Consider the following 46,377-nt stretch of genomic DNA (forward strand, 5'->3'; position numbering starts at 1 on the left):
GCAGGGGCTGCTGGTCGGCGAGCACGGGGCCGCCGGAGAGCTGGGCTACGTGCCCGCCTTCGCCGACCGGTCCGGCCCCGACGACCCGACCTTCCAGGACTGGATCGGCGCCCCCGCCGTCATTGAAATCGGCCGCGCTCACGGCCTCCACGGCCGGGACGCCGCCGATGTCATGGCGGTGGCGGTCGAACGGGGCTCACAGTCCTTCCTGGACGACTGCGCCGCCCGCTTCGCCGCGGCGGTCGGGATGCTGGGGTGCCTGTTCGACCCGCCCAGCATCGTCCTGGCCGGCGAGATCGCCGCCGCCGGAGGCGAGGCCCTGATCGGGCCCGTCCGGGCCGCCTCCGGTCGCTTCGGCGACCGGGTGGTGCGCTCGGGAGTCGAGGGCGACGCGGTGGCCGTCGGCGCGCTGGACTCGGCGTACGCTGACCTCAAGGCCCGCATCCTCGACTCGGTCCTTGAGGCCGGGCGGTAGTCAGACCGCGAGCGGTTCGCGCTCGGCGAGCTGCGCGGCCAGGCGCCGGTGGGCCCGGCCCGCGAACCGTCCGGTGAGGACGTCGAGGGCCGCCCAGGCCGCGCCGAGCACGGGCGGGCGCCGCAGCGTGCGGTAGCGCGCCAGCGGGTGCGCCTCGGCCAGACGCTCGCGGACGCTCCGGTACAGCACCGGGGGCTCGGACCGGAGCACTCCTCCCCCGCCCACGACGGTGAACGACCCGCCGCCGAGGCCGAGGCGGTCGGCCGAGACCCGAACCATGGCCGCGATCTCCTCAGCCTGGCGGTCCACCGTCCGCAGCGCGAGCTCGTCGCCTTCAGCGGCGGCCGCGAACAGCGGCGGCACCAGCCCGTGGAGCCGCGCACGGTCGATCTCGCCCAGGTGCACGCCGATCGCCACGTCCACGGCCGAGGCGGTGCCGAAGTGCTCCCGCACCACTTCGGTCAGAGCCGTGGCCGGCCCGCGGCCGTCCTCGCCGCGCACCGCGTGGTGCAGCGCGGCCTCGGCCAGGTCCTCGCCGCCGCCCCAGTCTCCGGTGGCGCGGCCGAGCGCCGGGAACCGGGAGAGGTCGCCGCACTCATTGCGGCCCACACAGTTCATTCCGGCCCCGCAGACCACGGCGACGGCGTTCCGGTCGTCGGTCCCGGCGCGCAGCAGGGCGAAGGTGTCGTTGTCGATCCGGATCCGGCGGGCCCAGCGCCGCGAGTCGGCGTCGCCGCCGAGCCGTTCGAGCTCGAACGGCAGGTCGGCTCCTGCCAGCAGGATCTCGACGCGCTCCAGCGGCGAGGCGTCCCAACCGGATTCGGCGCGGGCGCCGTCGATGAGCTTGCCGAGGTAGTCGATCGCCTCGCGGTAGCCGAGGCGGTGCGGCGAGGAGGTCCCGCCGCGCACGAAGGCGTGGACGCGGCCGTCGGCGGTGGCGGCGAGCACGTCGGTCTTGGAGTTGCCGCCGTCGATCGCGACGAAGCGCCGGTCCGCGTTCACGCCCAAGGCAGGTGTTCCCGCCCCGCCGCGATGAGGCGGCCCGTCAGCGCCTCCGCCAGGTCGTGCTGGCCGATCAGCGGATGGGCCAGCAGCGCTTCGTAGACGCGCCGTTCCCCGCCGCGCACGGCGGCCTCGACGCCGAGCTCCTCATAGGCCGCGACCGAGGCGACCAGGCCGCGCTGGCGCGGCCCGAGGGTCCGCTCGGCCGCGGGGGTGATCCAGGAGCGGACCCGCGCCGAGACCTCGATGACCGCCTCGTCGGGCAGGTACGGCAGGAACCCGCGGTTGCGGACGTTGACGGCGTGGACGGCGCCGTCGGTGGTCAGCAACGAGCGCAGCAGCGCCACGGCGGCCTCGGAGTAGTAGGCCCCGCCGCGCTGGGAGAGCAGCTCGGGCTTGCGGTCGAGGGCCGGGTCGGCGTAGAGGCGCCACAGCTCGGCCTCGATCCGGGCCACTTCCCGGCCGCGCGAGGGCTCGTGGCGCAGCCGCTCCACTTCGGCGTCGTGGGCGTAGTAGTAGTGCAGGTAGTAGGAGGGCACGCGGCCGTCGGCGAAGGTCGCGGCCGGCAGCCCGGTCTCGTCGGCCACGGCCTCGGCGTGGCGGTCGAGCAGTTCGGGCAGGAGGTCGCGCCCATCCGCGCGGACCGCGGTCTCCCAGGTCAGGTGGTTGAGCCCCACATGGTCGAGTTCGAGCTCGGCGCTGTCGCGTCCGAGCATGGCGGCGAAGCGCCGGTGGAAGCCGATGGCCACGTTGCACAGTCCGACGGCCCGATGCCCGGCGTCGAGGAGGGCGCGGGTGACCATGCCGACCGGATTGGTGAAGTCGACGATCCAGGCGCCGGGGGCGGCCCGGAGGCGGACCCGCTCGGCGATGTCGAGGACGACCGGGATGGTGCGCAGGGCCTTGGCCAGTCCCCCGGCGCCGGTAGTCTCCTGGCCGACGCAACCGCATTCGACCGGGAAGGCCTCGTCGGCGATGCGGGCGGCCTGCCCGCCGACGCGGAGCTGCAGCAGCACCGCCGCGGCGCCGTCGACGCCCCGGTCGAGGTCGGTGGTCCACTCGACCTCTGCCGGATGCCCGCGGCGGCGCAGGATGCGGCGGACCAGCGGGCCGATGACGTCGAGCTTGCTCCGGTCGGGGTCGACCAGCACGAGCCGGTCGACTCCGAGCCCGGCGGCGGCGCCGATGCCTTCGGCGAGTTCGGGGGTGTAGGTGGAACCGCCACCGATGACGGCGATCTTCATTCGGGTCCTCTCGTCGGGGAGGCCGGGCGAGGAGGCTCCGCCCGAGATTAATAGATAGATTATCTAACTAACCAATCTCTGTCAACGCCGACTCCGCAACACAAGGCATTGACGGATGACGATGCTCCTTGTATGGTCAGATAATAGTCAGTCATTCTTACTAACCATTGATTGGAGGGACATGCGCTCGCACCGACTCAGGCGCCCCGCCGCGCTGCTGACCGTGCTCGGCGTCGGCATCGCCGCCGTGATCACGGCCTCCGGCCTCGGCTGGGCCGCCGAACCCCTGCTGTCCCAAGGCAAACCGGCATCGGCGTCCTCGATCGAGGACGCCTCCTTCACCCCGGGCCTGGCCGTCGACGGCGACCAGGGCACCCGCTGGGCCAGCGCCGAAGGCGCCGACCCGCAGTGGATCCAGGTCGACCTCGGCGCCGTGGCCGAAGTCACCCGCGTCGACCTGCGCTGGGAGGTGGCCTACGCCGCCTCCTACCGCATCGAGTTCTCCACGGACGGTTCGTCCTGGACCACCGTGTACAGCACCACCTCGGGAACCGGAGGGTTCGAGGAGATCGCCTCAGCCTCCGGCCCGGCCCGCTTCGTGCGGGTCACGGGCACCGAACGCGGCACCCCGTACGGATACTCGCTGTGGGAGTTCGAGGTGTACGGCGACAGCAGCAGCGCACCGAACACCGACTACCAGGCCGAGGACGCCGTCATAGGCGCTGGGCAGGTCGACTCCGACCACGCCGGGTACACCGGCACCGGATTCGTCAACTACGACAACACCACCGGCTCCTTCGTCGAATGGACCGTCGAAGTCGAGGAGGCCGGGGATTACGACCTGAGCTTCAGGTACGCCAACGGCACCGCGACCGACCGCCCGATGGCGATCACCCTGGACGGGAGCGAGATCGACCCCGCGCTCTCGTTCCCGGGCACCGGCGCCTGGGACCACTGGCGGACCTCGGCGGTCACCGCCTCCCTGGCGGCGGGCACCCACACCGTCAGAGCGACCGCGAACACCGGCGACGGCGGCCCCAACGTGGACCGGCTGACGCTGTCGGCCGCCACGGCGCCTCCGGACTCGTTCACCGTGGTCGCAGCCGGGGACATCGCCGAGCAGTGCACCGCGGACGAGTCCGGCTGCGTCCACCCGCTCACGGCGGACAGGACCGCGGCCCTCGACCCGGACTTCGTGATCACCATGGGCGACAACCAGTACGACGACGCCAGGCTGGAGGACTTCGAGAACTACTACGACGACACCTGGGGCCGGTTCAACTCGATCGTCAAACCCACTCCGGGCAACCACGAGTCCTACGACCCGGCCGGATTCGAGGTGGGCTACAAGGAGTACTTCGGCTCGATCGCCACCCCCGAGGGCACCACCTGGTACAGCTACGACGTCGGGAACTGGCACTTCATCGCGCTGGACTCCAACATCTTCGACGATCCCGACCAACTCGCCTGGCTCGAGGACGACCTGGCCGCCAACACCAGAGACTGCATTGCCGCCTACTGGCACCACCCGCTCTACAGCTCGGGCGGCCACGGCAACGACCCGGTCAGCCGACCGGTGTGGGACCGGCTGCTCGACTACGAGGCCGACCTCGTCCTGGGCGGCCACGACCACCACTACGAGCGGTTCGCCCCGCAGAACGCCTACGGCGACTACGACCCGAACGGGATCGTCGAGATCATCGGCGGCACCGGAGGCGCGAACCCGTACGACATCGAGAACGTCCAGCCCAACAGCGAGTTCCGGCTCAGCGGCAGCTTCGGCGTGGTGGCACTGACCTTCACCGACACCGGCTACTCCTGGGACTACGTCGAGCACACCGGCGCGGTCCTCGACAGCTCCCCCGAATACTCCTGCCACTGACCGCCCGCATGAGGGCCGCGGCGGCGACAGGAGCCGCGGCCCACACCGAAAGGAACTTCCATGTACGTGGCCACGACGGGCAGACCCGCGGGATCGCGACTGGGCTTCATGACCGGCAACGTGCTGGCTCTGGGCTCGGTCAGCCTGGTCACCGACGTCTCGGCCGAGATGGTGACCTCGGTGCTGCCGCTCTACCTGGTGGTGGGCCTGGGCATGAGCCCGCTGCTGTTCGGCCTGATCGACGGCGTCTACAACGGCGTCACGGCGCTGGTGCGCGTCGTCGGCGGCGCCGCCGCCGACCGCTGGAGGCGGCACAAGCTTGTGGCCGGGACGGGATACGGGCTGTCGGCCTGCTCCAAGCTCGGGCTCCTCGCGGCCGGTTCCTCGATCCCGATGCTGGCGGGTGTGATCGCGGTCGACCGGATCGGCAAGGGCATCCGGACGGCCCCGCGCGACGCCCTGATCTCGCTGTCGGCCCCGAAGGACCGGCTCGGCGCCGCCTTCGGCATGCACCGGGCGATGGACGTGTGCGGCGCGCTGCTCGGCCCGCTGGCGGCCTTCGCGGTCCTGTGGAGCACCGGCGGATCCTTCGACGCGGTGTTCGTGACCAGCTTCTGCTGCGCGGCCTTCGGCGTGGTCCTGCTGGCCCTGTTCGTCTCGGACCGGCGCGGACCGGCCCGGCGGGGCGCCACCTCGCTGCGGCGCGCGCTCCGGACGCCGGGGGCCGGACGGCTCTGCCTGGTCGCCGGTCTGCTCGCGCTGGTGGTCGTCGGCGACAACTTCGCCTACCTCATCATGGGCCGCCGGGCCGACCTGGCCGCCGAGTACTTCCCGCTGCTCCCGCTGGGCACCGCGGCCGCGTACCTGCTGCTGGCCGTGCCGATGGGGCACCTGGCCGACCGGGTGGGGCGATGGCGGCTGTTCCTGGCCGGGCACGCGGTGCTGCCGGCGGCATACGGGCTGCTGGCGTTCGCCCCCGATCACCTGCTGCTGCTGGGCGTGCCGCTGCTGCTCGGGGTCAGCTACGCGGCGACCGACGGCGTGCTCATGGCGATGGCCGGGCCGGTCTTCCCCGAAGCGGTGCGCGGCAGCGGGATGGCACTGGTGCAGTCGTCCCAGGCGGCGGCACGCCTGGCCGGATCGGTCCTTTTCGGGGCGATGTGGACGTGGTGGGGCATGACCGAGGCGGTCCTGGCGGCCTCGGTGTGCCTGGTCGTCGCGCTGATCCTGGTGGCGGGGCGGGCCAGGCGCTGGGGGTTCGCATGAGACACGGAAAACCGCTGGTCGCGGCGGTCGCGGCCGTGCTGCTGGCCGCGGTGGCCGGATGGTACGTGCTCCAGTCCCGGCAGGTCCCCTCGCGGGCCCAGGATGTCCCGACCGCGTTCGACGAGCCCGGGCTGTACGTCGTCGCCGAGAGCGGCGTGGTGAGCGTCCCGGCCGCCGAACCGGGTGGGCGGCGACGGGCGGCCGGACTGCGCTGCGACCGGTTCCACGCCGACGCCGGGGTCGGGGTGTGCCTGGCCGCGGCGCCGGGCCTGGTACCGACCACCGAGGTGACCGTGATGGCCGACGACGGCACCGAACTGGACCGGGCCGAGGTCGCCGGGGTCCCGAACCGGGCCCGGGTCTCGGGCTCGGGCCGAATGGTCGCGTGGACGACCTTCGTCGTCGGCGACTCCTATGCGGACGGGAACTTTTCGACCCGGACCTCGATCCTCGACCTGGAGACCGGGCATCTGATCGTCAACATGGAGACCATCCAGCTCTACCTCGGCGGGGAGCGGCACCACGCGGCCGACGTGAACTACTGGGGCGTCACCTTCACCGACGACGACAACGTCTTCTACGCCACGGTCGCCACCGGCGGGCGGACCCACCTGGTGCGCGGCGACCTGGACCGGTGGGCGGCCGAGGACGTGCGGGAGAACGTCGAGTGCCCCTCGCTGTCGCCGGACGGCACGCGGATCGCCTTCAAAGAGCGGACCGGCGACGGGGCCCGGCCGTGGCGGTTGGCCGTGCTCGACCTCGGCACCGGTCGGGAGACCGAGCTGCCCGGCACCGACGGCGTCGACGACCAGGCGCTCTGGCTCGACGGGGACACCCTTGCCTACGGCTCGGACGGCGGGGTGTGGGCGGTGGCGGCCGACGGCTCGGCCGAGCCGCGGCTGCTGGCCGAGGACGCCGCCTCCCCGTCGATCGTCGGCGGCTGGGGGGCCTGACCGGAGGGGCCCGACCCCTGCTTCCAAAGCCGCTCCCAGGGGCCGGGCCCCGCCGCGAGCACCTCGCACGACAGGCGGTGCTCGCCGGGCTCGCACCGGCCGCGGAGGGTGGGGATCACGGTGCGCGGATGCAGCAGGTTCGTGTTCGGCTCGGCCCGGACCAGCTCGCCGGTCCGGGCCCGGTCGAGGTCGCGCAGGCCGCTGAACCCGGCGGGGTAGGCGGCCTGGGCGAAACCGGGGCCGGACTCCTCCCGGCCGCGCGGGTCGGCCGGGTCGTCGCCGGTGCGGTCCAGCGCCCAGCCGCCCTCGGCGGTCCACAGGGGCCTGCCGGTCCGGACCAGGTGCGTGCGCACATGCCAAGGGCCCCCGGCCGTCAGGGTGGTCTCGATCTCGACGTCCGGCCAGGGCCGCCACCGGGAGCGGACCGTCCCGCCCTCGACCCGGACCTCCTCGGCGCTCTCGCGCACCCGCCAGTGCGTCCCGTCCTCCGACAGCGCAAGCATCGAATCGGCGGCGAGCTGATGCAGGCCGTGCCCGCCGGCCGGAACGCTGAAGCCGAACGCGGTCGAGTAGGCGAACTTCGCGTACTTCTCGGCGCCGTGGCGGAACTGGAGGCCGCTCTGGCCTCCGGCCAGCGCCCACGCGTGGGTCCTGTCGCGGACGAGGACCATGCCCGCATGCGGCTGCGGCCGCACCGGTTCCAACCGGGGCGGCCCGGTCTCCTCGGCGCGCCAGAACGGGTGCCCGCCCGGCAGGGCCAGCGGCAGGAACGCCTTCATGGCCCAGTAGGGGGACCCCGGAGAGTTGTAGGCCTCGGTGAGATTGAGGTCGGGGTAGGCGTAGCCGATGGTGAGCAGGCCCGCCTCGTCGACCGCCGGAAGCCGGGCCCAGTGGCGCAGGTGCCGCAGCAGCAGCCCCTTCACCTGGCCCCACGGCAGCGCCTCGACGTCGGCGAAGGCGAGCGCGCCCCAGAACCCGGCCTGCGCGAACCGGTAGATCAGACTGCGCCCGTATGGGATCGCGGCGCCGTCGTCGGCGAACCAGTGGGCGAAGTCGGCGGCGAAGGCCGCGGCCCGCTCCCGCAGGCGCCGCGCGCGGTCCGCGTCGTCGTCGCCGGACAGCCGCGCGTAGACCAGGCCGTACAGGTGCATGGCCCAGGGCGTGTAGTAGTCGGCCCGGTCGGTGGGGCCGTCGGTGTACCACCCGTCCCCTGTCGCGAACGTCTCGAGCCGGTCGAGCGCGGCCCGCTCGGCCTCGCGATCGCGGCCCTCTGCGCCGACGGCGCGGAGTCCGAGTCCGACCAGGACCCGGAAGAACAGCCAGTTGTTGTCGTGCAGGCGCGCGTGGTTGATGCCCGCCAGCCAGCGCGCGAGGCGGTCTTTCGCCGGGCCCGGCAGCGGTTCCCAGAACCGTTCGGGGGCGAGCGCGAGGGCGAAGCCGATGGCGGCGGCCTCGACGCAGCGCTGGCTGTGGTCGCCGATCGGGCCCCAGTACTCCGGGTGGCCGGGGTCGGTGCCCGCGTCGAGGCCGCGCAGGTACGGCTCCGGGTCGAAGTCTCCGCCGCCTGCGGCGAGCGGCGCCAGGCCCCACAGCGGCCGGGCGAAGCCCTCGAGCTCGGCGGCGGCGTCGGGGAAGTGCGCGCCGGTCGCGCCGAGCCGGGCCCGGGCGCGGCCGTCGCTGAGGCGGGCGGCCACCGGCCGCGCCAGTGCGGTGACGGCGTCGGCCAGGTCGTCGCGGGTGCGCAGGGGGTTGTCCTGCCAGGTGTGCGGCATGACGGTTGCTCCTATGCGATGCGGTCGAGGTCGTGTCCGCGGATGCGTCCACGCAGGGCTTCGCCGCGGACGAGGCGCTCGACCTCGGTGACGGCGAATTCGCCGAGTCGGCGCAGTTCCCTGCCGCGCGACCCGGCCAGGTGGGGGGTGACGAACACGTTGGGAAGGCGCAGCAGCGGGTGGTCCGGCGGGAGCGGCTCGGGGTCGGTGACGTCGAGGACCGCCGAGATCCTGCCGGTGGCGCACTCGGCGGTGAGGGCGTCGGTGTCCACCAGGGAGCCGCGGGCGGTGTTGATCAGGGCCGCGCCGCCGCGCAGCAGCGCGAGTCTGCGGGCGTCGATCATGCCCGTGGTCTCGGGCAGGGCCGGGGCGTGCAGAGAGACCAGGTCGGAGCGTCGGCACAGGTCGTCCAGGCCGACCGGTTCGGCGCCGAGCTCGCGGGCCTCGCGCGGCCCGAAGTAGGGGTCGGCGATCAGGGTGTGGACGCCGTGGTCGGCCAGGAGCCCGATGACGGCGCGGCCGATCCGGGAGGCGCCGACGATGCCGACCACGGCGCCGTACAGGCCGCGGTCCTCGGCGGGCGGTCGGACGAACACCTCCTTGCCCGCGGCGTAGTCGCCGGCGGCGGTGAACGCGCCTTTGGCGGCGAGCACCAGGGCGCTCAGGGTGAATTCGGCGACCGGGACGGCGTTGGCGTCGGCGGCGGTGGACACGGCCAGGCCCCGTTCGAAGACCGCCGGGTGGAGGTGGCCCTTGACCGTCCCGGCGGCGTGGACGATGCCGCGCAGCCGCGGCGCCCGGTCGAGGACGTCGGGGTCGATGGCCGGGCAGCCCCAGCCGGTGATCAGGATCTCCACTCGGTCCAGGCGGTCGATGCCGGACACATCGGCGGTGGCGGCGCCGGGGTCGAACTCGACGGTCCGGGCGAGCCGGTCGGCCAGGTCGGCCGGGAACAGGTCGGCGACCAGCTTCGGGTGCATGAGCAGCGCGGCGGCCGGTGCGGGGCGGGTCACCATCGCGGCAGCGTCCCTTCGAAATCGGGGTCGATTCGTCGCATGTAGGAGGTGTCGTCGCGTTCGGTGAGGCCGCAGCGCAGGTAGTCCCGGTGCATGCGTTCGAGGGCGTCGCGGTCGAGTTCGACGCCCAGTCCGGGGCTGTCGGGCACGGCCACCGAGCCGCCCTCGATGCGCGGGGAGCGGAGGACGACGTCGGCGCCGCCCTGCCAGGGCGTGTGGGTGTCGAGGGCGTACGCCAGGTCGGGCAGGGCGGCCGCGGTGTGGACCATGGCGGCCAGGCTGATGCCCAGGTGGGTGTTGGAGTGCATGGAGAGGCCCAGGCCCCATGTCCGGCAGATCCCGGCCAGTTGCAGCGTCGCCCGCAGGCCGCCCCAGTAGTGGGGGTCGCACAGGACGATGCCGACCGCGTCGGCGTCGATGGCGGCCGGGAGGTCGTCGAATCCGACCGCGCACATGTTGGTGGCCAGCGGCATCGGGGCCGCCTCGGCCACCGCGGCCATGCCCGCCAGGCCGGGCGTGGGGTCCTCCAGGTACTCCAGGAGGCCCTCGGCGCCGTCGGCGAACCGCAGGGCGGTCGCCGTGGTCCAGGCGGCGTTGGGATCGAAGCGGATGGGGTGGTCGGGGAAGGCCCGGCGGAGCTCGGTGACGGCCTCGAGCTCCTCCTCGGGCGGGCGGACGCCGCCTTTGAGTTTGAGTGAGGCGAAGCCGTGCCGTTCGGTCATGCGCCGGGCCTGGTCGACCAGTTCGGACGGTTCGAGGGCCGGTCCCCACTCGTCGTCCTCGCCCCCGGGGTGCGCGGCCCATTTGTAGAACAGGTAGGCGGCGAAGGGGATCCGGTCGCGGTGGCGGCCGCCGAGCAGGTCGGCCACCGACCGGCCGGTGGCGTGGCCCTGGGCGTCCAGGCAGGCGATCTCGAACGGGGCGGTGACCTTGGCGAGGGTCTTGGCGGGAGTGGTGGCGCCGGTGAGGCCGTGGCGGTCCGGGGCGTTGGCGGTGCCGACCGCCGCCGCGAGGCGGCGCTGGAGGTCGGCGCCGTCGAACACGTCGAGGCCGGGCAAGGTGGCAGCGGCCCGGCGCAGGAGCGCCAGGTGCGGCGCGTCCCCGTAGGTCTCGCCGAGTCCGATCAGGCCGTCCTCGCAGCGCAGTTCGATCACCGCGCGCAGGGCCCACGGTTCGTGGACGCCGACGGCGTTCAGCAGGGGCGGGTCGGGCACGGCGACGGGGGTGACCACCGCTTGGCGCACGATCGGACCGGTTCGGACGCGGCTCATCGCGCCACCGCCTCGGTCGTCTCGATCCGCGCCAGCGCGTCGCGGCCGCGGGCGATGATCCGCTCCAACCGCTCCAGGTCCGGCGGCTCGGGGTCGACCAGCGGCGGCCGCACCGGGCCGAGCGGGGTTCCGGTGAGCGCGGCCCCGGCCTTGACCAGGGCTACCGAGTATCCGGGTACGCGTCCGCGCAGCTCGGCGAACGGCAGGAAGAACTCGGATTCGAGGACGCGCCGGGTCCGCTCGTCGCCGTCCCGCATCGCCCGGTGGAAGGCGGTGGCGAGGTCGGGCACGAAGCACAGCGCCGCCGAGGAGTAGCCTCCGGCGCCGACGGCGGCGTAGGCGCTCGCCGTCAGCTCGGCGGTGGGCAGTCCGTTGAGGAACACGAACAGCTCGGCCCGCGGGTGGCCGCTCGCGCGCACGGCGGCGACCATGCGGGCGATGGCCTCGATGTCGCCCCGCCCGTCCTTGAGGCCGACCACAGTCGGGACATCGAGCAGGGCGACCGCCGCGTCCGGGTCGAGCACGGCGTTGGCGCGCTGGTACACCAGCAGCGGCAGCGGCGTCGCCTCGGCCACGTGCCGGACGTGGCGCACCAGTCCGGCCGGGGAGCATTCGACGAGGTAGGGCGGGAGCAGGAGGAGTCCGTCGGCGCCGGACTCGGCCGCGGCGGCCGCGAAGTCCCGCGCGATTTCGGGGCCGCCTCCGGCTCCGGCGAAGACCGGCACGCGCCCGTCCGCGACCCGCACGGCGGTGCGCACCAGGTCCCGGTACTCCCCTGTGGAGAGTGCGGGGAACTCGCCGGTGCCGCAGGCCGCGAACAGCCCCGTGGCGCCGGTCGAGACCAGTGCCGCGACGTGCCCGGAGAAGGCGTCCAGGTCGAGTCGGCTGTCCGCTGTGAACGGCGTGAGCGGGAAGCTCATCATGCCTCGCAGGTCCTGCATTCGTCTCACCCCTTCACGGCCCCGGAAGTGAGGCCCTTCATGAACTGCCGCTGCATCGCCAGGAACGCCAGGACCGACGGCAGCAGCGCCAGCAGCGAGGCCGCCAGCAGGACCCCCAGGCCCACTTGGTCGTCCGAGCGGAGGGTCCGCAGCGCCAGCGGCAGCGTGAACTGGGAGGCGTCGCGCGCCACCAGCAGCGGCAGCATGTACTGGTCCCAGATCATGGTGAACCCGAAGATGCCGATCACGCCGAGCGCGGGGCGCGAGAGCGGCAGGATGATCTGCGCCAGCACACGCAGCTCCCCGGCGCCGTCGATGCGGGCGGCCTGCTCCAGCTCGACCGGGATCTCCTTCATGAACTCGGTCATCACCAGGATCGAGAATCCCCAGGCGGCGACCGGGACGATCATGCCGACCAGGGTGCCGATGAGGTTGACGTGGATGACCGGCACGTCGGCCAGTACCAGCGACAGCGGTATCGCCAGGATCTCCTCGGGCAGCATCATGGTCGACAGGATCAGCAGGAGCACCAGGTGTACCCCGGGGAACTTCTTGCGCGCCAATGCGTAGGCGGCCAGCACACTGACGGTGACCTGCAGCAGCAGGCCGCCGCCGACCACGATGAAGGAGTTGAGCAGGTACAGCAGCACGTCGCGTTCGAAGGCGCGGGTGAAGTTGTCGAGGGTGAACTGGTCGGGTACCAGGCTGAGCCGGGTGGGGTCGGGGACCCTGCTGAAGGCGCCGACGACCACCGCCATGAGCGGCCCGGCGAACACCACCAGCAGCAGGGCGTAGACCGCGCCGCGGACGGCCCAGCCGATCGGCCCGGTCAGTTCGCTGAAGCCGAGGGCGGAGTCGAACCGGCCCTTGCCTTGCCGCATCATGCCCTCCTCCTGGCCCGTACCGCCTGGACGGCCAGGGTCAGCACCACCGTCACCGCCAGCAGCACCACGGATCCGGCCGCGGCGATGCCGAGCTCGTTGCGTTCGAGCCCCAGCTTGTAGATCAGCGTCATCAGCACCTCTGTGGACCCGTTCGGGCCGCCGTTGGTCAGCAGGAAGATCTCGGTGAACACCCGCATGCCGCGGATCGCGGCCAGGGTCAGCAGGATGATGAAGACCGGGCGCAGGGCCGGAAGGGTCACGTGCCGCAGGCGCTGCCAGGTGTTCGCCCCGTCGGCCGAGGCGGCCTCGTACAGGGTCCGGTCGACGCCGGCCAGTCCGGCGAGGATGATCATCATGTCGTAGGGGGCGTGCCGCCAGATCCCCACCGCGATCACCGACGACAGCGAGGTGTCGGCGGAGTTGAGGAACTGGGAGGGGCCCAGGCCGATCCAGGCCAGGACCGAGTTGACCACGCCGTCGGGGGCGGGGTAGTAGAGCACCCGCCAGACTTCGGCGACGACCGCCATGGTCACGATCGTCGGCAGGAACACCGCGGTCCGCACGAGCCACAGGTGGCGGGCGGTGCCTTCCAGCAGGAGGGCGATCGCCAGGCCCAGCAGCATGGCCCCGGCCGTCTGGGTGACGGCGATGACCGCGGTGTGCCACATCGCGTCGAGGAAGTCGGGGTCGGTGAGCACGTGCCGGTAGTTGTCCATGCCCACCCACCGGTCCCCGAGGTAGGGCCGGACCTCGAACAGGCTCATCTGGACCGCCCGGCCCATGGGGATGAACTTGAACAGGGTGAAGATCACCAGCGCGGGCAGGAGCAGGAGCAGCGCGGCCGCCGGGTCCCTGAACCTGGTGCGCCGGAGGCGGCCGGGCGCCCGGGCCGGGCGGGGCCGCTGCGGCCCCGCCCGGCCCGGTTCCTCCCGCGGGTCGGCGGTTGCGGTCGACGTCATCAGCCGGCCGCTCCCTGTCCTTCGAGCTCCTCGGCGAACTCGTCGGCGAGGCCGCCGAGCTCGGCGGCCGGGTCAGCCTCGCAGTCGGAGGCGACGGTGTTGAACGTCTCGGCCGCCATCTGGCGGAACGGGGTCCACTCCGGAACGTTCGGCACGTAGCGGCCGGACTCCTGATAGATCTGCTGGAAGGTCTGCCAGCGTTCGTCGGTCCGGACCTCGGCCATGTCGACGGTGGCGTTGACCGGCAGCCGCACGATGGTGCCGTCGGTGTCGCCGGCCATGCCGATGGTCTGGCCCTCGACGGAGGCGGCGAACTCGGCGAAGCGCTCCTGGCCCTCCTGGTTCTCCGATCCGGCCATGAGGTAGACGTTCTCGCCCTCAGCGAGCGAGACGGCCTCGCCGCCCTCGCCGGCCGGGAGGGGCACGATCTCGTACTTCTCGGCGCCGAGGTCGGCGTCGAAGACGCCCATCATGTAAGGGCCGGTGAAGTAGATCCCGGCCTGGCCGCCGTAGAAGACCGGGTGGGTCTGGGAGGTCTCGGCGGTGACCGCGCCGGGCGCGACGAGGCCGTCGCAGAAGGTGTGCTGGAACCATTCGAGAACCTCGACCGACTCGGGCGAGTCCACGGCCGGGTTGAAGGCGCCCGGCTCCCCGTCGAGGAAGCCGCCGCCGCCCGACCACAGAAAGCTCGACAGGTACCAGGAGGTGTAGCCGCGCTTGGTGGAGCCGGGCACGGCGTACCCGTGGGTGTCGTCCTCGCCGTTGCCGTCCGGGTCGCCGGTGGTGAAGGCCTCGGCGAGGGCGTCCATCTCGCCCCAGGTGGTCGGGACTTCGGCGCCGACGGCCTCGCGCCAGTCGGAGCGGATGAACAGCGCGAACGACTGCGCCGAGAACGGCACCGCGTAGTAGGCGCCGTCGGCGCCGGTGGCCGCGTCCCAGGAGGCGGGGGTGAGGTCGTCGGCCCCTTCGATGCCGTCGCGGTCGACCTCGCGGACCAAGCCCTGCTCCACGAGGGTGCCGAGCTGGGCGGTGTCGTTGATGACGATGTCGGGCAGGTCCTTGGCGGAAGCGGCCTGCTGGAGCTTGGTCTCGAAGTCGTCGAAGAGGGCGGTGACTTCGGTGGGGATGCCGGTCTGCTCGGTGAAGGCCGCGGCCAGTTCTTTCGCGGTCTCCTCGGTCGGGGCGCCCGGGGGCTTGCGGATCCAGACCTCCAAGGCGGCGTCCGGGTCCTGTTCGGGCTCGTCGGCGCCGCTGCCGCACGCGGCGAGTCCGACGGCGGTGATGGCGAGGAGTGCGACCAGCTTCGGCAGGCCGCGCCATCCCTGTTTCCGGTGGAACATCCTCGTTCCCTCCATGAATTTCGTCTAAGTATGTGGATGCAATCTTCATTTATAGAGGAGTACTATCACAAGCTAGCGTCCAGTAACATGTATGTCAATGCCCGAGACGGAATTGAAGGATGGTGAGATCCATGAGCCGAACCCCCGGTGCCGGGATCGAGTCCTCGCCGGTCAAATCCGCCGAGCGCACGGTCCGCATCCTGGAGACTCTCGCCGAGTCCCCGGAGCGCCTGACGCTCGCGCAGTTGCAGGAGCTGACCGGATATCCGCGCTCCAGCCTGCACGCGCTGGTGCGAACCCTGCGAGAGCTCAAGTGGATCGAGGCCGACGCCTCCGGTTCGGCCTTCGGCGTGGGGCCGCACGCGCTGCTCTCGGGCACCGCCTACCTCGACCGGGACCCCGCGCTCGGCTACGCCTACGAGGCCCTCGAGGACCTGCGGGCCGAGATCGGCTTCACCGTCCACTACGCACGACTGGACGACGACCAGGTGCTCTACATGGCCAGCCGGGAGGTCCGCGACGAGGTGCACCGCATCTCGCGGGTCGGGCGCCGGCTCCCGGCCCACCTGACGGCCCTGGGCCAGGCGCTGCTGGCCGAGCTCACCGCCGACGAGGTCGACCGGCTCCTGCCCGAGCGCCTCGAGGCCCACACCCCGCGCACCATCACCGAACGCTCCGAGCTGCACGCCGAGCTCGACCGGGTCCGCTCGCGCGGCTGGGCGCTGGAGCGCGAGCAGGGCACCGAGGGGATCGCCTGCGTCGCCGTGGCGGTGGACTACCGGATCCCGGCCACCGACGCGATCTCGTGCTCGATGCCGATCGGGTCCGCCGACGGCGAGACCGTGGAGCGGGTGACCGGGGCCGTGGTCGAACACGGCCGCGCGCTGGCCACCGCGCTGCGCCGCGCCGGGGTGCGCTAGGCGGTGTTTCAGCACCCCTGACGGCCGCTATCCGAGTCGCCGGGGGTACTGAAAACCGCCTAGTCCCCTGCCTCCGGAACCGGACCGGCGCGGTAGGGCCGCCCCGGTGGAACGTCGCACCACTGCCCGCCGACCCTGGTCAGCACCGGATCGGCCGTGAAGTCGGGTTCGCCGTGCCCGGCGATCAGCTCGTCGGCGAAGCGCTCGGCGTCGTCGACCGGGAAGTAGCCGATCGACTTCCCTTCGGTCAGCGACCACCAGCGGCGGGTGTTGCGGCTGATGCCCCACACCGTCCGGAAACCCGGCCGCTCGGCGGACAAGCAGGCCTCCACCAGGCGGGCGCCGTCCTCCGGGGACAGCCACATCGCGAGGCCCCGCAGGCCCGGCGGCCGGGGGAACCACAGTCCGATCCGGAGGCAGACCACGTCCATGCCGTACTTGTCGGCGTACATCCGGCCCGCGATCTCGGCGGCGGCCTTGGACCACCCGTAGAAGGTGTCCGGGCGGGCCGGGGCGTCGGCGGGCAGTCCGCCGTCGGGCAGGCCGTCGCGGCGGTCGTGGAACCCGGCCGCATGGTTGGACGAGGCCAGCACCACTCGGTCCACACCGCACCGGCGGGCGGCCTCCAGGACCGCATAGGTGCCGTACACGTTGGATTCCAGCACCGTGTCGAAGCCCTCCTCGGCGCTCTGGCCGCCTAGGTGGATCACGGCGTCCACTCCCCCGCAGGCCGCGACCATCGCGTCGAGGTCGGTCACCGAGCCGATGACGAGCTCCTCATCGGCTCCGGCGGCGGGCTCGGGTTCGCGCAGGTCGAGCAGCCGCAGGCGGCGGCCGGGCCGGGCCAGCAGCGGGCGCAGCAGGCCGCCGACGCGACCGGCGGCACCAGTGATCAGGAGCGACTGGTCCGCCTCAGTCACGGCCCACCCCTGTGAGACGCTGTCCATGTATGTGTATGGAACCTTCCCCATGAATGAATGTTGACATGTTGGAATCACTCTCCTATTGTGTTACTCATCACGAGGCGAGATCCGAGACTCGGAAGCGGCATCACAGCATATGCGCACAGGCGCCCCGGCCGGTCGCATCGATGCGCCGCCGGCGGTCTCGGCTCGCCGACCCGATGCTCGGCTGCGAGTCCGACCCCTCGCCGACGGGCCGACCTTGTGGAGAACGACCATGCGAAGAACGACAGCAATCGGCGCCATAGCCGTACCGATCGTCGCGGCGGCCGCCACGATCGCGACCCTCAACACCGCCCACGCCGGTCAGGACGACGTGACCGCGGCGATCACGACCTCCCACTGGAGCGGCGGCTACGGCGCCGAGGTGCTCCTGACCAACGACGGCGACACCGCCGTCAGCGGGTGGACGATCGAGATCGAGCTGCCCGCCGGCACCACCGTTTCGAACCACTGGAGTTCCGAGATGTCCCGGGACGGCCAGACCTACACCTTCACTCCCGTCTCCTACAACCGCGACATCGACCCCGGCGGCACCGAGGACTTCGGCTTCAACGCCGACGGCAACGGCGATCCGCTGAGCTGCACCGTCAACGGCAACCCCTGCGACGGTTCCGGCGGCGGTGGCGACGACACCGAACCGCCCACGGCCCCGACCGGCCTGACCGTCACCGCCACCACCAGCGGCAGCGTGTCACTGTCCTGGGACGCCTCCAGCGACGACACCGGCGTCACCGGATACGACGTCCACCGCGACGGCACCGCGGTCCTCGATGTCTCCGGCACCTCCGCCACCGTCACCGGCCTGGAGCCCGCGACCACCTACGAGTTCACCGTCACCGCCCGCGACGCGGCGGGCAACGCCTCGGCCGCCGGCGGTCCGGTCACCGCCACCACCGACGCGGGCGGCGGCAGCGGCGACACGATCGACGTCGCCACCGGCGCCGAACTCGAGGCCGCGCTCGCCGACGCCCAGCCGGGGCAGACCATCCGCCTCGCCTCCGGCGAGTACCACGGCGCCTTCCTCGCCCAGCGGGGCGGCACCGCCGCCGAGCCGATCACCCTGACCGGCCCCCGGGACGCGGTCCTGATCAACGACGGCGCCTCGGGATCGGGCTCGCCCTGCACCGGGCCCGAAGGGGACTTCGACCCCGGCTACGGGCTCTGGCTGGCCGGCGCGCCGTACTGGAACCTCACCGGCTTCACCATCGCCGACTCCAAGAAGGGCCTGGTGATCGACGACTCCAAGCACGTCACCGTCGACGGGATCTTCGTACACCACATCGACCAGGAGGCCGTTCACTTCCGGCAGTCCTCGGCCGACGGCGTCATCCGCAACTCGCGGATCGAGGAGACCGGCCTGGTCGACCCCGGCTTCGGCGAGGGCGTCTACCTCGGATCGGCGCAGTCGAACTTCGACTGCCACGGCAACGAGGGCGGCATCGACCGCTCCGACCGGATCCAGGTCCTCGACAACTACATCGGACCGTTCGTCCGCGGCGAGTCGATCGACATCAAGGAGGGCACCGAGGGCGGGCTCATCCGCGGCAACACCTTCGACGGCCAGGGCATCTCCGGAGAGCACTACGCCGACAGCTGGATCGACGTGAAGGGCTCGGACTACCGGTTCGAGGACAACACCGGCACCTTCGACGAACCCGGCACCATCGTCCGCGGCTACGCGGTGCTGAACCTGCTCGACGGCTACGGATGCGGCAACGAGTTCCGCCGCAACGATTCCGACCTGGGCGGCGTCGGCGAGCACGCCATCTGGATCCACCACAAGAACGGGGAGTGCCAGGACGACCCGAACGTCGTCTACTCCTCCAATACCGTCACCGGTGCCACGCAGGGGCTGACGAACATCGAGGTCACGCCCTGACCCGCGGCCACGAACGTCGAGCGCCCGGCCTCTGGCCGGGCGCTCGCCTCGTCCGGGCCGCTACCAGTCGTGGACGGTGCCGTCGGCGAGGCGGTTGAACGGCAGGTACGCGGTGATGTAGGGGTACTTCCCGGCCTCGTCGAGGTCGAGGCCGACGCCGAGGCCGGGCTCGTCGCCGGGGTGGAGGTGCCCGTCGGTCCAGGTGAAGGACTGCTCGAACACCCGGTCGGTCCGCTCTCCGTGCATCATGTACTCCTGGATGCCGAAGTTGTGGACCGCCAGCCCCAGGTGCATCGCGGCGGCCATGCCGACCGGCGAGATGTCGGTGGGCCCGTGCATGCCGGACTTGATCTGGTACTGCGAGGCGTAGTCCAGGATCTTCTTCAGGTGGGTGATGCCGCCGGTGTGGGTGACCGCGCTGCGGACGTAGTCGACCAGTTGCTCGCGGACGATCTGCTGGTAGTCCCAGACGGTGTTGAAGACCTCGCCGATCGCCAGCGGCGTGGTGGTGTGCCGGCGGACCAGGCGCAGGGCCTCCTGGTTCTCGGCGGGGGTGACGTCCTCGAGCCAGAACAGGTCGTACGGTTCCAGGTCCTTCCCGAGCCGCGCGGCCTGGACCGGGGTGAGCCGGTGGTGGGCGTCGTGCAGCAGCGGCAGCTCGGGCCCGAACTCGCTCCGCACGGCCTCGAAGACGCCGGGCAGGTGGCGCAGATAGGCGCGCGTGTCCCAATCCTCTTCTGCGGGGAGCGCCCCGCGCTGGGCCGGCTCGTGGTCGTAGCGCACGCCCTCGTTCGCCTCGAAGGTGTCGTTGGAGGCGATGCCGTAGATCGCGTTCAGTCCGGGGACGCCCGCCTGGATGCGGATGGCGCGGTAACCCAGCTCCCGGTGGGCGCGGATGGAATCGAACAGCTCCTTGATCGTCCTGCCGGAGGCGTGCCCGTAGGCCAGCAGCCCCTCGCGCGAGGCCCCGCCGAGCAGTTGGTAGACCGGCATCCCGGCGGCCTTGCCCTTGAGGTCCCACAGGGCCGTGTCGACGGCGGCGATCGCGGCCATCGTGACCGGCCCGCGCCGCCAGTAGGCCGACCGGTACAGGAACTGCCAGGTGTCCTCGATCCGGTGGGCGTCCCGCCCCAGCAGCAGCGGGACGAGGTGTTCCTTGAGGTAGGCGACCACGGCCAGCTCGCGGCCGTTGAGGGTCGCGTCCCCCAACCCGGTCAACCCGTCGTCGGTGGTCAGCTTCAACGTCACGAAGTTCCGGTCCGGGCTCGTGACGATCACCTCGGCCTTGTCGATGCGCATTGCGGTCCTTTCCGGGGCGGTGGAGTCGGTCGGAGGGTCGAAGGAGACCGGACGGCACACAGTACCGTCGCGGCGAAGTCGGCGTCGGCGGCCAGATCGGGCGAGAGGCGTTCGAGGAGGGCCGACGCAGTCGCCGGATGGCCGGGCCGCCCGCAGTTCGCGAGCGCCCAGGCCGCGATCGCCTCGGCGCAGGCGGCGGCCGACCGGCCCGCGGCCCGTTCGGCGAGGGCGACCGGTGCGATCCGGAGTCGGAGTTTGGTGAGGGCGTCCTCGGCTATCTGGTCGAGCCGGTGCTCGATCCGCGGGTTGGCGAACCGCTCGATGAGGTCCGACCGGTACCGGCGCAGGCCGAGGTCGGGCAGGTGCCGCTCGGCCTCGTCCCACAGCGCCTCGGTGCGGGCCCGGCAGACCGGGTCGGCGATCGCCTCGGCGACGGTGCGGTGCCCGCGCCGGGGCCCGGTGGCGGCCAGCAGCGTGTGCGCGCCGTTGAGCAGCCACAGTTTGCGCGCCTCCCACGGCGCGAGGTCGTCGGTGAACCGGGCGCCGGCGGTCTCCCAGGCCGGGCGCCCGGAGGGGAACTCGCCGCACAGGACCCAGTCGCTGAACGGCTCGGTCACCACCGGGACCGCGTCGTGGCGGCCGGTCGCCGCGGTGACGGCGGCGATGTCGGCCGGGCCGGCCCTCGGGGTGATGCGGTCGACCGAAGTGGACACGAAGGCGGCGGTGCGCCGCACGGCCTCGGCCCGGCCTGGCGCGACCTCATCGGCCAGGAGCTCCAGGGCGCGCTGCACGGTCGCGCCGTTGTCCGGCAGGTTGTCGCAGGGCACGACGGCGAGCGGCGGCGCCCCGGCCCGATGCCGCCGGTCCAATGCCCAGAGCACCCGGCCCAGGGCGGTCCGGGGTCGGGCGGTCGGAGCGGCCTCGCCGCGGGCGAGCGAGCGCAGCACCGCCGCGTCGCCGCGGACCTCGGGGTCGCGCATGTCCGGTTCGCCGCCCGCGTCGAGGCGGTAGCCGGCCTCGGTGACGGTGAGAGTGAGGACCGCGACCGCCGGGTTCGCGACGGCCGCCGCGAAGCCGTCGACCTCGTCGCCGGGCGAGGCGTGGACGATGCTGCCGACCGCTTCGCATCGGTCCCCGTCGGGGGTCCGTTCGACGAGCGTGTAGACGCAGTCCTGCTCTGCCATGAGGGTCGCGGTGCGGGAGCTGCGGCCGGTGAACGCGGCGATGCCCCAGTCGGCCGCGTCGGTGGCGCGCGCGGTGTACCACGCCTGGTGGGCGCGGTGGAACGCGCCGAGTCCGAGGTGGACGATCCGCATCGGCGCCGCCGCGCCCGGCACCGCCCCGCGTCCGAGCCGGGGCGCCTCGTCGCCGGTCACAGTTTGAAGACCTGTCGCGGCTGCTCGCACACCAGGTGGTCGATGAGCTGTTCGGCCTGTGGCATCGACACCCGCCCTTCGGCGACGAGCCGGGCGAGGAAGCCGGCGTCGGTGCGGCGGGCGGCGTCGTGGCGGACCGGTATCGACAGGAACGCCCGGGTGTCGTCGACGAAGCCCGAGCCGCGGTAGAACCCGGCGGTCTCGGTGACCGCCGAGCGGAACCGCTCCATGGCGTCGGGGGCGTCGAGGAACCACCAGGGCGCGCCGATGAACACGCTGGGGTAGAACCCGGCCAGCGGCGCGATCTCGCGGGAGTAGGTCGTCTCGTCCACGGTGAACAGGACCAGGTGGAAGTCCTTGACCAGGCCGAAGCGCTCCAGCAGCGGCCGCAGGCCGCGCACGAAGTCGGTGCGGAGGGGTATGTCGTGGCCCGAGTTCGGCCCGAACCGCTCCAGCGCGGCGGTGCTGTGGTTGCGCAGCACTCCGGTGTGGAGGGTCATGACCAGGCCGTCCTCGACGCTCATCCGCGCCATCTGGAGGAGCATGTGCCCGCGGAACTCGCGCTGCTGCGCGGCGTCGGCGGTGCCGTCGACGGCGAGGCGGAAGAGCCGTTCGGCGTCGGCGGGTTCGAGGTCGGCGGTGTAGGGCTCCTCGCCGCCGTGGTCGGCCGAGACCGCGCCGTGGTCGATGAAGTGGCGGCGGCGCTCCTCCAGCGCCGCCAGATAGCCGGCGAACGTCATCGCCTCTCCGGCCGATTCGACCAGGCGCCGGACGCGGCTCGCGAAGCCGTCCGCGTCCGGGTCGAGGTAGCGGTCGGGCCGGAAGGTGGGCAGGACCCGGCCGCCGAGCTCGGTCCAGTTGAGGGAGGCGTGCGCCGCCAGGTCGTCGAGGGGGTCGTCGGTGGTCGCCAGCGCCTCGATTCCGAAGCGCCGGAACAGTGCGCGCGGACGGAAGGCGGGCTCGGCCAGGCGAGCGGCGACGGCGTCGTAGACCCGGTCGGCCGACTCGGAGGTGAGCGGTTCGCCGACCTCGAGGACTTCGGCGAGCGCGTCCTCGAGCCAGTAGCCCGAGGCGGTGCCCGCGAACAGGTGCCAGTGGTCGGCGAAGGTCCGCCAGGCCGCGCGCGGGTCGCGGTCGGCGGCTCGGGCGAACGCCTCCATGTCGACCCCGGCCGCATGGAGGAGCCTGGTCACGTAGTGGTCATGCCTGACCAGCAGGTCGACCGGATCGCGGAAGGGTTCGTCGGACGCCAGCCATGCCACGGGCACGTGCCCGTGCGGGGAGACGATCGGGGCGGCGGCGACCCGCTCGTACAGGACGCGGGCGATGGCGCGGGTGGCCCCGTCGACCTTCAGCAAGCGGTTACCATCTCGGCCTCGGAGTCGGAGCATGGGGCCATTCAAGCATCCGCGGGAGTCGTTGTCAATCGATTGCCAGATGCCGATGAACCCTCCGGAGCCGAACCGAGTGAGTCGGCTTCCACGGCGGTAGACTGAGGTCGCCCATCATCTGACAATCGATTGACACGGGAGCTGGACCGACTTGGACCGGAACGACGCGGAGCCGCCGGGAGCCTCGGGCCGCCGGAAGCCTCGGGCGACCATCTACGACGTCGCCCGGCTCACCGGCGTGAGCCCTTCGGCGGTGAGCCGGGCGCTGAACAAGTCCGGCCGCCTCAACGAGCGGACCGAGCGGCGCATCCGCGAGGCGGCCGAGGCCGTGGGCTACCGGATCAACCCCATGGCGCGGGCGCTGCCGACCGGCAAGACCGGGACGCTCGGCCTGATGGTCTCCGACATCACCAATCCGGTGTACTTCGAACTGGTGCGGGGCGCCGAGCGCGCCGCGTCGCGGGCGGGATCGATCCTGGTCTTCGCCGACGCGCAGGAGTCGGCCGAGCTGGAACTGGCCACCGCCGAACGCCTGCAGCCGGCCGCCGACGGACTCGTCATGGTCGCCTCCCGCCTCGAAGACGACGACCTCGCGCGGCTGGCCTCGGTCGAACCGGTCGTGACGGTCAACCGCCTGGCACCGGGCCTGCCCTCGATCGTGCCCGACCTGCGCCCCGGCATCGAGTCCGCGCTGGACCGCCTGGCCGGGCTCGGACACCGCCGGATCGCCTACCTGTCGGGCCCGGAGGCGTCCTGGATGAACCGCGCCCGCTGGGAGGTCCTGTTCGCACTGGCCGTGGACCGGGGCATGTCGATCGTGGAGGTCGGCTCGGCCGCGCCGACCCGTTCCGGCGGAGCCGAGGCGTTCGAGCGCGTCCGAGCGGCCGAGGTGACCGCGGTGCTGGCCTACAACGACCTCATCGCCCTGGGCCTGCTGCACGAATGCCGCGGCCACGGACTCGACGTGCCGGGCCGGTTGAGCATCGTCGGCTTCGACGACATCTTCGGCGCCGACCTTCCCACGCCCGCGCTGAGCACGATCCGGAGCCCGTTGGCGGCCGTCGGCGAGCTGGCGGTCGAGCGCCTGCTGGCGGCGGTGAACGGCGACGAGACCGGTCCTGGGACCGCCCTGGCGACCGAGTTCGTGGAACGGGAGTCGGTGGCCGCCGCGCCCTAGAAATCGGACGATTCACGCCCGGCCCCGGCCCGGGACCATGTGTCGGCGCCAGGTGCCGGCGAGGGTGGCGACCGCGGTGTCCAGGTCTTCGGGCGGCAGGTAGAACGGGATGCGGATGCTGTCGGCCGCGGTCCCGGGGTTGACGGTGAACGCGCTGCCGGGGACGACGGGGACACCGTCGCGGGCGGCACGCTCGGCGAAGGCGCGGGCGTCGGCGTGCGGCAGCCGGATCCAGAGGCTCGGTCCCCCGGCGGGCGGCCGGTACCGCCAGCCGAGATCCGCGGCGTCGAGCGCGTCCGTCAGCGCGGCCAGCGACGTTCGGAGGCATTCGATTCGCCATTCCCGCACGTCGTCGTAGTGGTGTCGGAGCAGCCAGGCCGCCGCGAACTGCATCGGGGCGGGACTCCCGAGGTCGAGCGCGCGGCGGCGCGCCCGCAGATGCGATGCGAGCGTGCGATTGGTGTGGATCCAGCCGATCCGGAGTCCGCCCCAGAGGACTTTGGAGACGCTGCCGACGGTGGTGACCGCCGCGTCGCTCGGCATTGCCGCCAGCGGCGTCGGAGCGGCCGCGCCGTCGAGCGGGAGGTCGGCGAGCACCCGATCCTCCACGACGGTCGTTCGCGCCGCCGTCGCGGCGTCGAGCAGCGCCCGCCCGCCCTCGGCGCCGATCGCGCTACCGGTGGGGTTATGGAAGGACGTCAGGTAGGCGGCGGCCGGTCGCGTGGCGCGGACGAGGCGGGCGGCCGCGTCGGCCTGGAGTCCATCGTGGTCGACCGGGAGGGTGACGAGCCGTGGCCGCCCGCGGCGGCGGATCGCGTCGATGAGTCCGGGGAAGGTCACGGCCTCGACCGCGACCGGGCGGCGCGGCCGGTGCAGGGCCTCGGCGACCAGGGCGAGGGCCTGTTGGGCACCGCTGGTGACGACGATTTCATCGGGGTGCGCGGCGATGCCGTCGTGGCGGAGCTTCTGGGCGATCGCCTCCAGCAGCAAGGGGTGTCCCGCCGGATACAGGCCGCCTTGCGAGCCGACGGTCTCGGACATGAGGTCGGGGAGCCCTGCGAGCGCGTCGAGGACGGCCGGTGCCGGGGCCGGGCTGGCGATCGTCAGGTCGAGCCGGGGTCGCGGTCCGTCGCCGAACAGGTCGGCGAGCGGATCGGCGGAGACGGCGTCGCCGTTGAGGTGCATGGTCGCGCCCACCTGGGTCGCCGCGCCCTGGCGTCCGACGAGCCAACCGGCGTCGCGGAGCTGGCGGTAGGCGGCGGTGACGGTGTTGCGTGAGACCTGCAGCGCCGCGGCCAGGGCGCGTTCGGACGGCAGACGCGTGCCTTGGGTGACCGCTCCGGTGTCGACGAGCTCGCGCAGCGCCTCCGCGAGCCGCAGGTAGCGCGGCCCCGGTCCGTGGTGCCACCCGTGGAGTCTGGCGGCAAGGTGCTCGGTGCTCAGGCGTGCGGGCGGGTGGGACATGGTGCCACTTTCTCATAAACTGGCTCTTGTTTTCCAGGGCCAGTTTTCTAGACTTGGGGCATGTCGTCGTCCCAATCGCATGGCCCAGACCAGCACACGGAGAGAGCCGAGCTCATCATTGCGGCCGCACACCGGGCGGCGGCGTACGTCGCCGCGGCCCCCGAGCGCGGCGTGTTCCCCGAAGAGGAGGCGTTGCGCGGCCTCGACCGCTTTCCGCGCGACCTCGGCGACAAGGGCCTGGGAGCGGCCGAAGCGGTGGCGATGCTCGACGAGCTCGGCTCCCCGGCCACCGTGGCATCGACCGGCGGCCGGTATTTCGGCTTCGTCACCGGCGGGACCGATCCGGCCGCGTCGGCGGCGTCGGTGCTCTTGAGCGCCTGGGATCAGAACCTGGCGCTGCCGGTCATGTCGCCGGTCGCGGCGATGCTCGACGAGCTCGCCTCCCGGTGGTGCCGCGAGCTGCTGGGCCTGCCGGAGTCGGCCGTCGTCACGTTCTGCTCCGGCGCGTCGATCGCCAACCTCACCTGTCTCGTCGCCGCGCGCGACGCGCTGCTGCACCGGGCCGGATGGAACGTGGAGGAGCGCGGTCTGGCCGGGGCTCCGCGCCTGCGGGTGGTCGCCTCGGCCGAAATCCACGCTTCGGTGTCGAAGGCGCTGCGCGCCGCCGGCATCGGCACCGATCAGATCGAGTCGGCGCCGACCGACGAGTGCGGGCGGGTCGCGGTCGACCGCTTCCCGACCGTCGACGGGCTGACGCTGGTGCTGCTTCAGGCCGGGAACGTGAACACCGGCCACAGTGACCCGTTCTCCGAGATCATCCCGATGGCCCGCCGTGAAGGCGCTTGGGTACACGTCGACGGCGCCTTCGGGTTGTGGGCGGGCGCCTCGGAGGCGCGGCGGCACCTCGTCGGCGGCGTGGAGCTGGCCGACTCGTGGGCCACCGACGCGCACAAATGGTTGAACGCGTCGTACGACTCGGGGATCGCCGTCTGCCGCGACCCCGAGGATCTGCGTCGGGCGATGTCCTTCGACGCCGCCTACCTGGCCGGCGACGCCGAACGAGCCGCCGCGCACCTGGGCCTGCAGATGTCCCAGCGTGCTCGTGGGGCGGAGGTGTGGGCGATCCTGACCAGCCTGGGCCGCAACGGCGTCGCCGAACTGGTCGACCGGTGCTGCCGCCTCGCCGAGCAGATGGCGGGGCTGCTGGAGGCGGCGGGAGCGCGACTGCTCGTCCCGCCCGCGCTCAATCAGGTGCTCGTGCAGTTCGACGACGACGCGACCACCGACGCGGTCATCGCCGCCGTCCAGTCCGACCGGACCTGCTGGGCGGGAGGCACCGTCTGGCAGGGCCGCCGCGCCATGCGCATCAGCGTCTCGGACGCGGCGACCGACGCCGACGACATCGCCTCGTCGGCAGAGGCCATAGTGCGGTGTTGGCGGCGGATCGCCGCCGAGGGCGGTGGGAGTGCCGATGCCTGATGCGACCGTGGTGAAACGGGACGGACCGGTGGGCTTCATCGGGCTGGGGATCATGGGGCGGCCCATGGCGTTGAATCTGGCCCGGGCCGGATTCGAGCTGGTGGCGTGGAACCGCACGCGGTCGCGGTCGGAGGCGCTGGCCGCGGTGGGCGCGACGGTCGCGGCGAATGTGCCCGAGGTGTTCTCGAAGTGCGAGACTGTGGTGCTCATGCTGGCCGACGAGTCGGCCGTCGACGCGGTCCTGGACCGGCGCGGCCCCGGCTTCCGAGCACTCGTCCGCGACCGCACGATCATCCAGATGGGAACGTTCGGCCCGGAGTACGCCGCCGCCCTCGCCGCCGACGTCGCACGCGCGGGCGGCTCGTACGTCGAGGCGCCCGTGTCGGGATCGCGAGGACCGGCCGAAGCGGGCTCCCTGGTGGCGATGCTCGCCGGAGACGAGGAAGCGGTCACCGACGTGCTCCCGATCGTCGAGGCGATGTGCGGCCGGCACTTCGTCTGCGGCGCGGTGCCGAGCGCGTTGACCACGAAACTCGCGGTCAACGTGTTCCTCATAACGATGGCGACCGGGCTGGCGGAGACGTTCCGCTTCGCCGAGGCCGGGGGCGTCGACCCGCGAGTGCTGCGCGACGTGCTCGACGCCGGTCCGATGGCATCGCCGCTGTCACGGGGCAAGGCGGCGAAGCTGGTCGACGGCGACTTCACGCCGCAGGCCGCGATCGCCGACGTGCTCAAGAACAGCGTCCTCATCGACGAGGCCGCCACCGCCCGCGGCACGGCCGTGCCGCTGGTGAGCCTGTGCCGGGAGCTGTACCAGCAGGCGGTGGATCTGGGTCTGGCCAAAGCGGACATGATAGCGGTCGGACACGCCATAGCCGCCCGTTCGGCTCGAACCGAATGAGCAAGAGCGCAGCGCGCGAATCGGGTTGCCGTCCGGAGCCGGCGCTGGGAGGTTGAGGGTATGGAACATTCCGAGGTGCTGCAGGACGGGCCGCTTCGCCGCGTCGAGCGGTTCGGGAACGCGGTGCATCGGCCCGCCATGCCGTGGACGGTCACGATTCACCGCCTGCTCGATCATCTGCGCTCGGTCGGGTTCGACCTGGCGCCGCGGCCGTTGGGCTTCGACGGCCTCGGGCGCGAGGTGCTGACCTTCATCGACGGCGAGTCGGGCCCGGCCGGTTGGGCGAAGGTCACCGGCGACCGCGGACTGACCACGTTCGCCCACGTCCTGCGCGATTACCACCAGGCCGTCGCCGAGTTCCGGCCACCGCCCGGGTCCGCATGGGCGGACGGCACCGGAACCACCGGTGAGGGCGAGACCGTCTGCCACGGCGACTTCGGCCCCTGGAACCTGGTGTGGCGGGGCGACCGCCCGGTCGGGCTGATCGACTGGGACTACGCGGGTCCGGCGCCGGCGATTCGGGACCTGGCCTGGGCCCTGCAGTTCGTCGCCCCGTTCCGCGACGACGCCGAGTGCCTTCGCTGGCTGCGCTACGAGCGGGCGCCCGATCGCCGCCGCCGGATCGAGTTGTTCTGCGTCGCCTACGGCCTCGACTCGACCGACGGCATCGTCGACGCGGTGATCCAGACCCAGCGGGCCGGCATCGAACTGGTCCGCCGCCTCGCCGCTCAAGGGCGGCAACCTCAAGCGGACTGGGTCGCGAACGGCGTGCTCGACGAACTCGACCGCAGGCTCGACTGGTCGGTCGCCAACCGCTCCCTGTTCGAATAGACCGGCTCCCTCCCAGTCGCGCAGGTGGAACGAATGCCCTCCCTCCCGCGTCGTCCGCCTGGTGGTCCACCCGCTTGCCGGAAGTCGCGTACTCGCTATCGAGGGCGTGAAATCCGATCGGGCTCGGACGCGTCCGCACTCGTGCGGTCGGGAACGAACTCCACCAGGCCGCGGTCGAACAACCTTCGCTGTCTCACCTGCCAAAGCGGTTCGTGCCAGTTCTCGGGAGGTTCCGGTGTCTGCGTCAGCGTTCCGACCCGGTCGCCCCCGATCTTGACGCACCATCGCCGTTCACCGCTGGACAGGGGCGGGAGCAGCCGCATCCCCAGGAGTATCCGGATCACGTCCTTCGTTCCGACCTCCCGCCGAGCGATCACCTTCGCGGAGACTGCCCCTGTATCGGTACCGGCCGACGCTGATCGAAGCCGGACGATGAGTTCCCCGGTCAAGGCGAATCCCAGCGGAGGTCGCATTCCCGGGCTCATCCAGCCGAGGGCCCACGCGGTCCAGACGAGCACCAGCGATATCAGGCACAAGGTGACGAACGCCCCCGCGGCACCCGGGCCCCAGCCAGTTCCTATGGCGTTCATCACTCCCATGGCGATCGGCACGCTGCCCCCGAACATGGAGACCAGTATCAAGTGGTCGAACTCCGCATCGACCTTGACGGCCTCGGGGAAATTGCGCCGGACCAACAGCGCCGTTCCGAAGACGACGGCCGCGATGACGGCCAAGGCCAGGACGAACCTGAGCGGTGAATCGTACCGGACGATCCGCACCGCCAGGATGAACGTCGGCGTCAGTATCAGCGTGAACCAGGCGATCTGGTACGCCAGCGGCGGGCCGAATCGTACGGCGAATGCCTTCATCGCCTCTCCTGCGTGCGTCGGGGGCGGACGCCGACCGGAGAAGGACCGCGCCCGACGTGGAGGTGATGACGAGCCGGTTCCCCGGCCAGGAAGCCACATGGCCTGCACACATTAACAGTCCGCTACCGTCCGTGCTCTCCCGCGAGGAAGGACGGACCCGCGTCCGGCGGAACGAGCGGAGGTCGGCGATCATGGGACGACCGAGAGAGGATTGGTCACATGAAGTTCCGTGCCGCCCCCTGGATGTCGATGCTCGTCGGCGTCCCATTCGCCGTGATCTGGCTGCTCATGGTGACGTTCGGTTCCGAGGTGAGCTTCGAGGGCCTCGCCTGGCTCTACGGGACCGCCGTCGCCTTCGGCTTCGGGCTCCTGGTCGGCCTGATCGTCGTCGCCATGCCCACGAGCAAGCTCGTCGACGACCGGATCATGATCCGGTCCCGGTACGGCTGGACGACCGACCTCGAACTCCAGGAGGGCGACCGGTGGGTGATCGTGAACGGCAGGGTCTGCATGGAGCGGTCCGACGGGACGCTGAAGAAGTCCGCGATCGCCAGGTGGGCCCTCGCCGGGCGCGACTGGAAGAAGTTGGAGGGGATGATTCCCACCGTCGACCGGCGCGGAAATCGGGCCTTACAACACTGGTATCGCGCGGCGTCCCGATCGAGCTCCGGGTCGATTGCCTGCGTAGAATCCCGGCTGTGCGTTCAGAAACCAGTTCGAGCGCGCCGGGGGCCGGGGGCGCGGGAGCGGTCGTCGGCGAACACGGACTCGCCGTGAGGTCGAGCGCACGCTGAACGTCCGCGGCATCTCCTACCTGCTCGGCGAGGCCGACGCCGACGAGACCCGCCGGGACCTGGAGGTCATCGCGCGGGACCTGCACTGCAACGCGGTCATGCTCATCGGCGGCGACACCGAGCGCCTGATCGCGGCCGCCCGCGCCGCGATCGAGACCGGCCTCGAGGTCTACATTCGCCCCGACGCCACCGACCGGCCCCGGCGCGAGCTGTTCGAGCAGTTGGAGGCCGTCGCCGAGGGGGCCGAGGCGCTGCGCCGCGAGCACCCCGACCACGTGACGCTCCTGGTCGGCAGCGAGTTCTCGCATGCCGCGCCCGGCATCGTCCCCGGATTCCGGTCGTTCCTGCGCCTCCAGCTCATCCTGCGGTTCCACCGGCTGCTGCGGCGCCGGATCGACCGGAGGCTCCATCGGTTGCTCGCCCGCACCTCCGTGGTCGCACGCAGCCGCTTCAACGGCCCGGTCCCCTACGCCGCGGCCGGGTGGGAGGAACAGGTCGACTGGTCCCTGTTCGACCTGGTCGGCGTCAGCCTCTACCGCTCCGGGCGCAACCGGTCCGCCTACACCGGACTGGTTCGCGGCCTAGTCGGCGGCCACGGCAAGCCGGTCGTCATCACCGAGTTCGGCTGCGGCGCCTTCACCGGGGCCGACCTGCGCGGAGCCGGCTCGTTCCAGATCGTCGACTGGTTCGCCGAGCCGCCGCGGATCCGCACCGACCATCCGCGCGACGAGTCGGTGCAGGCCGGCTACACCGGCGAGCTCATCGACCTGTACGACGCCGAGGGCGTCCACGGCTGCTTCGTGTTCACCTTCGCCATGCCCGACTTCCCTCACCGCGACGACCCGAGCCTCGACCTCGACAAGGCCGGCTTCGGTGTCCTGGCTGTGGCCGAGGACGGCAGCAGGCGCCGCAAGGAGGCGTTCCAGCGGATCGCGCGGCGCTACGGCGACCTCGCCGGGGCGGATTAGGCGTCCCAGCGGAAGAGGCGGATCGCGATCGCCGTGCTCACGATGATCGCGGCCGCCATCGCGATCAGGTGCGCCGGGCTCTGGTCCGCCCCGACCCAGGCGTTGCCGACCGCCTGGACCGACGCTCCGAACGGCAGCACCTCCCCCACCGCCGCGACCGGACGCGGCAGGTTCCCGGTGGGACCGAACATGCCGCCGGTCGCTCCGAGGGCGAAAAAGATCACCAAACCGATCGCCACCGAGGCGTTCGGGCTCGGGGCGATCGCGGCGACGAACATGCCGATCGCGTACATCGTCAGCGCCGCCAACCCGAGCACGGCCAAGGCCGCGCCGAGCCGGTCGGGCAGGCCCACGTCGAAGAACGCCATGGCCGCCGCCACGCCGATGACGACACCGATGACGGACTGGACGATGCCCACGATGACCTGCGCGGCGAGGACCATGGCCGGGTTCGCGGGCGTGGCCGACAGTCGCCGCAGGATTTTCGTGCGGCGGTAGTAGGACAGGAAGCTCGGCATGTTGACCACGCCGATCATTGCGATCACGATGGTGAGCGCCACCGGCATCACGTACCGCTCGAACACCGGGATCCCCTCGTAGGCATCCTCGCCGCCGAAAGCGAGCCCGTTCATGACCAGGATCAGCACCGGCAGCCCGAGCGGGACGACCAGGCCGGAGGTGTCGCGGGCGACCATCTTGGCCTCGGCGGCCACGAGGATCGCCCAGGAGCGGGGCCCGGGGCGGTGGACGGGAACGGTCTCGGTCATGCCGACTCCTCGGATTCGATCGGGTTTCCGGTGAGCGCCAGGAAGGCGTCCTCGAGCGTGGCCTGCTGGTACCGGGTTCCGGTGGCGGCGACATCGGCCTTGACCAGGGCCGAGCTGACCGCTTGGAGCAGGTCTCCGGTGCCGGTCACGGTCACCTCGCGGTCGTCGGCGCGCACCGAGCGCACCTCCTCGACGCCGTCGAGCACGGCGGGGTCGAACCGCCGGGCCACCCGGAAGCGCAGGATCTGGTCGAGCCCGGCGCGGGCGACGAGCCCGGCCGGGGTGTCGACGGCCACCACCCGCCCCCGGTCGATGATCGCGACCTGCCCGCAGAGCCGCTCGACCTCCTCCATCTGGTGGCTGACCAGGACCACGGTCACGCCGTCCTCGCGGAGGTCCTCGACCATCGACCACATGCCGCGGCGCGCCTCCGGGTCGAGTCCGGTGGTGAGCTCGTCGAGGATGACCGCGCGCGGCCCGCCGGCGAGGGCCAGCGCGATCGACAGGCGCTGCTGCTGGCCTCCCGAGAGCCGCTCGAAGCGGGTGCCGCGCTGCTCGGTCAGGCCGACGCGCTCGATGAGCTCCTCCGGGTCGGCGCCGCTGCGGTAGAACGACCGGTAGAGCCGCACGAGCTCGGCGACCTTGAGTGCCCCGTGCACGTAGGCGTCCTGGAGCTGGACGCCGAGGACCTGCCGCAGCCGGGCCCGGTCGCGCCAGGGGTCGAGCCCGAGGACGGTCACGGTCCCCGAGTCGGGGCGGCGGAGTCCGGCGATGGTCTCGACGGCCGTGGTCTTTCCGGCGCCGTTTCGGCCCAGCACGCCGTAGACCTCGCCGGTCTCGACGGTGATGTCGATGTCGTCGACGGCGACGGTGTCGCCATAGCGTTTGCGCAGTCCGCGAGCTTCGATGGCGGGCACTCCGGGCCTCCTCGTCCTCAATCTGTTCCGGTTCTCGACGCTATGGGCCCGGCGGGTCCTCGCGCGCGTGCGAGAGGTCATGGATCCGACCCGTGACTTCCGGCACGGGCGATCGGAGCCGCGGCTGCGTAAGCTGATCGGGATGAGTCGGATGGCGGCGCAGTTGCTGGGCGGGGTGTTCGCGACGCTCGCGTGCCTCGCGCCCGCCGTGCCGGTCGTCGTGATGCACTCGCGCGGCGAGTGGACCACGGCGATTCCGGTGGGCTGGTGGCTGGCGTGCTACGCCGTCTTCTTCGTCGCGCTCGTGGTCGCGATGTGGCTGGCCGAGATCGTCTCGCACCGCCTCCGGTCGGCCGCCTTCGCCGTCCAGGTCGTCGCGGCGCCGGTGCTGGTGCTGACCGCGCCGGGATTCGGGTGGACCGCGATCCTGCTGGTGTTCAACGCCGCGTTGAGCGCCGCGCTGGTGCGGGCGCGGGTCGCGGCGGCGCTGATCGCCGCCAACACCGCGGTGGTCGCCGCTTCGGCCCTGCCGTCCTCGTCGGCGCTCGAGATCGCGATGGGGTCGATGCTGTACCTGGTGCTCCAGGCCGCGGCGTATCTGGGTCTGCTCGCGATGCTCCGGGAGGGCGAGTCCCGGTTGCGGCTGTCGGAGGCGAACGTGCGGCTGCGGGCGGCGGCCGCGCTGCTGGCCGAGTCCAGCCGGGCGCAGGAGCGGCTGCGGATCGCGCGGGAGCTGCACGACCTGATCGGCCACCAGTTGACGGTGCTGGCACTGGAACTGGAGGTCGCCTCGCACCAGGCCGAGGGGGAGGCGGCCGAGTCGGTCGGCCGAGCCAGGGCGGTGACGCGGAGCCTGCTGGCCGACGTGCGCGGCACCGTCGGCGAGATGCGCGGCGGCGACCGGCGGCTGGGCGAGGCACTGGAGTCGGTCGTGGCGGACCTGCCGGAGCCGTCGGTCCATCTGCGCGTCGACGAGGCGGCGGTGGTCGACGAGGCGCGCACGGCGGCGCTGATCCGGTGCTCGCAGGAGGTCATCACGAACGCGATCCGCCACTCGCACGCGGCCAACCTGTGGATCGAGGTCGCCGCCGAGGGTGACGCGCTCGTCTTCGAGGCCCGCGACGACGGCGTGGGCGCCGCCGAGGTCGTCCTCGGCAACGGCCTGCGCGGCATCGCCGAGCGGGTCGAGGCCCTCGGCGGGACGGTCGATTTCCGGGGCCGGGACGGCTTCCGGGTCCGGGCGGAGGTGCCGGCCGGATGATCCGGGTGTGCCTCGTGGACGATCAGACCCTGGTGCGCCAGGGCATCCGGCGGCTGCTCGACCTCAGCGACGAGGTCGAGGTGGTCGCCGAGGCCGACGACGGCCTGGCGGCGATCGACGCCGTCGGCCGGGAGCGGCCCGACGTGCTGCTGCTGGACCTGCGGATGCCGCGCTATGACGGGATCTGGACGCTGGAGCGGCTGCGGGAGCGCGGCGTCGACGTCCCGGTGCTGGTGCTGACGACGTTCGACGACGACGAACTGGTGCTCGGGGCGCTGCGGGCCGGTGCCCGCGGCTACCTGCTCAAGGACGTGACCTTGGAGCGGCTGGTGGAGGCGGTGAAGACGCTGGCGTCCGGCGGCACGCTGCTGCGGCCGGCGATCACCGACCGGCTGCTGCGGGCGCTGCGCGAGGGCGAGGCGCCCGCCTCGGAGACCGGGGCGTCCGCGCCGGTGCCGCTGACCGAGCGCGAGCGGGAGGTGCTGCGGCTGCTGGCGGCCGGGCTCAGCAACCGGGAGATCGCCGAGTCGCTGTTCCTGGCCGAGGGCACGGTGAAGAACCACGTATCGAACGTGCTCATGAAGCTGGGCTCGCGGGACCGGACCCGGGCGGTGCTCCGGGCCCTGCATCACGGGATGCTCGACTGAGACCCGCTGGACTATCCGGGCGGCGGGAGGGCGGGCCCGCTATCGGTTTGCGGGCGAGATCTATTGTTCTCATCGAAAGCACCGAACGATTCTCAGACCCGGAGTTGGAACAGCGATGAGCGGATACGAAGACCCCACGGGCGGCGACGACTTCGGGGCGGACGAGTACGAATCCGACCCGACCGAAGACTTCACCGCCGAGGACACGTACACCGACGACACCTATGCCGACGACTCGTACACCGACGACACGACCTCGGACGACGTCTACACCACCACAGCCGACATCGACATCGACGGCGACGGCGTGAACGAGTCGGCCGGCTATGACACCGACGGCGACGGCGACATCGACACCATCGCGTCCGACATGGACGGCGACGGCTGGGTCGACACGGTCGTCAGCGACACGAACAACGACGGCTACGCCGACACGGCCTACGTCGACACCGACGGGGACACCTATCTGGACACCGTCGCGACCGACACCGACAGCGACGGGTTCCTCGACACCGTCGAGTCCGACACCGACGGGGACGGCTTCATCGACACGGTGGCGACCGACACCGACGGCGACGGCACCTTCGAGACCGTCGAGCAGGTCTGAGGCGATTCCGGGCCGGTGGGCCTAAGCCACCTGGCCCGGGATGAACCTCAGGACCGCTCGGTCCCCTTCGACGGCCACCATGTCGATGGTGAGGGTGTCGCCGAATACGGCCGTTCCGCCCTCCCCCATGGACATCGTCGTGCCGCCGTTGAAGATCGTGACGCTGCCGTCGGCCACCGACACGTCCAACGGCCCCGTTTCGGAGTCGATCCGGGCCTGGCCGATGACCAGGACCTCGCAGTCGTTGTCGGCGCAGGCGCTGTAGTCCTGGCCGTCGGCGCTCTCGGGGAACGGCTCGTCGCTCGGAGACGGAGTCTCCGCCAGGGTCGGCAGGTCGGTGACCTCCTCCAACGACTCCGTCTCCGGCGCGGGCGAAGCCGCTTCGTCCGCGCCGCAGGCGGTCAGGGCCAGCGCGGCGGCGAACGCCGGCAGGGCTCGGACAGGGTTCACGGTTCCTCCTCGTCGGACGCGTCCGATCCGTTCAGCCCTGGATCGGCTCGAACATGTCGCGCACGTCGGCGTTGCTGTACTCGGATTGGACGGCGTCGACGTTGCGGTAGTAGAAGCTGCCCGGGCACGGGTCACCGATCTCGCGGCTGTACTGGTCGACCACTTCTCCGGTGCGCAGCTCGTAGACGGTGATGTCGAACCGCGCGCCGTAGAAGAACAGCCAGATGACGTCGCCGCCGGAGGTGCTGTAGCGGCAGGCTTCCTGGAACTCCCCCATCGACGGCCCGTCCACGCAGGTCACCAGCACGGTGTCGTCTACGCCTTCGGAGACCCACGAGCCGGGGAAGTCGTACTGCTCGGGGCTGAGCCCGAGCGTCCACATCGTGTGCGGGCCCGAGCCTTCGTGGGCGGGGGCGCCGCGCCACGGCGACGGGTCGGAGCAGTAGGCGCCATGGTTCAGCAGGTCGGTGACGTCGTCGTACTCGATCTGGTACTCGACGTCGTAGAGTTCTTCGGCCGCCGCTTCGGCGTCGGCGTGGTCGGGGTGGTCGGCGAGGAACCTCAGGTAGGCGGCCTGCGCGCCGCCGAGGTCTCCGGCATCGACGCGTTCGCGGGCGCAGGCGAGCAGGCGAGGGGGCACCTGGTCGGCCGCGGCGGCGATGGGCTCGCCGAGCGAAGGGGCCTCCCAGGTCTGGCCGCCGAGCCAGGCGTCGACGGTGGCGGCGTCGCAGACGGGCGTGTCCTCGGCGAGGTCGGACATGAGGGCCTCGACGGTGTCGCGGACGCGCCAGGACTGGTCGGGGTCGTTCGCGAGCGTGTCGATGAGCTGCTCGAATCCCGACCGCATGAGTTCGGCGACGTCGCCGCCGGCGCGGGCGGCCTCGAAGAACATCCCGGCGCGCTCGGGCCCGGCGCCCTCCCACAGCGCTCTCGGATGCTCCATATAGGTCGTGATCGTCGCCGCGCCGGTCTCGGGGTCCTGCGCGCGGGCCTCGTTCAGGATCCGGCATGCCTCCAGCTGCTTCTCCCCCTCGACGACCATGGCGCCGAAGGCGGTCCGGTGGGCGGTGTCGAACGAGGCCAGGGTGTCGGCGGCGGATCCGCAGTCGCCGGCGGCGTGGTCGTTCTCGGCCCCGTGCACCATCAGCCAGGCGTCGCCGCGCAGTCCCAGGACCGCGAGCAGCACGAGCCCGGAGCCGCCGAGCGCGAGCAGGCGCTCTCGGGGCCGGCCGCCGGGCAGTTCGGTGTCGACCAGCCGCCGCGGTTCGGTTCCGCGGGTGAGGATCCAGCCGTGCAGGCCCATCGCGAACCACCACGCCCCGAATCCGATTCTCCACCAGAGGTTCCCCGGGTCCGCGGTCATGAAGTATCCCAGGAGCCCGGTTCCGGTCAGGGCGGCGGCCGCGAGCCACCAGCGCCCCAGCAGCATGTATCCGAATCCGAGCCCGGTGGCGTTCCCGGAGACCACGGCCGTCGGATCGGCCGCGGGCCGGATCCGCGCGGGCCGCGGCGGCGGTGGCGGAGGCGCCGGGAACGGCGGCGGATACATCTCGGGGTACAAGGGTCCTCCTCGGTCGGCGGTCCTTCGAGTGGACCATGACCGGTGCGGGACCGGTCCCGCTCGGAATCACGCCGAGAAGGTTCCTCGTATTCGGGTGTGGCGCTGGTGGTCCGGCGCTACCGGAGGGAGGCCGGGCGGGTCGTCGGCCACTGGCTGACCTCTTCGGCCAGCTTGGCGACGGCGAGCACCAGGTCGTCGGAGTGGCGCGGCCCCACGATCTGCATGCCGACCGGGAGGCCCTTCGAGGTGAACCCGACCGGGACGCTGATCGCCGGCTGCTGGGTCATGTTGAACGGGTAGCTGAATCCGGCCCACCGCTGCCAGCCGGACAGGCCGCTTCCGGGCGGGACGTCGTGCCCGGCCTCGAACGGCGGGATCGCCACCGTCGGCGTGATCAGCACGTCGTGGAGGGTGTGGAACTCGCCCATGAGGATGCCCAGGGCCGCCCGCACCGCGAGCGCGTCGAGGTATTCGCTCGCCGAGTAGGTCAGGCCCTGCTCCCAGGTGCGGCGGAGACCGGGGTCGATCTTCTCGGCCGAACCCTCGGGGAAGCTGTCGAGCCACTTGGCCGCCCCGGCGGACCACAGCAGTTCGAACGACTCGACCGGGTCGCCGAAGCCGGGGTCGGTCTGCTCGACCCGCAGGCCCTCCTCGTTGAGCGCGGACACCGCCGCGCCGACGATCTGGGAGACCTCTGGGTCCACCTCGAGGTAGCCGAGGTTCGGCGAGTAGGCCGCGTTCAGTCCACGCACGTCGCGCCGGACGGCCTCCCGGTAGGCGGCCATCGGCGGTTGCAGCGCGGTCGGGTCGCGGTAGTCGGGGAGCGCGAGCACGTCGAGCATGAGCGCGACGTCGTCCACCGAGCGCGCCATCGGGCCGGCGTGGGCGAGGGGGCCGAACGGGCTCGCCGGGTACAGCGGGATGCGGCTGCCGGTGGGCTTGAATCCGACGACGCCGCAGAACGAGGCGGGGATGCGCACCGAGCCGCCCCCGTCGGTGCCGACCGAGAGCTCGCCCATCCCGGCGGCGAGGGCCGCGGCGCTGCCGCCGCTGGAGCCTCCCGGGGTGAGCGCGGGGTTCCAGGGGTTGCGGGTGATCCCCTCCAGCGGGCTGTCGGTGACGGCCTTCCATGCCAGCTCCGGGGTGGTGGTCTTGCCCAGCAGCACCAGCCCGTGCTCGCGCAGTCTGGCCGTCACCGGACTGTCGGCGTCCCAGTCCTGGTCCCGATCGATGCAGCGGGAGCCGCGCAGCGTCGGCCAGCCCCGGGTGAGGAACATGTCCTTGATGGAGGCGGGCACGCCGTCCAGCCATCCGATGGGGTTGCCTTCGAGCCAGCGCGCTTCGGACTCCCGGGCGCTGTCGAGCGCCGCGTCCGCATCGACCAGGCAGAAGGCGTTGCACTCGTCGTTGCGCTCGTCGATCGCGGTCAGGGCCGCCTCGGTGGCCTCGACCGGGGACAGCTCTCGAGTGGAGTAGGCGGCGGCGAGTTCGCTCGCGGTCAACAGGGCACTGGTGTTCACTGGCATGTCTCTCCTCAAGCCGCGGATGACGGGACGTAGCCCAGGCGTTTGTCCACGACGTTCAGTAGCGGCCGTCCCGCGCGCCATCGCTCGAAGTTCTCGGTGAACCTCTCGACGAGGATGCTACGCCAGCCGACGACGTCGCCGGACATGTGCGGTGACACCACCACATTCTCCATGTTCCAGAGCGGGCTGTCGGCCGGAAGCGGTTCGGTGTCGAAGACGTCGAGCGCCGCGCCCGCGATCTCGTTGGAGCGCAGCGCGGCGATCAGGTCGCCGGTGGCCACGAGCTCGCCGCGGCCGACGTTGATGAAACGGGCGCTGGTCTTCATCGCGTTGAAGGCCCGCGCGTCGAATACTCCTTTGGTCTGCTCGGTCAGCGGGGCGACCGCGACCACGTAGTCGGCTTCGGGGAGGCGGTCGGTCAGCTCCGTCGACGGGTGGACGACGCCGAAGTCCGGGTCGTCGGCGCGCGTGGTGCGGCCGATGCCGGTGACGCGCATTCCGGCGGCGCGCAGCATCCGGGCGATGGCCCTCCCGATCGGTCCGGTTCCCATCACCATCGCGTGGCGGCCCTCGATGCGCTCGGTCTCACGGTGGAGCCAGCGGTTCTGGTCCTGCAGTCGCAGTGAGCGCGCGAAGTCCTTGGCGAAGGCGAGCACGACTCCGAGGACGTACTCGGCGATCGGCGTGTCGAACACGCCGCGGGAGTTGGTGAGCACCACGTCGCTGTCGCGCAGTCCGGGGAACATGACCGGGTCCACCCCGGCGCTGGCCATGTGGACCCAGCTGAGGCGGTCGGCCGCGTGCCAGGCGTCGGGTACCGCGCTAGAAAGGAAGTCATAGACGAAGAGCGCGTCGGCCCCGCGGAGGGAATCGGCCAGACCTTCGTCGTTCGTATAGCGAACAGTTGCTGATTGCTCGATGATCTGCATACCGTCGGGCGATCGATCGCCGCATAGAACTGTGAGCACCGGGAAATCCTCGCCGACCATGGTTGACATTCTAGGAGGTAGTCGTATGATTGTCAACAATCCGAGGACTCACCCCGGAGGTCACTTCCGTCGAATACACCGGAGGCTGCGCCTTGGATTTGACAAAACTCGACTTCCTTGAAGTTGACGGCCCGCTCGCGCAGCGGGGCATCGGCGTGATCGCCCCTTTCGACCTCGCCCTGGAAAGGGAGCTGTGGCGCTGGGTGCCGATGGAGGTCTCGCTGCACCTGGCGCGCACTCCCTACGAGCCTGTGCCGGTCAGCACGGCCATGGCCCGGATGGTCAGCGACAGCAGGCACCTCGCCGCGGCCACACGGGACGTGATGCATGTGGAGCCCGAGGTGGTGGCCTATCTGTGCTCCTCAGGCAGCTTCGTCAACGGGATCGACTACGAGCGGTCCCTGGTCAAGGCGATCTGCGACGCCGGCGCGCCGGACGCGGTGACCACCTCGGGGGCGCTGGCCGAGGTGCTGCACCAGCTCGACGTCCGGCGGATCTCGGTGCTGACCCCGTACGACGCGGAGCTGACGGCCAAACTGCACGACTTCCTCACCGAGCTGAACGTGGAGACGCTCTCCAGCGACCACCTCGGCCTCGGCGGGGGCATCTGGAAGGTCAACTACCGCACCATCGCCGAGCGGATCATCGCGGCCAACCACCCCGATGCGGAGGCGATATTCGTCTCCTGCACCAACCTGCCCACCTACGACTTGATCGAGCCGCTCGAAGCGATCCTTGGAAAACCGGTCCTCACCGCCAATCAACTGACCATGTGGGCCTGCCTGAAGCGAATGAACCTCCCGAAAGTCGGCCCAGGTGAATGGTTGCGGGAAGTTACATGAAACGACCTTGTAATATTGTCGACAATCCATTGGGAGGACCGTATGACGACCATCGGTATGGTGTACCCCGATCACGCCGCCGAAGACGACTACCCGCTCGCGGAGAAACTGCTGGGCCCGGAAGTGCGGCTGCCCGTCGCGCACATCTACGGCACCGACCTGCACGCCGTCCCCGAACTGCTGGACCTCGGATCTCCGCACCGGCTGGCAGAGGGCGCGCGGCAGCTGGCGGAGCACCGGCCCGACGTCGTCATGTGGGCCTGCACCAGCGGCAGCTTCGTCTACGGCTGGCAGGGCGCCCACGAGCAGGCCGCGGCGCTGTCGGAGGCGGCGGGCGGACTACCCGCCTCGAGCACGTCGTTCGCGTTCGTCCACGCCGCGCGGGCGCTGGGCGCGCGCAAGGTCGCCGTGGCCGCGAGCTACCCCGGCGACGTCGCCGCGCTGTTCGCGGAGTTCCTGGCCGAGGGGGGCATCGATGTCGCCGAGATGTCCAGCCACGACATCGACACCGCCGCCGAGGTCGGCAGGATGACCCCGGAGGCGGTCATCGCGCTGGCGAGCCGCTACGACCGGCCCGGCGCCGACGCGCTGCTGGTCCCGGACACCGCGATGCGCACCCTCGCGCTGGTGAACACTCTGGAGGAGCGCATCGGCAAGCCGGTGCTCACCGCCAACCAGGTGACGATCTGGGAGGGCCTGCGCCTGGCGGGTGCGCCGTCGACTTCGGACTCGCTCGGCGCGCTGTTCCGCCTCCCGCCCGCCGACGCCGCGGAAGGCGAATGACCATGGACATCGCCGACATCGAGCCGGTCGACCGGGAGTCGACGGCGGGGATCATCGCCCACCGGCTTCGCGAGGTGATCATGAACGGCTCGCTGTCGCCGGGAACCCAGCTCGGCGAGGCCGAGCTGGCGCGCCGCTTCAACGTGTCGAGGGGCCCGCTGCGGGAGGCGATGCAGCGGCTGGTCTCGGAGGGCCTGCTGCGCAGCGAGCGGTACCGCGGGCTGTTCGTGATCGAGCTCGAACCCGGCGACGTGCGCGACATCTACGCCGCGCGCTTGGCGATCGAGCGGGCCGCCGCACTGGAGGTCATGAGCGGCGACCGCGACAGTGCGGCCGCGATGCTCGACGAGACGGTCTGGGCGATGGTCGCGGCCGCCGAGGACAACGACCCCACGGCGCTGTCCGATGCGGACCTGCGATTCCACGAGGTCCTCATCGCGGCCTCGGGCAGCAAGCGACTGGCCAGGATGGCGCGCGTGCTGCTCATCGAGACCAGGATGTGCCTGGCCCAGCTCCAGTCCACTTACCGGCGCGTGGACGAGCGCGTCGCCGAGCACGGCCGGATCACCCAGGCGATCCGGGACGGCGACACTCCAGCGGTCCTGGCCCTGCTGGAGGACCACATGGAGGACGCCGTCCAGCGCCTGGCCCCCGGGACGACGCTCCGCGGCTGACCGCGAGCGGCGCCGCGGGCCTCACATCGCCACGGCGATGTACTTGGTCTCGAGGAACTCGTCGATGCCCACTCTGCCGCCCTCGCGCCCGAGGCCGGACTGCTTGACCCCGCCGAAGGGCGCGGCCGGATTGGACACGATGCCCTGGTTCAGCCCGACCATCCCGGCCTCCAGCCGCTCGGCTACCCGCAGTGCCCGCTTGAGGTCACTGGTGTAGAGGTAGCTGACCAGGCCGTACTCGGTGTCGTTGGCGACGCGCACCGCCTCGTCCTCGGTGTCGAACGTCGAGATCGGGGCCACCGGTCCGAAGATCTCCTCGGAGGACATCCGCGCCTCGGCCGGGACGTCGGCCAGCACCGTCGGACGGTAGAAGTGACCCGGACCGTCCACTCCAGAGCCGCCGGTGAGCAGCCTGGCGCCGCGTTCGGTGGCGTCCGAGACCAGTTCGGTCACCTTGGTCAGGGCCGCGTCGTCGATCAGCGGTCCGACCACGACGCCGTCCTCGGTGCCGCGCCCGATCGGCTGCGCGGCCATCCGCTCGGCCATCCGGCTCGCGAACTCGTCGGCGACTTCGCGCTGCACGTAGAACCGGTTGGCGGCCGTGCACGCCTCGCCGATGTTGCGCATCTTGGCCTGCATCGCGCCGTCGACGGCCGCGTCCAGGTCGGCGTCGGCGAAGACCACGAACGGAGCGTTGCCTCCCAGCTCCATCGAGGTTCGCAGCACCTTGTCGGCGCACTGCTCCAGCAGCCTGCGCCCGACGGCGGTGGAGCCGGTGAACGACAGCTTGCGCGCCCGGCCGTCCCGGATCAGCGGCTCCATGACGCCGCCGGCGTCGGTGGTGGTGACGACATTGAGGACGCCGTCCGGCAGCCCGGCATCGGCGAGGATCTGCGCCAGCGCGAGCATCGACAGCGGCGTCTGGGCGGCGGGCTTGATCACCGAGGTGCAGCCGGCCGCGATCGCCGGACCGATCTTGCGCGTCCCCATGGCCATCGGGAAGTTCCACGGCGTGACCAGCAGCGAGGGTCCGACCGGCTGCCTGGTGACCAGGAAGCGGCCCGTGCCGTTCGGGGCGGTCGCGTAGCCGCCGTCGATGCGCACCGCCTCCTCGGAGAACCAGCGGAAGAACTCCGCGGCGTAGGCGATCTCGCCGCGCGACTCGGCCAGCGGCTTGCCCATCTCGAGGGTCATCAGCAGCGCGAGCTCGTCGACTCGGGAGGTCAGCTCCTCGTAGGCCCGGTGCAGGATCTCGCCGCGCTCGCGCGGCGGGTGGCTCGCCCAGGAGTCCTGGGCGGCGACCGCCGCGTCCAAGGCGGCGGCACCGTCGGCGGGGGCGGCGTCGGCGACCCGGCACAGCACCTCGCCGGTGGCCGGGTCGCGGACCTCGAAGGTCTGGCCCGAGCTTGCCGGGGTCCACTTGCCGCCGATGAACAGCTCCTTGCCGACGCCGTCTACGACGCTGGTTTCACTTGGCATCGGATCACACTCCTTTGATCGCTCTCAGCGTTCCACGCTTGCCCCGCGGAACCAATGTGTAGTATTGTCGACAATCTACAACCTGAGCCTACTCGGCTCGTTCTCGTACGGGTTCCCGCCTTCGGTTAGGAGCACACTGTCATGGCTCGGCTTTCCCCGCAACTCAAGCAGGCGACCCCGGTCGTCGCCGACCACGGCGAGGGCGTCCACCTCTACGACACCGAGGGGCGCCGCTATCTGGACTTCACCGCCGGGATCGGCGTGACCAGCACCGGACACTGTCACCCGCGCGTGGTGCGGGCCGCCCAAGAGCAGGTCGGCAAGCTGATCCACGGCCAGTACACCACGGTGATGCACCAGCCGCTGCTGGAACTGACTCGCCGCCTGGGCGGCGTCCTCCCCGAGGGGCTGGACTCGCTGTTCTTCTCCAACTCCGGCAGCGAGGCCGTCGAGGCCGCGCTGCGGCTGAGCAGGCAGGCCACCGGCCGCCCGAACATCCTGGTCTTCCAGGGCGGCTTCCACGGCCGGACGGTCGCGGCCGCATCGCTGACCACCTCCGGCACCCGCTTCAGCGCCGGGTTCTCACCGCTGATGTCGGGCGTGCACATGGCGCCGTTCCCCTACGCCTACCGCTACGGCTGGGACGAGCGCACCGCCACCGAGTTCGCGCTGCGGGAACTGGACTACCTGTTCGCGACCGCCACCTCCCCCGAGGAGACGGCCGCGTTCTTCATCGAACCGGTGCTGGGCGAGGGCGGCTACGTCCCGGCCAACGCCGAATTCCTCGCCGGGCTGCGCCGCCGCGCCGACGAGCACGGCATCCTGCTGGTGGCCGACGAGATCCAGACCGGTTTCGGGCGCACCGGCAAGTTCTGGGGCCACGACCACTTCGGCGTCCGCCCGGACATCGTGCTGATCGCCAAGGGCCTGGCCAGCGGCTTCCCGCTGTCCGGCATCGCCGCCTCGGAGGAGCTGATGGCCAAGGCCTGGCCCGGTTCGCAGGGCGGCACTTACGGCGGCAACGCGGTCGCCTGCGCCGCGGCGGTGGCCACACTGGACGTGATCGAGGAGGAGGGCCTGGTCGGCAACGCGGCCGCCCGCGGCCTCCAGCTGCTCGAAGGGGCCCGCCACGTCGGCGAGAAGACCCCGGCGATCGGCGACGTCCGCGGGCTCGGCCTGCTGGTCGGCTCCGAGTTCACCACGCCGGACGGTGAGCCGGACACCGCGACCGCGCAGGCCGCGCAGAAGGCGGCGGCCGCGCGCGGTCTGCTGCTGCTGACCTGCGGCGCGCACATGAACGTGGTGCGGATGATCCCGCCGCTGGTCGTCGACGCCGCGCAGGTCGACCAGGCGCTCGAGATCTGGTCCGAGGCCGTGGCCTCGGCGGTCGAGTAGAGGTACTCCCCCATGACCCGCCACATTACGATCACATTGGAGAAGCGCGGCGTCTCCTGCCGCGCCGCACTGCTGGACGCCGAGGCCCCGCGCACCTGCGCCGCGGTGTGGGACGCGCTGCCGCAGGGCAGTTCGGCCTACCACGCCAAGTACGCCCGCAACGAGGTCTACACGCTGGTGCCGCCGTTCGCCGATCCGGCGATCGGACTGGAGAACCCCACGATCACCCCGATTCCGGGCGACGTCGTGTACTTCGGCTTCGAGGCGTGGCAGATCGGTAATCCCGCATACGGCTACGACGAGGGCAGCGAGGCGCACAGCGACCAGGGCGCCACGGACCTGGCGATCTTCTACGGACGCAACAACCTGCTCATCAACGGCGACGCGGGCTGGGTGCCCGGCAACGTGTTCGCCACCATCGTCGAGGGCCTGCCGGAGATGGCCGAAGCCGCGCAGGACCTGTGGCTGCGCGGCGTCGAAGGCGAGACCCTGACCTTCACCAGAGACGAGTGAGTCCCTTCGCGGGCTGACGGCGGGTGCCGTCAGCCCGCGCGCCATGCGAGCGCGGCCAGGATCTCGACCGGCTCGGACCGGTGGAACGGCCCCGAGTGGACTCGGGAAGAAACCATCCACAGCGAAGACGCGGTTCCCGGGCGGCTCGGACTCGTGTCGGGCGGCGTGGCGCCGACGGTGCCAGGCCGTCCGGACGGATGCAGCCGTCCGGGCCTTGCCCGGGCAGGGCCAGGTCGGTCGTGCCGGTCATGTCCATGTCACCTCCTTGCGGTTACGTTCGCTGCCAGTGCCGGTGGCGTTGCTGGCGGTGGTTGTCTTGCCGGTCCTCTCCGGTGGTTGCCCCGCTGGTCCTCGCCGGTGGTCCGGTTCGGCCGGCTCCCGCCTTGGCCGTGCTCTGGTGCGGTTCGCCTCCTGGTGGCGGCGCTGTCCGCAACGGCAGTGCCCGGGTCGGGTTCGCTGCTGGCGGTTCGTCTCCTTCCCGCGCCGTCCCTTGCCGGTGGCGGCGCCGCTCGTGTGCGGGCAGCGGCCACCCGGGGGCCGGGAGCTGGTGGTGGCGGTGTGGCGCGGTGCCCGTGGCCGGGTCGTTCGGCGTGGGGCCGCCGGGTGTGTGCACCGTCCCCGCGCTCCGGTGGGACCGGTGCGCGCGCT

41 protein-coding genes and 1 pseudogene are annotated in these 46,377 nt (G+C 71.7%); 20 read left to right on the plus strand and 22 right to left on the minus strand.

What is annotated here, in order from left to right:
• A pseudogene (locus tag JFB92_RS17450) lies at positions 1 to 475 on the plus strand (ROK family protein); the annotation flags it as partial.
• Here JFB92_RS17450 and JFB92_RS17455 read toward each other — a convergent pair.
• Together JFB92_RS17455 and JFB92_RS17460 are read right to left on the minus strand one after the other, a co-directional pair.
• The gene (locus tag JFB92_RS17455; protein WP_307789199.1) at positions 476 to 1,477 is read right to left on the minus strand and encodes an N-acetylglucosamine kinase; all 1,002 of its coding nucleotides are present in this window, start codon (positions 1,475 to 1,477) and stop codon (positions 476 to 478) included.
• Positions 1,474 to 2,721: a family 4 glycosyl hydrolase gene (locus tag JFB92_RS17460; protein ID WP_199041791.1), complete on the minus strand. Its 1,248-nt coding sequence runs from the start codon at positions 2,719 to 2,721 to the stop codon at positions 1,474 to 1,476. The genes JFB92_RS17455 and JFB92_RS17460 overlap by 4 nt, the downstream gene beginning before the upstream one ends.
• Before the next feature lie 181 nt (positions 2,722 to 2,902).
• Here JFB92_RS17460 and JFB92_RS17465 point away from each other — a divergent pair, with 181 nt between their 5' ends.
• From JFB92_RS17465 to JFB92_RS17475, 3 genes are read left to right on the plus strand one after another with little or no spacing between them, the layout of a single operon-like run.
• Positions 2,903 to 4,603, plus strand: a complete 1,701-nt coding sequence (locus tag JFB92_RS17465) for a discoidin domain-containing protein (protein WP_199041794.1) — start codon at positions 2,903 to 2,905, stop codon at positions 4,601 to 4,603.
• 60 nt (positions 4,604 to 4,663) lie between these two features.
• On the plus strand, positions 4,664 to 5,869 hold the full coding sequence (locus JFB92_RS17470; protein WP_199041797.1) for an MFS transporter: 1,206 nt from the start codon (positions 4,664 to 4,666) through the stop codon (positions 5,867 to 5,869).
• Positions 5,866 to 6,822, plus strand: coding sequence for a TolB family protein (locus JFB92_RS17475; protein ID WP_199041800.1), 957 nt, complete (start codon positions 5,866 to 5,868; stop codon positions 6,820 to 6,822). The genes JFB92_RS17470 and JFB92_RS17475 overlap by 4 nt, the downstream gene beginning before the upstream one ends.
• On the opposite strand, the gene JFB92_RS17480 is transcribed toward JFB92_RS17475, so the two are convergent.
• The 7 genes from JFB92_RS17480 to JFB92_RS17510 are packed head-to-tail and all read right to left on the minus strand — an operon-like array spanning position 6,711 to position 15,005.
• The gene (locus JFB92_RS17480; RefSeq protein ID WP_199041803.1) at positions 6,711 to 8,594 is read right to left on the minus strand and encodes a DUF2264 domain-containing protein; all 1,884 of its coding nucleotides are present in this window, start codon (positions 8,592 to 8,594) and stop codon (positions 6,711 to 6,713) included. The two genes, JFB92_RS17475 and JFB92_RS17480, sit on opposite strands and share 112 nt — an antisense overlap.
• Positions 8,595 to 8,605: 11 nt before the next feature.
• The gene (locus JFB92_RS17485; protein ID WP_199041806.1) at positions 8,606 to 9,610 is read right to left on the minus strand and encodes a hydroxyacid dehydrogenase; all 1,005 of its coding nucleotides are present in this window, start codon (positions 9,608 to 9,610) and stop codon (positions 8,606 to 8,608) included.
• Positions 9,604 to 10,881 carry an enolase C-terminal domain-like protein gene (locus tag JFB92_RS17490; RefSeq protein WP_199041809.1) on the minus strand — a complete coding sequence of 426 codons (1,278 nt, stop codon included), beginning with the start codon at positions 10,879 to 10,881 and terminating at the stop codon, positions 9,604 to 9,606. Before JFB92_RS17490 ends, JFB92_RS17485 begins: the two co-directional genes overlap by 7 nt.
• On the minus strand, positions 10,878 to 11,822 hold the full coding sequence (locus JFB92_RS17495; RefSeq protein ID WP_199041812.1) for a 5-dehydro-4-deoxyglucarate dehydratase: 945 nt from the start codon (positions 11,820 to 11,822) through the stop codon (positions 10,878 to 10,880). Before JFB92_RS17495 ends, JFB92_RS17490 begins: the two co-directional genes overlap by 4 nt.
• A gap of 5 nt (positions 11,823 to 11,827) precedes the next feature.
• The gene (locus JFB92_RS17500; RefSeq protein ID WP_199041815.1) at positions 11,828 to 12,703 is read right to left on the minus strand and encodes a carbohydrate ABC transporter permease; all 876 of its coding nucleotides are present in this window, start codon (positions 12,701 to 12,703) and stop codon (positions 11,828 to 11,830) included.
• Positions 12,703 to 13,665, minus strand: coding sequence for a carbohydrate ABC transporter permease (locus tag JFB92_RS17505; RefSeq protein WP_199041818.1), 963 nt, complete (start codon positions 13,663 to 13,665; stop codon positions 12,703 to 12,705). The genes JFB92_RS17500 and JFB92_RS17505 overlap by 1 nt, the downstream gene beginning before the upstream one ends.
• Entirely contained in the window at positions 13,665 to 15,005 is a 1,341-nt protein-coding gene (locus JFB92_RS17510; protein ID WP_199041821.1) for a sugar ABC transporter substrate-binding protein, read from the minus strand. The genes JFB92_RS17505 and JFB92_RS17510 overlap by 1 nt, the downstream gene beginning before the upstream one ends.
• 131 nt (positions 15,006 to 15,136) lie before the next feature.
• On the opposite strand from JFB92_RS17510, the gene JFB92_RS17515 reads away from it, so the two are divergent.
• The gene (locus JFB92_RS17515) at positions 15,137 to 15,925 is read left to right on the plus strand and encodes an IclR family transcriptional regulator (protein ID WP_199041824.1); all 789 of its coding nucleotides are present in this window, start codon (positions 15,137 to 15,139) and stop codon (positions 15,923 to 15,925) included.
• Positions 15,926 to 15,984: 59 nt separating this feature from the next.
• Here JFB92_RS17515 and JFB92_RS17520 read toward each other — a convergent pair whose 3' ends face one another.
• Positions 15,985 to 16,845, minus strand: coding sequence for an NAD-dependent epimerase/dehydratase family protein (locus tag JFB92_RS17520; RefSeq protein WP_307789197.1), 861 nt, complete (start codon positions 16,843 to 16,845; stop codon positions 15,985 to 15,987).
• 259 nt (positions 16,846 to 17,104) lie between these two features.
• Between JFB92_RS17520 and JFB92_RS17525 the strand changes: the two genes are divergently transcribed.
• Positions 17,105 to 18,769: a cellulose binding domain-containing protein gene (locus JFB92_RS17525; RefSeq protein ID WP_199041829.1), complete on the plus strand. Its 1,665-nt coding sequence runs from the start codon at positions 17,105 to 17,107 to the stop codon at positions 18,767 to 18,769.
• A 60-nt stretch (positions 18,770 to 18,829) separates the two neighbouring features.
• Here the strand turns inward: JFB92_RS17525 and manD are convergent, their stop codons facing one another.
• The 3 genes from manD to uxaC are packed head-to-tail and all read right to left on the minus strand — an operon-like array spanning position 18,830 to position 22,835.
• Entirely contained in the window at positions 18,830 to 20,068 is a 1,239-nt protein-coding gene (manD, locus tag JFB92_RS17530) for a D-mannonate dehydratase ManD (RefSeq protein ID WP_199041832.1), read from the minus strand.
• A complete protein-coding gene (locus JFB92_RS17535; RefSeq protein WP_199041835.1) occupies positions 20,044 to 21,444 on the minus strand; it encodes a mannitol dehydrogenase family protein in 1,401 nt (466 codons plus the stop codon). Before JFB92_RS17535 ends, manD begins: the two co-directional genes overlap by 25 nt.
• Positions 21,441 to 22,835 (minus strand): glucuronate isomerase, encoded by a 1,395-nt coding sequence (uxaC, locus tag JFB92_RS17540; RefSeq protein ID WP_372451657.1) that lies wholly within the window; start codon positions 22,833 to 22,835, stop codon positions 21,441 to 21,443. Before uxaC ends, JFB92_RS17535 begins: the two co-directional genes overlap by 4 nt.
• A 151-nt stretch (positions 22,836 to 22,986) precedes the next feature.
• Between uxaC and JFB92_RS17545 the strand changes: the two genes are divergently transcribed.
• A complete protein-coding gene (locus tag JFB92_RS17545) occupies positions 22,987 to 24,012 on the plus strand; it encodes a LacI family DNA-binding transcriptional regulator (RefSeq protein WP_199041841.1) in 1,026 nt (341 codons plus the stop codon).
• Positions 24,013 to 24,024: 12 nt separating this feature from the next.
• Here JFB92_RS17545 and JFB92_RS17550 read toward each other — a convergent pair whose 3' ends face one another.
• Positions 24,025 to 25,476: an aminotransferase-like domain-containing protein gene (locus JFB92_RS17550; protein ID WP_199041863.1), complete on the minus strand. Its 1,452-nt coding sequence runs from the start codon at positions 25,474 to 25,476 to the stop codon at positions 24,025 to 24,027.
• 60 nt (positions 25,477 to 25,536) lie between these two features.
• On the opposite strand from JFB92_RS17550, the gene JFB92_RS17555 reads away from it, so the two are divergent.
• Genes JFB92_RS17555 through JFB92_RS17565 form a run of 3 tightly spaced genes read left to right on the plus strand, consistent with a single transcriptional unit; the run spans position 25,537 to position 28,687 of the window.
• Positions 25,537 to 26,955: a pyridoxal phosphate-dependent decarboxylase family protein gene (locus JFB92_RS17555; protein WP_199041866.1), complete on the plus strand. Its 1,419-nt coding sequence runs from the start codon at positions 25,537 to 25,539 to the stop codon at positions 26,953 to 26,955.
• Positions 26,948 to 27,856: an NAD(P)-dependent oxidoreductase gene (locus JFB92_RS17560; RefSeq protein ID WP_199041868.1), complete on the plus strand. Its 909-nt coding sequence runs from the start codon at positions 26,948 to 26,950 to the stop codon at positions 27,854 to 27,856. Before JFB92_RS17555 ends, JFB92_RS17560 begins: the two co-directional genes overlap by 8 nt.
• A gap of 60 nt (positions 27,857 to 27,916) precedes the next feature.
• Complete coding sequence (locus tag JFB92_RS17565) at positions 27,917 to 28,687, plus strand: aminoglycoside phosphotransferase family protein (protein WP_199041871.1); 771 nt, start codon at positions 27,917 to 27,919, stop codon at positions 28,685 to 28,687.
• Positions 28,688 to 28,782: 95 nt separating this feature from the next.
• Here the strand turns inward: JFB92_RS17565 and JFB92_RS17570 are convergent, their stop codons facing one another.
• Complete coding sequence (locus tag JFB92_RS17570; RefSeq protein ID WP_199041873.1) at positions 28,783 to 29,556, minus strand: hypothetical protein; 774 nt, start codon at positions 29,554 to 29,556, stop codon at positions 28,783 to 28,785.
• 219 nt (positions 29,557 to 29,775) lie between these two features.
• On the opposite strand from JFB92_RS17570, the gene JFB92_RS17575 reads away from it, so the two are divergent.
• Together JFB92_RS17575 and JFB92_RS17580 are read left to right on the plus strand one after the other, a co-directional pair.
• The gene (locus JFB92_RS17575; protein WP_199041875.1) at positions 29,776 to 30,333 is read left to right on the plus strand and encodes a hypothetical protein; all 558 of its coding nucleotides are present in this window, start codon (positions 29,776 to 29,778) and stop codon (positions 30,331 to 30,333) included.
• Between the two features lie 115 nt (positions 30,334 to 30,448).
• Complete coding sequence (locus JFB92_RS17580) at positions 30,449 to 31,318, plus strand: glycoside hydrolase family 113 protein (RefSeq protein WP_199041877.1); 870 nt, start codon at positions 30,449 to 30,451, stop codon at positions 31,316 to 31,318.
• Here JFB92_RS17580 and JFB92_RS17585 read toward each other — a convergent pair.
• Complete coding sequence (locus tag JFB92_RS17585; RefSeq protein WP_199041878.1) at positions 31,315 to 32,085, minus strand: ABC transporter permease; 771 nt, start codon at positions 32,083 to 32,085, stop codon at positions 31,315 to 31,317. The two genes, JFB92_RS17580 and JFB92_RS17585, sit on opposite strands and share 4 nt — an antisense overlap.
• Positions 32,082 to 33,002: an ABC transporter ATP-binding protein gene (locus tag JFB92_RS17590; RefSeq protein ID WP_199041879.1), complete on the minus strand. Its 921-nt coding sequence runs from the start codon at positions 33,000 to 33,002 to the stop codon at positions 32,082 to 32,084. The genes JFB92_RS17585 and JFB92_RS17590 overlap by 4 nt, the downstream gene beginning before the upstream one ends.
• 142 nt (positions 33,003 to 33,144) lie before the next feature.
• On the opposite strand from JFB92_RS17590, the gene JFB92_RS17595 reads away from it, so the two are divergent.
• The 3 genes from JFB92_RS17595 to JFB92_RS17605 all read left to right on the plus strand — a co-directional run bounded on the left by JFB92_RS17595 (position 33,145) and on the right by JFB92_RS17605 (position 35,517).
• Positions 33,145 to 34,263: a sensor histidine kinase gene (locus JFB92_RS17595; protein ID WP_199041880.1), complete on the plus strand. Its 1,119-nt coding sequence runs from the start codon at positions 33,145 to 33,147 to the stop codon at positions 34,261 to 34,263.
• Entirely contained in the window at positions 34,260 to 34,910 is a 651-nt protein-coding gene (locus tag JFB92_RS17600; protein ID WP_199041881.1) for a response regulator, read from the plus strand. The genes JFB92_RS17595 and JFB92_RS17600 overlap by 4 nt, the downstream gene beginning before the upstream one ends.
• Positions 34,911 to 35,025: 115 nt before the next feature.
• Positions 35,026 to 35,517 (plus strand): hypothetical protein, encoded by a 492-nt coding sequence (locus tag JFB92_RS17605; protein WP_199041883.1) that lies wholly within the window; start codon positions 35,026 to 35,028, stop codon positions 35,515 to 35,517.
• Between the two features lie 21 nt (positions 35,518 to 35,538).
• Here JFB92_RS17605 and JFB92_RS17610 read toward each other — a convergent pair whose 3' ends face one another.
• The 4 genes from JFB92_RS17610 to JFB92_RS17625 form a co-directional block, all read right to left on the minus strand.
• Positions 35,539 to 35,967, minus strand: coding sequence for a hypothetical protein (locus tag JFB92_RS17610; RefSeq protein ID WP_199041885.1), 429 nt, complete (start codon positions 35,965 to 35,967; stop codon positions 35,539 to 35,541).
• A 31-nt stretch (positions 35,968 to 35,998) separates the two neighbouring features.
• Positions 35,999 to 37,528 (minus strand): hypothetical protein, encoded by a 1,530-nt coding sequence (locus JFB92_RS17615; protein ID WP_199041887.1) that lies wholly within the window; start codon positions 37,526 to 37,528, stop codon positions 35,999 to 36,001.
• A 116-nt stretch (positions 37,529 to 37,644) separates the two neighbouring features.
• Positions 37,645 to 39,054 (minus strand): amidase, encoded by a 1,410-nt coding sequence (locus JFB92_RS17620; protein WP_199041889.1) that lies wholly within the window; start codon positions 39,052 to 39,054, stop codon positions 37,645 to 37,647.
• An 8-nt stretch (positions 39,055 to 39,062) separates the two neighbouring features.
• Positions 39,063 to 40,043, minus strand: a complete 981-nt coding sequence (locus JFB92_RS17625; protein ID WP_199041891.1) for a D-2-hydroxyacid dehydrogenase — start codon at positions 40,041 to 40,043, stop codon at positions 39,063 to 39,065.
• Positions 40,044 to 40,135: 92 nt separating this feature from the next.
• On the opposite strand from JFB92_RS17625, the gene JFB92_RS17630 reads away from it, so the two are divergent.
• Genes JFB92_RS17630 through JFB92_RS17640 form a run of 3 tightly spaced genes read left to right on the plus strand, consistent with a single transcriptional unit; the run spans position 40,136 to position 42,342 of the window.
• Positions 40,136 to 40,885: a maleate cis-trans isomerase family protein gene (locus tag JFB92_RS17630; RefSeq protein WP_199041893.1), complete on the plus strand. Its 750-nt coding sequence runs from the start codon at positions 40,136 to 40,138 to the stop codon at positions 40,883 to 40,885.
• A gap of 42 nt (positions 40,886 to 40,927) precedes the next feature.
• Positions 40,928 to 41,668 (plus strand): maleate cis-trans isomerase family protein, encoded by a 741-nt coding sequence (locus JFB92_RS17635; protein ID WP_199041895.1) that lies wholly within the window; start codon positions 40,928 to 40,930, stop codon positions 41,666 to 41,668.
• Between the two features lie 2 nt (positions 41,669 to 41,670).
• A complete protein-coding gene (locus tag JFB92_RS17640; RefSeq protein WP_199041903.1) occupies positions 41,671 to 42,342 on the plus strand; it encodes a GntR family transcriptional regulator in 672 nt (223 codons plus the stop codon).
• 21 nt (positions 42,343 to 42,363) lie between these two features.
• Here the strand turns inward: JFB92_RS17640 and JFB92_RS17645 are convergent, their stop codons facing one another.
• Positions 42,364 to 43,821, minus strand: a complete 1,458-nt coding sequence (locus JFB92_RS17645) for an NAD-dependent succinate-semialdehyde dehydrogenase (RefSeq protein WP_199041897.1) — start codon at positions 43,819 to 43,821, stop codon at positions 42,364 to 42,366.
• A gap of 141 nt (positions 43,822 to 43,962) precedes the next feature.
• Here JFB92_RS17645 and JFB92_RS17650 point away from each other — a divergent pair, with 141 nt between their 5' ends.
• Positions 43,963 to 45,216, plus strand: a complete 1,254-nt coding sequence (locus JFB92_RS17650) for an aspartate aminotransferase family protein (protein ID WP_199041899.1) — start codon at positions 43,963 to 43,965, stop codon at positions 45,214 to 45,216.
• A gap of 12 nt (positions 45,217 to 45,228) precedes the next feature.
• Entirely contained in the window at positions 45,229 to 45,729 is a 501-nt protein-coding gene (locus tag JFB92_RS17655; protein ID WP_199041901.1) for a DUF3830 family protein, read from the plus strand.
• The last annotated feature ends 648 nt before the right edge of the window (positions 45,730 to 46,377 follow it).

The organism is Glycomyces salinus (assembly GCF_016428645.1).
In the GTDB taxonomy this organism is placed as follows: Bacteria; Actinomycetota; Actinomycetes; order Mycobacteriales; family Micromonosporaceae; genus Glycomyces; species Glycomyces salinus.

Excerpts from the sequence above, each read along its gene's own strand:
- uxaC (WP_372451657.1), bottom strand. The coding sequence starts at position 22,835 with ATGCTCCGACTCCGAGGCCGAGATGGTAACCGCTTGCTGAAGGTCGAC.
- JFB92_RS17575 (WP_199041875.1), top strand. The coding sequence starts at position 29,776 with ATGAAGTTCCGTGCCGCCCCCTGGATGTCGATGCTCGTCGGCGTCCCA.
- JFB92_RS17490 (WP_199041809.1), bottom strand. The coding sequence starts at position 10,881 with ATGAGCCGCGTCCGAACCGGTCCGATCGTGCGCCAAGCGGTGGTCACC.
- manD (WP_199041832.1), bottom strand. The coding sequence starts at position 20,068 with ATGCGCATCGACAAGGCCGAGGTGATCGTCACGAGCCCGGACCGGAAC.
- JFB92_RS17500 (WP_199041815.1), bottom strand. The coding sequence starts at position 12,703 with ATGCGGCAAGGCAAGGGCCGGTTCGACTCCGCCCTCGGCTTCAGCGAA.
- JFB92_RS17635 (WP_199041895.1), top strand. The coding sequence starts at position 40,928 with ATGACGACCATCGGTATGGTGTACCCCGATCACGCCGCCGAAGACGAC.
- JFB92_RS17510 (WP_199041821.1), bottom strand. The coding sequence starts at position 15,005 with ATGTTCCACCGGAAACAGGGATGGCGCGGCCTGCCGAAGCTGGTCGCA.
- JFB92_RS17465 (WP_199041794.1), top strand. The coding sequence starts at position 2,903 with ATGCGCTCGCACCGACTCAGGCGCCCCGCCGCGCTGCTGACCGTGCTC.
- JFB92_RS17640 (WP_199041903.1), top strand. The coding sequence starts at position 41,671 with ATGGACATCGCCGACATCGAGCCGGTCGACCGGGAGTCGACGGCGGGG.
- JFB92_RS17485 (WP_199041806.1), bottom strand. The coding sequence starts at position 9,610 with ATGGTGACCCGCCCCGCACCGGCCGCCGCGCTGCTCATGCACCCGAAG.
- JFB92_RS17505 (WP_199041818.1), bottom strand. The coding sequence starts at position 13,665 with ATGACGTCGACCGCAACCGCCGACCCGCGGGAGGAACCGGGCCGGGCG.
- JFB92_RS17570 (WP_199041873.1), bottom strand. The coding sequence starts at position 29,556 with ATGAAGGCATTCGCCGTACGATTCGGCCCGCCGCTGGCGTACCAGATC.
- JFB92_RS17470 (WP_199041797.1), top strand. The coding sequence starts at position 4,664 with ATGTACGTGGCCACGACGGGCAGACCCGCGGGATCGCGACTGGGCTTC.
- JFB92_RS17595 (WP_199041880.1), top strand. The coding sequence starts at position 33,145 with ATGAGTCGGATGGCGGCGCAGTTGCTGGGCGGGGTGTTCGCGACGCTC.
- JFB92_RS17475 (WP_199041800.1), top strand. The coding sequence starts at position 5,866 with ATGAGACACGGAAAACCGCTGGTCGCGGCGGTCGCGGCCGTGCTGCTG.
- JFB92_RS17580 (WP_199041877.1), top strand. The coding sequence starts at position 30,449 with ATGCTCATCGGCGGCGACACCGAGCGCCTGATCGCGGCCGCCCGCGCC.
- JFB92_RS17600 (WP_199041881.1), top strand. The coding sequence starts at position 34,260 with ATGATCCGGGTGTGCCTCGTGGACGATCAGACCCTGGTGCGCCAGGGC.
- JFB92_RS17480 (WP_199041803.1), bottom strand. The coding sequence starts at position 8,594 with ATGCCGCACACCTGGCAGGACAACCCCCTGCGCACCCGCGACGACCTG.
- JFB92_RS17495 (WP_199041812.1), bottom strand. The coding sequence starts at position 11,822 with ATGCAGGACCTGCGAGGCATGATGAGCTTCCCGCTCACGCCGTTCACA.
- JFB92_RS17645 (WP_199041897.1), bottom strand. The coding sequence starts at position 43,821 with ATGCCAAGTGAAACCAGCGTCGTAGACGGCGTCGGCAAGGAGCTGTTC.
- JFB92_RS17620 (WP_199041889.1), bottom strand. The coding sequence starts at position 39,054 with ATGCCAGTGAACACCAGTGCCCTGTTGACCGCGAGCGAACTCGCCGCC.
- JFB92_RS17560 (WP_199041868.1), top strand. The coding sequence starts at position 26,948 with ATGCCTGATGCGACCGTGGTGAAACGGGACGGACCGGTGGGCTTCATC.
- JFB92_RS17460 (WP_199041791.1), bottom strand. The coding sequence starts at position 2,721 with ATGAAGATCGCCGTCATCGGTGGCGGTTCCACCTACACCCCCGAACTC.
- JFB92_RS17565 (WP_199041871.1), top strand. The coding sequence starts at position 27,917 with ATGGAACATTCCGAGGTGCTGCAGGACGGGCCGCTTCGCCGCGTCGAG.
- JFB92_RS17625 (WP_199041891.1), bottom strand. The coding sequence starts at position 40,043 with ATGGTCGGCGAGGATTTCCCGGTGCTCACAGTTCTATGCGGCGATCGA.
- JFB92_RS17525 (WP_199041829.1), top strand. The coding sequence starts at position 17,105 with ATGCGAAGAACGACAGCAATCGGCGCCATAGCCGTACCGATCGTCGCG.
- JFB92_RS17650 (WP_199041899.1), top strand. The coding sequence starts at position 43,963 with ATGGCTCGGCTTTCCCCGCAACTCAAGCAGGCGACCCCGGTCGTCGCC.
- JFB92_RS17655 (WP_199041901.1), top strand. The coding sequence starts at position 45,229 with ATGACCCGCCACATTACGATCACATTGGAGAAGCGCGGCGTCTCCTGC.
- JFB92_RS17555 (WP_199041866.1), top strand. The coding sequence starts at position 25,537 with ATGTCGTCGTCCCAATCGCATGGCCCAGACCAGCACACGGAGAGAGCC.
- JFB92_RS17605 (WP_199041883.1), top strand. The coding sequence starts at position 35,026 with ATGAGCGGATACGAAGACCCCACGGGCGGCGACGACTTCGGGGCGGAC.
- JFB92_RS17515 (WP_199041824.1), top strand. The coding sequence starts at position 15,137 with ATGAGCCGAACCCCCGGTGCCGGGATCGAGTCCTCGCCGGTCAAATCC.
- JFB92_RS17585 (WP_199041878.1), bottom strand. The coding sequence starts at position 32,085 with ATGACCGAGACCGTTCCCGTCCACCGCCCCGGGCCCCGCTCCTGGGCG.
- JFB92_RS17550 (WP_199041863.1), bottom strand. The coding sequence starts at position 25,476 with ATGTCCCACCCGCCCGCACGCCTGAGCACCGAGCACCTTGCCGCCAGA.